50 protein-coding genes, 5 tRNA genes and 2 pseudogenes (1 of these 57 cut by a window edge) are annotated in these 55,230 nt (G+C 72.2%); 17 read left to right on the top strand and 40 right to left on the bottom strand.

The features are described 5' to 3' along the window. Positions 1-39 precede the first annotated feature (39 nt). Both ACFYPJ_RS12735 and ACFYPJ_RS12730 read right to left on the bottom strand, forming a co-directional pair. Entirely contained in the window at positions 40-192 is a 153-nt protein-coding gene (locus ACFYPJ_RS12735) for a hypothetical protein (protein WP_167345734.1), read from the bottom strand. Between the two features lie 199 nt (positions 193-391). After that, the gene (locus ACFYPJ_RS12730; protein ID WP_389014692.1) at positions 392-847 is read right to left on the bottom strand and encodes a hypothetical protein; all 456 of its coding nucleotides are present in this window, start codon (positions 845-847) and stop codon (positions 392-394) included. A gap of 201 nt (positions 848-1,048) precedes the next feature. Between ACFYPJ_RS12730 and ACFYPJ_RS12725 the strand changes: the two genes are divergently transcribed. Next, a complete protein-coding gene (locus ACFYPJ_RS12725; RefSeq protein WP_389014690.1) occupies positions 1,049-1,573 on the top strand; it encodes a DsbA family protein in 525 nt (174 codons plus the stop codon). A gap of 63 nt (positions 1,574-1,636) precedes the next feature. On the opposite strand, the gene ACFYPJ_RS12720 is transcribed toward ACFYPJ_RS12725, so the two are convergent. From ACFYPJ_RS12720 to ACFYPJ_RS12710, 3 genes are all read right to left on the bottom strand, one after another. After that, positions 1,637-2,461: a GNAT family N-acetyltransferase gene (locus ACFYPJ_RS12720; RefSeq protein WP_389014687.1), complete on the bottom strand. Its 825-nt coding sequence runs from the start codon at positions 2,459-2,461 to the stop codon at positions 1,637-1,639. Between the two features lie 124 nt (positions 2,462-2,585). Continuing rightward, a complete protein-coding gene (locus ACFYPJ_RS12715; protein ID WP_389014684.1) occupies positions 2,586-3,407 on the bottom strand; it encodes an aminotransferase class IV in 822 nt (273 codons plus the stop codon). 1 nt (position 3,408) lies between these two features. Continuing rightward, the gene (locus ACFYPJ_RS12710; protein WP_389014681.1) at positions 3,409-4,458 is read right to left on the bottom strand and encodes a chorismate-binding protein; all 1,050 of its coding nucleotides are present in this window, start codon (positions 4,456-4,458) and stop codon (positions 3,409-3,411) included. Between the two features lie 177 nt (positions 4,459-4,635). Here ACFYPJ_RS12710 and ACFYPJ_RS12705 point away from each other — a divergent pair. The 5 genes from ACFYPJ_RS12705 (at position 4,636) to ACFYPJ_RS12685 (ending at position 5,088) form a co-directional block, all read left to right on the top strand. Then, positions 4,636-4,708 (top strand) — tRNA-Gly (locus ACFYPJ_RS12705). A gap of 35 nt (positions 4,709-4,743) precedes the next feature. Next, positions 4,744-4,817 (top strand) — tRNA-Cys (locus tag ACFYPJ_RS12700). A 1-nt stretch (position 4,818) separates the two neighbouring features. After that, a tRNA-Val gene (locus ACFYPJ_RS12695) sits at positions 4,819-4,890 on the top strand. A 20-nt stretch (positions 4,891-4,910) separates the two neighbouring features. Beyond that, positions 4,911-4,982, top strand: a tRNA-Val gene (locus ACFYPJ_RS12690). A gap of 34 nt (positions 4,983-5,016) precedes the next feature. Beyond that, a tRNA-Val gene (locus ACFYPJ_RS12685) sits at positions 5,017-5,088 on the top strand. 59 nt (positions 5,089-5,147) lie between these two features. Here ACFYPJ_RS12685 and ACFYPJ_RS12680 read toward each other — a convergent pair. From ACFYPJ_RS12680 to ACFYPJ_RS12670, 3 genes are all read right to left on the bottom strand, one after another. After that, positions 5,148-5,423: a zf-TFIIB domain-containing protein gene (locus ACFYPJ_RS12680; RefSeq protein WP_389014678.1), complete on the bottom strand. Its 276-nt coding sequence runs from the start codon at positions 5,421-5,423 to the stop codon at positions 5,148-5,150. An 80-nt stretch (positions 5,424-5,503) separates the two neighbouring features. Then, positions 5,504-6,517: a phosphotransferase gene (locus ACFYPJ_RS12675; protein WP_389014675.1), complete on the bottom strand. Its 1,014-nt coding sequence runs from the start codon at positions 6,515-6,517 to the stop codon at positions 5,504-5,506. A gap of 326 nt (positions 6,518-6,843) precedes the next feature. After that, the gene (locus ACFYPJ_RS12670) at positions 6,844-7,038 is read right to left on the bottom strand and encodes a hypothetical protein (RefSeq protein ID WP_389014672.1); all 195 of its coding nucleotides are present in this window, start codon (positions 7,036-7,038) and stop codon (positions 6,844-6,846) included. 641 nt (positions 7,039-7,679) lie between these two features. Between ACFYPJ_RS12670 and ACFYPJ_RS12665 the strand changes: the two genes are divergently transcribed. Then, positions 7,680-9,095, top strand: coding sequence for a protein kinase (locus ACFYPJ_RS12665; protein WP_389015091.1), 1,416 nt, complete (start codon positions 7,680-7,682; stop codon positions 9,093-9,095). Positions 9,096-9,209: 114 nt separating this feature from the next. Here the strand turns inward: ACFYPJ_RS12665 and ACFYPJ_RS12660 are convergent, their stop codons facing one another. The 8 genes from ACFYPJ_RS12660 to ACFYPJ_RS12625 all read right to left on the bottom strand — a co-directional run bounded on the left by ACFYPJ_RS12660 (position 9,210) and on the right by ACFYPJ_RS12625 (position 20,981). Further along, positions 9,210-10,028, bottom strand: coding sequence for a TrmH family RNA methyltransferase (locus ACFYPJ_RS12660; protein ID WP_389014669.1), 819 nt, complete (start codon positions 10,026-10,028; stop codon positions 9,210-9,212). 151 nt (positions 10,029-10,179) lie between these two features. Continuing rightward, positions 10,180-11,424 carry a uroporphyrinogen-III C-methyltransferase gene (cobA, locus tag ACFYPJ_RS12655; RefSeq protein ID WP_389014665.1) on the bottom strand — a complete coding sequence of 415 codons (1,245 nt, stop codon included), beginning with the start codon at positions 11,422-11,424 and terminating at the stop codon, positions 10,180-10,182. A gap of 141 nt (positions 11,425-11,565) precedes the next feature. Beyond that, the gene (gene cobT, locus ACFYPJ_RS12650) at positions 11,566-15,696 is read right to left on the bottom strand and encodes a nicotinate-nucleotide--dimethylbenzimidazole phosphoribosyltransferase (RefSeq protein WP_389014662.1); all 4,131 of its coding nucleotides are present in this window, start codon (positions 15,694-15,696) and stop codon (positions 11,566-11,568) included. Positions 15,697-16,089: 393 nt separating this feature from the next. Continuing rightward, positions 16,090-17,307, bottom strand: coding sequence for a precorrin-6y C5,15-methyltransferase (decarboxylating) subunit CbiE (gene cbiE, locus ACFYPJ_RS12645; RefSeq protein WP_389014659.1), 1,218 nt, complete (start codon positions 17,305-17,307; stop codon positions 16,090-16,092). Between the two features lie 156 nt (positions 17,308-17,463). Further along, positions 17,464-18,102, bottom strand: a complete 639-nt coding sequence (locus ACFYPJ_RS12640) for a GNAT family N-acetyltransferase (protein WP_389014656.1) — start codon at positions 18,100-18,102, stop codon at positions 17,464-17,466. 175 nt (positions 18,103-18,277) lie between these two features. Beyond that, positions 18,278-19,114 (bottom strand): MetQ/NlpA family ABC transporter substrate-binding protein, encoded by an 837-nt coding sequence (locus ACFYPJ_RS12635; RefSeq protein WP_389014653.1) that lies wholly within the window; start codon positions 19,112-19,114, stop codon positions 18,278-18,280. A gap of 92 nt (positions 19,115-19,206) precedes the next feature. Continuing rightward, a complete protein-coding gene (locus ACFYPJ_RS12630) occupies positions 19,207-19,941 on the bottom strand; it encodes a methionine ABC transporter permease (protein ID WP_389014650.1) in 735 nt (244 codons plus the stop codon). Next, positions 19,938-20,981: a methionine ABC transporter ATP-binding protein gene (locus tag ACFYPJ_RS12625; protein WP_389014647.1), complete on the bottom strand. Its 1,044-nt coding sequence runs from the start codon at positions 20,979-20,981 to the stop codon at positions 19,938-19,940. The genes ACFYPJ_RS12630 and ACFYPJ_RS12625 overlap by 4 nt, the downstream gene beginning before the upstream one ends. A gap of 601 nt (positions 20,982-21,582) precedes the next feature. Between ACFYPJ_RS12625 and ACFYPJ_RS12620 the strand changes: the two genes are divergently transcribed. Both ACFYPJ_RS12620 and ACFYPJ_RS12615 read left to right on the top strand, forming a co-directional pair. After that, on the top strand, positions 21,583-21,942 hold the full coding sequence (locus tag ACFYPJ_RS12620) for a hypothetical protein (protein ID WP_389014644.1): 360 nt from the start codon (positions 21,583-21,585) through the stop codon (positions 21,940-21,942). After that, complete coding sequence (locus ACFYPJ_RS12615) at positions 21,923-22,369, top strand: hypothetical protein (protein WP_389014641.1); 447 nt, start codon at positions 21,923-21,925, stop codon at positions 22,367-22,369. The genes ACFYPJ_RS12620 and ACFYPJ_RS12615 overlap by 20 nt, the downstream gene beginning before the upstream one ends. On the opposite strand, the gene ACFYPJ_RS12610 is transcribed toward ACFYPJ_RS12615, so the two are convergent. From ACFYPJ_RS12610 to ACFYPJ_RS12600, 3 genes are all read right to left on the bottom strand, one after another. Beyond that, a complete protein-coding gene (locus ACFYPJ_RS12610; protein WP_389014638.1) occupies positions 22,359-22,856 on the bottom strand; it encodes a GNAT family N-acetyltransferase in 498 nt (165 codons plus the stop codon). The genes ACFYPJ_RS12615 and ACFYPJ_RS12610 overlap by 11 nt on opposite strands. Before the next feature lie 57 nt (positions 22,857-22,913). Next, complete coding sequence (locus ACFYPJ_RS12605) at positions 22,914-23,408, bottom strand: sigma-70 family RNA polymerase sigma factor (protein ID WP_389014635.1); 495 nt, start codon at positions 23,406-23,408, stop codon at positions 22,914-22,916. A gap of 74 nt (positions 23,409-23,482) precedes the next feature. Then, complete coding sequence (locus tag ACFYPJ_RS12600) at positions 23,483-24,658, bottom strand: glycerophosphodiester phosphodiesterase (RefSeq protein ID WP_389014632.1); 1,176 nt, start codon at positions 24,656-24,658, stop codon at positions 23,483-23,485. A gap of 399 nt (positions 24,659-25,057) precedes the next feature. Between ACFYPJ_RS12600 and ACFYPJ_RS12595 the strand changes: the two genes are divergently transcribed. Then, positions 25,058-25,729: a lysophospholipid acyltransferase family protein gene (locus ACFYPJ_RS12595; RefSeq protein WP_389014629.1), complete on the top strand. Its 672-nt coding sequence runs from the start codon at positions 25,058-25,060 to the stop codon at positions 25,727-25,729. A gap of 234 nt (positions 25,730-25,963) precedes the next feature. Here ACFYPJ_RS12595 and ACFYPJ_RS12590 read toward each other — a convergent pair whose 3' ends face one another. From ACFYPJ_RS12590 to ACFYPJ_RS12570, 5 genes are all read right to left on the bottom strand, one after another. Beyond that, complete coding sequence (locus tag ACFYPJ_RS12590) at positions 25,964-27,487, bottom strand: MFS transporter (protein WP_389014626.1); 1,524 nt, start codon at positions 27,485-27,487, stop codon at positions 25,964-25,966. Further along, a complete protein-coding gene (locus ACFYPJ_RS12585; RefSeq protein ID WP_389014623.1) occupies positions 27,484-28,035 on the bottom strand; it encodes a TetR/AcrR family transcriptional regulator in 552 nt (183 codons plus the stop codon). Before ACFYPJ_RS12585 ends, ACFYPJ_RS12590 begins: the two co-directional genes overlap by 4 nt. 78 nt (positions 28,036-28,113) lie before the next feature. Continuing rightward, positions 28,114-29,085 (bottom strand): aldo/keto reductase, encoded by a 972-nt coding sequence (locus tag ACFYPJ_RS12580; RefSeq protein ID WP_389014621.1) that lies wholly within the window; start codon positions 29,083-29,085, stop codon positions 28,114-28,116. 148 nt (positions 29,086-29,233) lie between these two features. Further along, positions 29,234-30,667: an argininosuccinate lyase gene (argH, locus tag ACFYPJ_RS12575; protein ID WP_389014618.1), complete on the bottom strand. Its 1,434-nt coding sequence runs from the start codon at positions 30,665-30,667 to the stop codon at positions 29,234-29,236. Between the two features lie 114 nt (positions 30,668-30,781). Continuing rightward, on the bottom strand, positions 30,782-31,975 hold the full coding sequence (locus tag ACFYPJ_RS12570) for an argininosuccinate synthase (protein ID WP_389014615.1): 1,194 nt from the start codon (positions 31,973-31,975) through the stop codon (positions 30,782-30,784). A gap of 215 nt (positions 31,976-32,190) precedes the next feature. Between ACFYPJ_RS12570 and ACFYPJ_RS12565 the strand changes: the two genes are divergently transcribed. Both ACFYPJ_RS12565 and ACFYPJ_RS12560 read left to right on the top strand, forming a co-directional pair. Continuing rightward, positions 32,191-32,778, top strand: coding sequence for a pyridoxamine 5'-phosphate oxidase family protein (locus ACFYPJ_RS12565; RefSeq protein WP_389014612.1), 588 nt, complete (start codon positions 32,191-32,193; stop codon positions 32,776-32,778). Positions 32,779-32,781: 3 nt separating this feature from the next. Next, positions 32,782-33,486, top strand: coding sequence for a L,D-transpeptidase (locus ACFYPJ_RS12560; protein WP_389014609.1), 705 nt, complete (start codon positions 32,782-32,784; stop codon positions 33,484-33,486). A gap of 348 nt (positions 33,487-33,834) precedes the next feature. On the opposite strand, the pseudogene ACFYPJ_RS12555 reads toward ACFYPJ_RS12560, so the two are convergent. The 7 genes and pseudogenes from ACFYPJ_RS12555 to argC form a co-directional block, all read right to left on the bottom strand. Beyond that, positions 33,835-35,292: pseudogene (locus ACFYPJ_RS12555) on the bottom strand (ATP-binding protein); the annotation flags it as partial. 29 nt (positions 35,293-35,321) lie between these two features. Next, positions 35,322-36,062 (bottom strand): response regulator transcription factor, encoded by a 741-nt coding sequence (locus tag ACFYPJ_RS12550; protein WP_389014606.1) that lies wholly within the window; start codon positions 36,060-36,062, stop codon positions 35,322-35,324. A gap of 237 nt (positions 36,063-36,299) precedes the next feature. Further along, positions 36,300-36,851: an arginine repressor gene (locus tag ACFYPJ_RS12545; RefSeq protein ID WP_389014603.1), complete on the bottom strand. Its 552-nt coding sequence runs from the start codon at positions 36,849-36,851 to the stop codon at positions 36,300-36,302. Positions 36,852-36,858: 7 nt separating this feature from the next. Then, on the bottom strand, positions 36,859-38,058 hold the full coding sequence (locus ACFYPJ_RS12540; protein ID WP_389014600.1) for an acetylornithine transaminase: 1,200 nt from the start codon (positions 38,056-38,058) through the stop codon (positions 36,859-36,861). Next, positions 38,055-38,969, bottom strand: a complete 915-nt coding sequence (gene argB / locus ACFYPJ_RS12535) for an acetylglutamate kinase (RefSeq protein WP_389014598.1) — start codon at positions 38,967-38,969, stop codon at positions 38,055-38,057. The genes ACFYPJ_RS12540 and argB overlap by 4 nt, the downstream gene beginning before the upstream one ends. After that, a complete protein-coding gene (gene argJ, locus ACFYPJ_RS12530; RefSeq protein ID WP_389014596.1) occupies positions 38,966-40,141 on the bottom strand; it encodes a bifunctional glutamate N-acetyltransferase/amino-acid acetyltransferase ArgJ in 1,176 nt (391 codons plus the stop codon). The genes argB and argJ overlap by 4 nt, the downstream gene beginning before the upstream one ends. Then, positions 40,138-41,166 (bottom strand): N-acetyl-gamma-glutamyl-phosphate reductase, encoded by a 1,029-nt coding sequence (gene argC, locus ACFYPJ_RS12525; protein WP_389014594.1) that lies wholly within the window; start codon positions 41,164-41,166, stop codon positions 40,138-40,140. The genes argJ and argC overlap by 4 nt, the downstream gene beginning before the upstream one ends. A 46-nt stretch (positions 41,167-41,212) precedes the next feature. On the opposite strand from argC, the gene ACFYPJ_RS12520 reads away from it, so the two are divergent. Continuing rightward, the gene (locus ACFYPJ_RS12520) at positions 41,213-41,833 is read left to right on the top strand and encodes a GNAT family N-acetyltransferase (protein WP_389015088.1); all 621 of its coding nucleotides are present in this window, start codon (positions 41,213-41,215) and stop codon (positions 41,831-41,833) included. Between the two features lie 29 nt (positions 41,834-41,862). On the opposite strand, the gene ACFYPJ_RS12515 is transcribed toward ACFYPJ_RS12520, so the two are convergent. The 5 genes from ACFYPJ_RS12515 to ACFYPJ_RS12495 all read right to left on the bottom strand — a co-directional run bounded on the left by ACFYPJ_RS12515 (position 41,863) and on the right by ACFYPJ_RS12495 (position 48,908). Continuing rightward, a complete protein-coding gene (locus ACFYPJ_RS12515) occupies positions 41,863-44,172 on the bottom strand; it encodes an ATP-binding protein (RefSeq protein WP_389014592.1) in 2,310 nt (769 codons plus the stop codon). Positions 44,173-44,364: 192 nt separating this feature from the next. After that, a complete protein-coding gene (locus tag ACFYPJ_RS12510; protein WP_389014589.1) occupies positions 44,365-44,634 on the bottom strand; it encodes a hypothetical protein in 270 nt (89 codons plus the stop codon). A 196-nt stretch (positions 44,635-44,830) separates the two neighbouring features. Next, positions 44,831-45,298 (bottom strand): GtrA family protein, encoded by a 468-nt coding sequence (locus ACFYPJ_RS12505; protein WP_389014586.1) that lies wholly within the window; start codon positions 45,296-45,298, stop codon positions 44,831-44,833. After that, entirely contained in the window at positions 45,298-46,248 is a 951-nt protein-coding gene (locus ACFYPJ_RS12500; protein ID WP_389014583.1) for a glycosyltransferase family 2 protein, read from the bottom strand. The genes ACFYPJ_RS12505 and ACFYPJ_RS12500 overlap by 1 nt, the downstream gene beginning before the upstream one ends. 23 nt (positions 46,249-46,271) lie before the next feature. Then, positions 46,272-48,908: a YfhO family protein gene (locus ACFYPJ_RS12495; protein WP_389014581.1), complete on the bottom strand. Its 2,637-nt coding sequence runs from the start codon at positions 48,906-48,908 to the stop codon at positions 46,272-46,274. A gap of 388 nt (positions 48,909-49,296) precedes the next feature. Between ACFYPJ_RS12495 and ACFYPJ_RS12490 the strand changes: the two genes are divergently transcribed. Beyond that, complete coding sequence (locus ACFYPJ_RS12490; protein ID WP_389014578.1) at positions 49,297-49,749, top strand: DUF6314 family protein; 453 nt, start codon at positions 49,297-49,299, stop codon at positions 49,747-49,749. Here the strand turns inward: ACFYPJ_RS12490 and ACFYPJ_RS12485 are convergent. The 3 genes from ACFYPJ_RS12485 to ACFYPJ_RS12475 form a co-directional block, all read right to left on the bottom strand. After that, positions 49,731-50,324 (bottom strand): histidine phosphatase family protein, encoded by a 594-nt coding sequence (locus ACFYPJ_RS12485; RefSeq protein WP_389014576.1) that lies wholly within the window; start codon positions 50,322-50,324, stop codon positions 49,731-49,733. The two genes, ACFYPJ_RS12490 and ACFYPJ_RS12485, sit on opposite strands and share 19 nt — an antisense overlap. A gap of 73 nt (positions 50,325-50,397) precedes the next feature. Then, positions 50,398-50,835, bottom strand: a complete 438-nt coding sequence (locus ACFYPJ_RS12480) for a GNAT family N-acetyltransferase (protein ID WP_389014574.1) — start codon at positions 50,833-50,835, stop codon at positions 50,398-50,400. Between the two features lie 105 nt (positions 50,836-50,940). Further along, a complete protein-coding gene (locus tag ACFYPJ_RS12475) occupies positions 50,941-52,374 on the bottom strand; it encodes a PLP-dependent aminotransferase family protein (RefSeq protein ID WP_389014571.1) in 1,434 nt (477 codons plus the stop codon). Between ACFYPJ_RS12475 and ACFYPJ_RS12470 the strand changes: the two genes are divergently transcribed. Both ACFYPJ_RS12470 and ACFYPJ_RS12465 read left to right on the top strand, forming a co-directional pair. Further along, positions 52,373-53,320: a DMT family transporter gene (locus ACFYPJ_RS12470; protein WP_389014568.1), complete on the top strand. Its 948-nt coding sequence runs from the start codon at positions 52,373-52,375 to the stop codon at positions 53,318-53,320. The genes ACFYPJ_RS12475 and ACFYPJ_RS12470 overlap by 2 nt on opposite strands. Before the next feature lie 12 nt (positions 53,321-53,332). Next, positions 53,333-53,536 carry a DUF1918 domain-containing protein gene (locus ACFYPJ_RS12465; RefSeq protein ID WP_389014565.1) on the top strand — a complete coding sequence of 68 codons (204 nt, stop codon included), beginning with the start codon at positions 53,333-53,335 and terminating at the stop codon, positions 53,534-53,536. Position 53,537: 1 nt separating this feature from the next. Here the strand turns inward: ACFYPJ_RS12465 and ACFYPJ_RS12460 are convergent. After that, positions 53,538-53,876 (bottom strand): annotated as a pseudogene (locus ACFYPJ_RS12460) (hypothetical protein); the annotation flags it as partial. A 15-nt stretch (positions 53,877-53,891) separates the two neighbouring features. Here ACFYPJ_RS12460 and ACFYPJ_RS12455 point away from each other — a divergent pair. Then, a protein-coding gene (locus tag ACFYPJ_RS12455; protein WP_389014562.1) for a recombinase family protein crosses the window boundary here: on the top strand, positions 53,892-55,230 show its 5' portion. It continues 230 nt past the right edge of the window; the window shows 1,339 of its 1,569 coding nt (coding positions 1-1,339); the start codon lies at positions 53,892-53,894; its stop codon lies beyond the right edge, outside the window.

Below are 55,230 nucleotides of genomic sequence, written 5' to 3'. Positions count from 1 at the left end.
CCCGCCCCGGCGGGTGGCGCCGGGACTGGCGTGTACGACTCACAGCAACAGCAGATCGTGCAGCGCAGCCATGAGGAGCAGACACCCGATCACCGCCAGGAAGATCATCAGCGGTGGCTGGGAAAGGGCGAAGAGGCACCCGCGAGGCTCGTCCTTCGGCGGCGCGGCCTCGCTCTGTGTCGTGTCCAGCATCTCGGGGCGATGATGACCCAGCGCGCATCGTCTTCGCGATCAACACGCCCGAAATGTGCGTGAGTTCGCTGAAATCCGCGATGTCCGGTTCGATTGGTTTCGACGCATGATCGTTCCTGGGCACGGTACCGACGGACTGTGTCGTTTCCCCGCGAGCGCCTGGATCAGGCGCCGAGGCCCCTACGCCGCGCTTCCCGGCTCATATGCCGTGCTTCTTGAGAATGGCCTCGATGTCGCTGAAGTCGTCCGAGGACCCGGTGGCGCGCGGGGCGGTCGCGGGTGGGGCCGCGGGACGCGTGGCCGGGCCCAACTCCGGCCCCACGGAAGACGAGGGGGCGGCGGGTGCCACCGGGTCGCGCTGTGCGTCCCGGGCCGCTCTGCGCTGCGCACGGGTGCCACCGCGACGGCGGTCGACCGCGCGCGTGGTCGCGAACAGGGCCCAGGCAGCGCCCAGCACACCGAAGCCCGCCCACGCCACGGGGCTGAACGCGGTGTCGGCCAGCCAGCCGACGACACCCGTCATGACCAGCCCGACGGGGACCAGCGAATAGGCCGCGATACGGGCGGCCGTGACGAAACGCTTGCGGTAGGCCGTGACCACCGCGATACCCAGGCCGGCCGCGGACACGGCGGAGCAGACGGTCTCGGCAATCATCCGGTCCTCCTGGCGGGCTCGGTCGGGCAGGTCGAAGCGCCCGTGCGCTTCGTCCCATCTATCCTGCACCGTCCGCCGCCCGCGATGCCATGGCGCGGCCCGAGATCAGGGACATCTCCGGGTCGCCTCCTCCGCAGGTCCCGGTCGGCCGCGTACCACGCGGATTCGGTCGGGGCAGCCTCGCCTGGAAGACTGGTGCCCATGAGCGACTCCTCCTCCCCCAGCGGCGCCCCCGTCCCCGTGCTGGACGTGTGGTGTGAACTCCAGTGTCCGGACTGCGGTACCGCCCTGGCCGACCTCCGCGCCCTGCGCGCCCGCTACGGCGACCGGCTGGAGCTGCGACTGCGGCACTTCCCGCTGGACAAGCACCAGCACGCGTTCGCCGCGGCGCAGGCCGCCGAGGAGGCCTTCGAGCAGGGGCAGGGCTGGGCCTATGTCGAGGCGGTCCTGGGCCGCGTCGCGGAGCTGGCCCGCGAGGGAGAGCCCTTCCTCCTCCGGGTCGCCCGTGAACTCGGGCTGGACACCGAGGAGTTCGACACCGCGCTGATCGACGGGCGGCACATCCTCGTGGTCGACGCCGACCAGGCCGAGGGCAAGGCGATCGGGGTGACCGGCACCCCGACGTACGTCATCGACGGTGAACGCCTCGACGGCGGCAAGAGCCAGGAGGGCCTGCGCGAGCGGATCGAGGAGATCACCGACCGGCTGCTGTCGGCACGGGCCTGACCGGAAGCCGTCCGCACGGGCCGGACCGGGAGCGGGCCCGTACCTTCGCAGGCACCGGATGCCTCAGAGCAGGTTCTTGTACAGCGAGTACTCCACCGGCACGTACCCCAGCGACTCGTAGAGCCGCTCGGCCGGCGTGTTGCCCGCGAAGACGTTGAGGCCGAGGAAACGGTGGCCGGCGGCTGCCGTCTCCGCCTCGGCCAGCAGCATCAGGGCGCGGCCGTGGCCGCGGCCGCGGAAGCGCTGGTCGGCCTCCACCCGGTAGACGTAGGCCCGGTCGGCGGCGACCGACAGCCACAGGACGCCGACCCTGGTTCCCTCGTGTTCCAGGACGCTCAGCACGGTGTCCGCGGTCTCCGGGCCGTCCGGCAGGAGCCTGGCGTGATCCCGCTCCGCCCTGGCCCGCGCGGCGTCCGCGGCCACGCCCCGGTCGATCCAGGACTGCGCGTAGGCCTCCATCGCCCGCTCGTTCCACGGTCCGAACTCGGCCTCGGTCATCGGCCTGCCCCGGCTGCCCGCGGGCAGTGCGGGCGGTACGTCGCCGAGCGGTTTGCGCAGGGAGCGGTTGCGCTGGACATAACCGAGCGCCGTGGCCAGCCGCAATGCGGCTCCGGCCGCCGCGGGCACCGCAATCTCCACGCGCGCGCAGCCCCAGCCCCGTGCGACCTCCTCGGCGGCGAGGGCGGCCACCGTGCCCCGGCCCCGGCCGCGGTCCGCCTCGTCGATGCGCAGATCCTCGATCCGGGCGACGGACGGCCCGAAGCGCTGGTCCGTGGCGACGTGCACCGCACCGACCGGACGGCCGTTCACGTACACGCCGAAGTGCCGGGACGGTGCCCCGTCCGCGGAGTGCTGAAGCGGCTCGGTCGGCCGCAGGGTCGTGGTCATCACCGGTTTCTACCCCGTGCGGAGATCCATGACAGCCCATTTTCCGTGGTGCCCGGGGATCGAGCAGGTCCCACGGACCGAGCAGTCCGTACAGAACGAGTACCTCGCACGCACCGAACAGCGTTCACGGATCGAGGTCGTCCGCGGCCCGCTCGGCGAAGATCCGCATGGCCTTCGCCGTCACCGGGCCCGGCGCTCCGGGCAGTTCACGGCCGTCGATCCGGTGCACGGCCTGGATGTCGCGCAGGGTGGAGGTGAGGAAGATCTCCTCGGCGCTCTCCAGCACGTCCAGCGGCAGATCCGTCTCACGGGCTCCGGTCCACTCGGCGGTCAGCGCACGGGTGATGCCGGCCAGGCAGCCGGAGGCGAGCGGCGGGGTGTGGATCTCGTCGTCGAGCACGACGAAGACGTTCGACCCCGTGCCCTCGCAGAGCCGTCCGGCCGTGTTGCCGAACAGCGCCTCCGAGGCACCGTGCGCGCGGGCACGGGCGAGGGCGACGACGTTCTCCGCGTACGAGGTGGTCTTCAGACCGGTGACGGCGCTGCGCTCGTTGCGGGTCCAGGGGACGGTGACGACGGCGGTGGAGTCGGGGCGCGGGGTGCTCTCGCCCAGCGCGACCACAAGGGTGGGGCCCTGCTCACCGCGGTCCGAGCCGAGCGGGCCGTGGCCGCCTGTGTAGGTGATGCGCAGCCGGCCCAGCGGCATCGGGTCGGCCGCCAGCACGGCCGCGCAGGCACGCCGTACCTCGTCGAGGTCGGGTTCGGGCAGGCCGAGGCCGCGCGCGGAGCGGGCCAGCCGGTCCAGATGGCGGGTGAGCGCGAACGGCCGGCCGGCCGCGGCCCGCACCGTCTCGAAGACACCGTCGCCCACGGTCAGCCCGTGGTCCAGGACGGATACCCGGGCGGACTCGATGTCCCGCAGGCCGCCGTCGAGCCAGATCTTCACCTCAGGATTCCTCCCTGTTCGGGTCGTACGTCCCCGACGCTATCGCGAGCAGCCGGGCCGCCTTCAGCTCGGTCTCCCGCCACTCCCGTTCCGGGTCGGAGCCCCAGGTGATGCCGGCGCCGGTGCCGAAGCGGAGCGTCGCCCCGGCCGCGGCGGACCGGTCGAGCCAGAAGGTGCGGATGCCCACGGCCAGCTCGCCGGTGCCCCGGTCCGCGTCGACCCAGCCGATGGCGCCGCAGTACGGTCCCCGGGGCGCCGTCTCCAGCGCCTCGATGATCCGCAGGGCGCTCGGCTTGGGGGCACCGGTGACCGAGCCGGGCGGGAACGCGGCGGCCAGCAGCCCCGGCCAGCCGGCACCGGCGCGCAGCTCACCGCGGACCGTGGACACCAGGTGGACGAGGCCGGGGTGCTTCTCGACGGTGCACAGGTCGGGGACGGTCACGCTGCCGGTGGCGCAGACCCGGCCGAGGTCGTTGCGGACGAGGTCCACGATCATCACGTTCTCGGCGCGGTCCTTGTCCAGGAGGTCCGCCTCGGTGCGCCCGGTCCCCTTGATCGGACCGGACTCGACGACCGCGCCGTTGCGGCGCAGGAACAGTTCGGGCGAGGCGGTGGCGATCTCCACGCCGTGGCCGGGCAGCCGAATCGTTCCGGCGTACGGCGCCGGGTTGCCGCGGGCGAGCAGCGCGGTCAGGATGTCGACGTCGGTGTCGGCGGCGACGGGTGCGGACAGCACCCGGCAGAGGTTGGCCTGGTAGACCTCGCCTGCGGCGATGTGCTCACGGATCCGGGCCACGGCCGCCGTGTACGCGGCGCGGTCCAGGGACGACGTCCAGTCCTGCGGCCGCGGTCCCCGCCATCGCCCCGGTACCGGGGCCGGTACGGATTCCACCCGGACGTCCGCGAAACGGGCGCAGGTCAGCCGGCCCTCGAAGTCCGCGCAGACGGTCCAGAAACCCGTGGAGTCCAGGGCCGCCGGGTCGTCGGTGACGTCGAGGAGGCCGCCGGCGACGCGGTCGCCGAACCGGGCGAGAGGAGGCAGATGGGACACGCGGCCGAGTCTAGGGCGCGTGTCGTCGGGGTGACCCGGGCATGTCCCGCGGGTGCCCTGACCATGCCGTTCGGCAGGCACAGGGCAGCACGCTGGGCAAACGCGTTTTTGTGCTGGCCCCGGAATCCGCTAGAGTTCAACACGTCGCCGGGACGCTGATGCCGACCGAAACGACAAGCGGACGTAGCTCAGTTGGTAGAGCGCAACCTTGCCAAGGTTGAGGTCGCGAGTTCGAACCTCGTCGTCCGCTCGAAAGAGCAGGGGACTTCGGGCCCCTGTGCTCCTGGTGGAGTGGCCGAGAGGCGAGGCAACGGCCTGCAAAGCCGTCTACACGGGTTCAAATCCCGTCTCCACCTCCACGGACGATTAGCTCAGCGGGAGAGCGCTTCCCTGACACGGAAGAGGTCACTGGTTCAATCCCAGTATCGTCCACTGGATCCGCGAGGATCCCCGCGCGATTAGCTCAGCGGGAGAGCGCTTCCCTGACACGGAAGAGGTCACTGGTTCAATCCCAGTATCGCGCACGCACTGTCTGTGACCTTTGAGTCACGGTCCCGAGGACGATTAGCTCAGCGGGAGAGCGCTTCCCTGACACGGAAGAGGTCACTGGTTCAATCCCAGTATCGTCCACACCCCGAAGCCCCCCGGCCGTCTCCTACGGCGGGGGGCTTCTTCGTGGCTCGGTCGCCTCAGCTGGAGAACAGCATGTGGGCGAAGCCCTTGTTGCGGTGGTGACCATAGTGGCCGCCGTGGTGACCGCCCGGAGCGCCCCAGGCGGGAGCGGGCGGGGCCGGGTAGGCCTGCGGGGCGGGCGGGGCCGGCTGGGACCACTGCGACTCCACCCGGGTCAGCGCCTCCAGCTCGCCGTAGTCGAGGAAGATGCCCCGGCAGCCGCTGCACTGCTCGATCTGGACGCCATTGCGGTTGTAGGTATGCATCGGCGCATGGCACTTCGGACACTGCATGGTCGGCTCAACTCCTCGCCGGTCGGACCTGCTTCGCGGTACGCCAGGACAGACTCCGCCTGGCCCCGGTCGGTTGCAGCCTACTTCGGGAATCCGGGTGTCAACTCCGGGGGTGCGCATTCCATTCGGGCACAGGCGTCGATGAGCGCCCGCTCCGCCTCGTCCAGCGGGCGGTCCGCGGCCCGCGCCTTGGTGATCGCCAGGGCGGCGGTCTGCACGGTGAGGGCGCGGGCCGGTACGTCCAGGGCCGGCCAGGGGTCGGCCCGGGCGGGGACGGCGGGTCCGCCCGCGGCGCGGTAGGCGCCCAGGAAGCGGGTCCATTCGTCGGGGGCGAGGAGCCCGCAGGCGTACCAGGCCGCGGGGCGTGCAAGATCCCAGGCCGGGACGCCCACCCCCAGGTCGTCCACGTCTATGAGGCGCCATGGGCCGTCCGGCGCGGGGTACCGCACCAGCTGGCCCAGGTGCAGGTCACCGTGGCAGAGGACAGCGGGTCCCGGCATGGGCGACGTACCACGCGCCCAGCCGGGCAGGGCGGCCCAGGCGCGCAGGACCGGGGGCGCGGCGGGGGTGTCGGCGTGGGTGAGGGCGGTGCGCAGGCGGGTGATCGCGCGGGCGGCCTTGCGCGGGCCGCGCATCGGCGGTGGTGCGGGGGCCGGGCACGGCGGCCCGGGGACGGCAGCGGCCTCGGAGGTCCGGTGGAGGCGGGCGGGGACGGCAACGTCCGCGGGCGTGCGGTGGAGGCGGGCGAGGAGGTCGCCGGCCGCCTCCCACGGCGCATCGTCCGGGGTGTCCGGGTCCACCGGGGTGCCGTACGGCCAGAGGGTGGCGAGGCGATCGCCGAGCGTGGCCGGTGCCGTGCCGAGCGGTGGGACGAAGACGTCCGGGACGCGGGCGGCGGTGGCCAGCCGGAAGGCCAGTCCGGCCGGGTCGGTGTCCGGGGCGTGGGCCTTCGCCACCACGTCCGCGTGGAGCAGGACGGTGGCGTCGGGACGCTCGGCGAGCGTGACGGCCGCTCCACAGCCGCACGGCTCCCCGCCCGGGTGGGCGGCTTCCCTCAGCCTCGCGGCCAGCTGCGGCAGGAGGGGTGCGGTCACGAGGGTTCCTGAGGACGGGCGGCCATGGCCCGGTGAGCCTACGCGGGCCGGCGGGGTGGAAGGGGCCGTACCCCGGCTTCGGGGCGGCGGGCTCGGGACGGGGCGACCCGGCAGCACGACCACGCCGGCCGGAGCACGGCCGGGCCCGGACCGGGCTCCGGCTCGACGGGCGATGCGCGGCCCGTCCGGTGCACGGGCACAGAGCAATGCCGGCGCAGCTCCCCAGCTGCGCCGGCATTTGTGCCGTCCGCCGCACCCCCGTCCCCACGGGGTTTCATGGGTGGATGTCCCCGCCCGGACCGCTCTTCCGGGCCTGGGGTCGCCGCTCAGCGCCCCAGCATCACGCCCACGGACGACGCTTGTGTGGCCACTGTCTCCCAGCCGTCGAAGACGACGAGGAGCAGGACCGCCAGGGGAAGGGCCATGAGCGTCGCCACCGCGGGGTGGCGACGGCCCCGGCGGGTGCGGAACGCGGCGCGTCCCTGCGTGCGGAGCAGCGTCCGCGGTGCCGTGTGGGCCATGGTCCCTCTCCTGACCGTTCTCCGTAGTCCTTGGCAGCGGCGGGTGTCTGACCTCGGGGGACGAGTGCTGCACCCGCCGCTTGACCTCAAATCTAGGCGGGCGACGCCCCCTGGACGTCATGCCGTCGTATCGATTCGCGGGCCTACGGGAGGATGAGCCGTCGCCCGCTGAGTACTCCCCTGGGTGGAGACGGAGTCCTAGGTCTCGGGGTCTTCCCGGAAGGGTCGTCCGGAGTAGTCGTGCTTTTCCCGGATGTCCGCGCGGGCCTGCCGAGTTCCCCGCTGCGGGAGGGGTATGGCAGGGGCGCCGGGTGACTTCGCTCACTTCCGCCCTCCCCCGGGCGCCGCCGTCTGTGGCCGGTGGCCCGGCCGGCGGGCCGCCGCCCCGTGGCTAGGTGTCGTGTTCCCGGCACCCGTGGCATTCCCGGCGCGGTGTGCCCGTGGGGAGCCAATCCCCGCCCTGAGTCGGTCGGTTGGACACGGTGTGCGGGCAAGGAGTCCACGGCGGCAGGGACGCTGACCGGCTTTCACATCGCCCCGCACGGCACTGACAATCCGTCGGGGCGAGAGGGCGCGGCCTCTGCGCGCGGACGGCCCGGTAAACGTAAGCTGTGCCACGTCACACGGACCGGGCAGCGGGGATGAACATGGCGATGATGCGCCTGAGGCGCGAGGACCCGCGTGTCGTCGGCTCGTTCAGGCTTCACCGGCGGCTCGGCGCGGGCGGGATGGGCGTTGTCTACCTCGGTTCCGACAAGAAGGGGCAGCGGGTCGCGCTGAAGGTGATCCGGCCCGATCTGGCGGAGGACCAGGAGTTCCGGTCGCGGTTCGCCCGCGAGGTCTCGGCGGCCCGGCGGATCAGGGGCGGCTGCACGGCCCGGCTCGTCGCGGCGGACCTGGAGGCCGACCGTCCGTGGTTCGCCACGCAGTACGTGCCGGGCCCCTCGCTGCACGACAAGGTCGCCGACGAAGGGCCGCTCGGCGCCGCCGAGGCGGCCTCCGTCGGGGCGGCCCTGTCCGAGGGCCTGGTCGCCGTGCACGAGGCCGGTGTGGTGCACCGGGACCTGAAGCCGTCCAACATCCTGCTGTCCCCGAAGGGGCCGCGGATCATCGACTTCGGCATCGCCTGGGCGACGGGCGCTTCCACGCTCACGCACGTCGGCACGGCGGTCGGCTCCCCCGGTTTCCTCGCGCCGGAGCAGGTGCGCGGCGTCGCCGTCACACCGGCCACGGACGTGTTCTCGCTGGGGGCGACGCTGGCGTACGCCTCGACCGGCGACTCCCCGTTCGGGCACGGCAGTTCCGAGGTGATGCTGTACCGCGTGGTGCACGAGGAACCGAAACTGCACGGTGTGCCGGACGCGCTCGCGCCGCTCGTACGGGCCTGCTTGGCGAAGGACCCCGAGGAGCGGCCCAGTACGCTCCAACTGTCGCTCCGGCTCAAGGAGATCGCGGCCCGCGAGGCGCATGGTCTGACCGAGGTACGGCCGCCCGCGCCGCGCACCGCCGAGACGGACCGGCCCACCGGGCGGCTCACCGAGCCCTATCTGGAACAGCAGCGCACCCTGCGCCGTCCGCAGCCCGCGCCGGGTGGCACCCCGGCGCCGCGCGGCGGGGCTCCCGTGCGCGGCGGCGGTCCGCCCTCGCGCGGGAACGGCACCGCACGCGGCGGCGGGGCCCCCGCACGGTCCGGCGGCGCACGGCCGACGCCCGCGCCGCGCAGCACGACCCGGCCCGGCAGTGGGAGCAGGCCCGCCTCGCGCGCCGGTGCCGGGCGTCCGCAGCCGCGTCCCACGGGTACCGGCCGACGGCCCGCCAATCCGCGGCTGCTGCGGCAGCGGCTGTTCGTGTTCGTCGTGGTGACCCTGCTGGTCGCCGTCGGCATCGCGCTGGCCCAGGGCTGTCAGGGGCCCGCCCACGGCCTGGGCCACGTCGGGGGCGCCGTCAGCGCACAGACACCGGAGCGGCAGGTGCCGCCGGGCGCCGGGGAGCGGGACACCGCACCGGCCCGGGGCGTCGTGGGCGCACCGGACTTCGTACCTCCGCTGCCGAGCTGACCTCTCCCCCGGGGCGAGCCGGGACTTCGAGCGGGCCACGACGCGCCGTCGTACGGTCGTGGCGCCGTCGTGGCCGTGGCCGGTGGCGGGGTGCCCGCCCTCCTTCGGGGCTGCTCAGCCGAGGGGACGGCCGGTGGCCACCGCGTAGAAGGCGACCGCCGCCGCCGCGCCGACGTTGAGCGAGTCGACCCCGTGGGACATGGGGATGCGGACCCAGGCGTCGGCGGCGACCAGGGCCTGGGTGGACAGGCCGTCGCCCTCGGCGCCGAGCATCAGCGCCACCCGCTCCATCCGGTGCGGCGCGGCCTCGTCCAGGGACTCGGCCTTCTCGTCCGGGGTCAGCGCCAGGAGGGTGAAGCCCGCCTCGCGGACCGACTCCAGGCCCTTGGGCCAGGTGTCCAGGCGGGCGTACGGCACGGAGAACACCGCACCCATGGAGACCTTGACGCTGCGGCGGTAGAGGGGGTCGGCGCAGTCCGGGGAGAGCAGTACCGCGTCCATGCCGAGGGCGGCGGCCGAGCGGAAGATCGCGCCGATGTTGGTGTGGTCGTTGACCGACTCCATGACCACCACCCGGCGGGCGGAGCGCAGCAGTTCGGCCGCGGTGGGCAGCGGTTTGCGCTGCATGGAGGCGAGGGCGCCGCGGTGCACGTGGTAGCCGGTGACCTGTTCGGCGAGTTCCGGGCTGACCGCGTAGACGGGAGCGGGCAGTTCGTCGATCACGTCGCGCATGACGTCGATCCACTTGGCCGACAGGAGCATCGAGCGCATCTCGTAGCCGGCTTCCTTGGCCCGTCTGATGACCTTCTCGCCCTCGGCGATGAACAGCCCTTCGGCCGGTTCGCGCTTGCGGCGCAGTTCGACGTCGGTCAGGCCCGTGTAATCGCTCAGGCGGGGGTCTTCGGGGTCCTCAACGGTGATGAGATCGGCCACAGAGAGATACTGCCTTGTCCTGGGTGCGGTGCCAACGGCTCGGGAGGGGTTGTGTTACCCGCGGTTACTCAGCGCTCGCGGTCACGGGGGAGCAAGTGGTCGTGCGACCGCGTACTCCCGGCTGTCGCGTACGCACGCCGGGGCGGCGCGTTCATCGGGCGGGACCGGCGCCCGAGCGCGGGCCGACGGTGACGACCTCGCCGATGACGACGACCGCCGGTGGCCGCACGTCCTGTGCGCGGACGGTCTCGGCGACCGTGGCGAGGGTGGCGTCGACCCGGCGCTGGGCGGCCGTCGTGCCCTCCTGGACCAGGGCGACCGGGGTGTCCGGGGACTTGCCGTGGGCGACCAGCGTCCGGGCGATCTGCCCGATCTTGTCGACGCCCATGAGGACCACGAGGGTTCCGGTGAGCCTGGCCAGCGCCGCCCAGTCGACCAGGGACCGTTCGTCGTCCGGGGCGACATGACCGCTGACCACGGTGAACTCATGGGCGACGCCCCGGTGGGTGACCGGGATGCCGGCCACGCCGGGCACCGAGATCGAACTGGAGATGCCGGGGACGACCGTGCACGGTATGCCGGCCTCGGCGAGCGCCTGGACCTCCTCCATGCCGCGGCCGAAGACGAACGGGTCGCCGCCCTTGAGGCGGACCACCGACTTGCCCTGCCGGGCGTGGTCGACGAGCGCCTGGTTGATCGCCTCCTGGGCCATGGCGCGGCCGTAGGGGATCTTCGCCGCGTCGATCACCTCGACGTGCGGCGGGAGTTCGGCGAGCAGGTCGCGCGGCCCGAGCCGGTCGGCGACGACCACGTCCGCCTCGGCGAGCAGCCGGCGTCCGCGCACGGTGATCAGGTCAGGGTCACCGGGGCCGCCGCCGACCAGGGCCACGCCCGGGGTACGGGTGCGGTGGTGCGGGGCGACCAGCGTCCCGTCGCGCAGGCCCTCGACGACCGCGTCGCGGATGGCGGCGGTGTGCCGGGGGTCGCGGCCCCGCGCGTCGGTGGTGAGGACGGCGACGGTGACGCCCGCGCTGTGGCCGGTGGCGGGGGTCCAGGCGGTGGCCGCGTCCGCGTCGTCGGCGCGGACGCACCAGACGCGGTGCCGCTCCGCCTCGGCGGAGGCGGCGGCGTTGGCCACCGGGTCGCTGGTGGCGATGAGGGCGTACCAGGCGTCCGCGAGGTCGCCGTCCTCGTACCGCCGCCGCACCCAGGTGATCTCCCCGGCGTCCGCCATCGCCTCGACCGAGGGGGTCGCGTCGGGGGACACGAGATGGATCCGCGCGCCGGCCGCGACGAGCGCCGGCAGACGACGCTGGGCGACCTGGCCGCCGCCGAGGACGGCCACACGACGGCCGGCGAGGCGGAGACCTACGGGGTAGGCAGGATGTACAGCCATGGCGGACGGCTCCTCGGACGGGCGGTGCGGTGGGCACGCTGCGCCTTCGGAGCGGCCCTGACGTGCGGATTTTAAGACGTCGGCGGGGCGTACGGCGTGGGTGGTCCGGCTGCCGGGCGCCGGACCACCGCGCGGGTGCGCCTACTTCTCAGTTACGCCCGCCGAGTCGAACGTCGCCACCTCGTGCATCGCCCGTGCGGTGCTCTGCACCAGCGGCAGTGCCAGCAGGGCTCCGGTGCCCTCGCCGAGCCGCAGATCGAGGTCGACCAGGGGGCGCAGGCCCAGCTTGTTCAGGGCGGCCACATGACCGGGCTCGGCGCTGCGGTGGCCCGCGATGCAGGCCGCCAGCACCTCGGGGGCAATGGCGCGGGCCACCAGGGCGGCCGCACCGGCGCTGACCCCGTCCAGGATCACCGGCGTACGCAGCGACGCGCCGCCGAGGAGCAGGCCGACGATGGCCGCGTGTTCCAGGCCGCCGACCGCGGCTAGGACCCCGATCGGGTCGGCCGGGTCCGGCTGGTGCAGTTCCAGGGCGCGGCGGACGACCTCGGTCTTGCGGGCCAGCGTCTCGTCGTTGATACCGGTGCCGCGGCCGGTGACCTCGGCCGGGTCGGTGCCGGTGAAGACGGCGATCAGGGCGGCCGAGGCGGTGGTGTTGGCGATCCCCATCTCACCGGTGAGCAGGGCCTTGTTGCCGGCCGCGACCAGGTCGCGGGCGGTCTCGATGCCGACCTCGATGGCCTGCTTGACCTCCTCGCGGGTCAGCGCCGGACCGGTGGTCATGTCGGCCGTGCCGGCGCGCACCTTGCGGGGCAGCAGGCCGGGCGTGGCCGGGAGGTCGGTGGCGACGCCTACGTCGATCACGCAGACCTCGGCGCCCACCTGGCCCGCGAAGGCGTTGCAGACCGCTCCCCCGCCCAGGAAGTTGGCCACCATCTGGGCGGTGACCTCCTGCGGCCAGGGGGTGACGCCCTGGGCGTGCACGCCGTGGTCGCCGGCGAAGACCGCGACGGCGGCGGGCTCCGGGATCGGCGGCGGGCACTGCCGGGACAGGCCAGCCAGCTGCGCGGAGATGATCTCCAGCATGCCGAGCGCGCCCGCGGGCTTGGTCATCCGCTTCTGGCGCTCCCATGCCTCGCCGAGCGCCTTGGCATCCAGCGGGCGGATCCCGGCGACGGTCTCGGCGAGCAGGTCGTGCGGGTCCTCGCCGGGCAGCGCGCGGCGGCCGTACGTCTCCTCGTGCACGACCCAGGACAGCGGGCGGCGCTTGGACCAGCCGGCCTGCGCCAGCTCGGGTTCGTCCGGGAACTCGTCGACGTAGCCCACGCACAGGTAGGCCACGACCTCCAGGTGCTCGGGCAGGCCGAGGGTGCGGACCATCTCGCGTTCGTCGAAGAAGCTGACCCAGCCGACGCCCAGGCCCTCGGCCCGGGCGGCGAGCCACAGGTTCTCCACGGCGAGCGCGGAGGAGTACGGCGCCATCTGCGGCTGGGTGTGCCGGCCGAGGGTGTGCCGGCCGCCACGGGTGGGGTCGGCGGTGACGACGATGTTCACCGGGGTGTCGAGGATGGCCTCGATCTTCAGTTCCTTGAACTGCTTCGCCCGGCCCTTGGGCAACGACTTGGCGTAGGCGTCGCGTTGACGCATCGCCAGTTCGTGCATGGTGCGGCGGGTCTCGGCGGACCGGATGACGACGAAGTCCCAGGGCTGCGAGTGGCCGACGGAGGGTGCGGTGTGGGCGGCCTCCAGGACGCGCAGCAGCACCTCGTGCGGGACGGGGTCGGCACGGAAGCCGTTGCGGATGTCGCGGCGCTCGCGCATGACCTTGAGGACGGCCTCGCGTTCGGCGTCCGCGTAGCCGGGGGCGGCCGGTCCGGCGGGCGGACGCGGTGCCTCCGCGGTGGTGTCCTGCTCCTGGTCGGCGGCCCTGGTCTCCAGGTCCGCCGCCTGCTGGACGACGTCGGGGGCGTCCGTCGCGGACTGCGCGGCGGCGGACTCGGCCTCGCGGGGTCCGGGGACCGAGACGACCCGCTCCGGCGGGGCCGCCGGGACCGGCTGCGGCTCGCCCTGCTCCTGGGCGGGCAGGACGACGGGCTGCGGCGGGGTGGATGCGAGGTGCGGGGTCGTCGGGACGGTGCCCTCGACCGGCACGAACTGTTCCGGGGCCTGCTCCGTGTCCGGTTCGGCCGCGGTGGCACCCGGCGGGGGCGTCGGCTCGCCGGGCGTCTCGCCGCCGGAGGCGTCGCCTCCGGCCGGGGCCCCGGCGGCGGGTTCGTCGGGGTCGGCGGGCCCGGCCGGGACGGCCTCGGCAGGCGCGGGCGCCGGTACCGGGCCGGGCTCGGCCTGCGCGGGCGTCAGGAGCTGTGCGCCGGGCACGGTCTGCGGGCCCGGTACGGTCTGCGGCGGCTCGGCGGTCTCGGGCGCCTGGGCCGCGGCCTGCGGTCCGGTGCCCTCGTGCGGCGGGGCGGCCGGAGCCGACGGGGTGTCCGCCACCGGGTCCTCGGGTGCCGTGGGCACCGGGCCGGCGGGGGCCGCGCCGTGCGGGTCCGCCGCGGCGGCCTGCTGCGTCTGCTGCGTCTGCTGCGTCTGCTGCGTCTGCTGCGTCTGCTGCGGATCCTCCTCCGGTTCTCCCTGTCGTCCGTCGGCTGCCTGCTCCGGTACGGGTGCGCCGGGCGGCGCCTGCTCGGGAGCGGACCCGGCATGCGGCCCCTCGGCCGGCGCGGGTGCGCCCGCCTCGGCCTGCTGCGGGGCGCCGGGCACGGGGATGCCGGCCGCGGGCGTCGGGGTACCGGGAGCCGCGGTCGGAGTGCCCGCCGCAGGCGTCGGCGTACCGAGGGCTGCCGTCGGAGTGCCCGCCGCGGGCGTCGGGGTCACGTCGCCGGTGGCCTGCAGTGGCACCGGGCCGGCGGCGGGCTGCACGGGTACGACGCCGGGCTGTCCGTCGGCGGTGGCCTGCGGGACCTGGGCGGCGTGCGGGGCGTCCTCCGGTGCGACCGCGGCCTGCGCGGCGTGCGGAGCCTCGGCGGCCGGGGTCCGGGCACCGTCCTCGGGACGGCCCTGCGCGCCGTGGGCGGTGGCCGGGTCCTGCGGTGCGGTCTCCTGGGGTGCTGTGGCCTGGGGTGCTGTGGCCTGGACCGCTCCCGGGGCCGGAGTCGGCGCGTCGGGTGTCACGAGGACGGCCTGCCCGCCTTGGGTGCCGTCCGGGGCCGGCGCGGGGCCGGCGGGCGGTGCCGCGTCCGGACCGGGGGCGCCGTCCATGCCGTACCCGCTCCCGGAACCGCCAGGAGCGGCCACCGGAACCTGCGCGTCCTCGGGAGCCTGCCCCTGGGCACCCTCGGATGCCGGGCCATGCGCGCCCTCGGATGCCGGGCCGTCGGTGCCGGCCTGCGTCCCGTCCTGGGCGTGCCCCTGGCCGTGACCGGGCCCCTCACCATGTCCGGGGACCTGGCCATGACCGGGGACCTGGCCGGTCCGGAGGTCCGGCGGTCCCTGCGGTTCGGGTCCGCTTCCCGGTGCCTCGACGGTTGCCAGGGCGGGCCCCGCCACCTGGGCCGGGTGGGCCGCCACCGCGGTGCCGCCCGCCACGACCGCTCCCGGCGCGAGCCTGGGCACGGCATGCTGTGCGACACCGTAGGGCCCGGGTCCCGGAAGGGCGGCCGGAGCAACCGTTTCCGCGGCCGGCGCCCGGGTGTGCGCCTGGACCACGGGTGTCTGCGGCGTGCCCCACGGGACCGCGCTCTGCGGGACCGCAGTCTGCGGGGCCAGGTCCCGCAGCGACTGGGCATCGAGGTACTCGGGGCCGGCCGCGGCCGGTCCCTGATGCCGTACCGGCGCGTCCGCGGGACCGCGGTCGGCCAGGGAGCGGACCGGGCTCGCGGAGGCGTCCGGGGTCGGCGGGCCGAGATGGCGCGGACGGCGCGAGGCCGCGGCCTGGTCGTGCGGGGACGGCGGCGCCGACAGGATGGGGGACGCCGCGGCGGACACCGCGACGGGGTCCGGCAGACGGACGCCGCCGAGGTCGACGGAGCCGGTGTCCCGGCCGGCCGTCTCGTGCGGCCCCGGCTCGTGGACGGCCTCGACGACGGGTTCCGGGGCGGGCGGTGGCACTTCGTTGCCCCAGGCGCCCTGGGCGCCCGGCAGCAGCAGTTCGTCGTCCTCGGCGGGAGCACCGGAGAGGTAGTGGTACGCACCGTGCGCGGGGACGCCCGGCTGTTCCACCATGCCTGCGCTCTCCGGCAGTCCCTCGCCCGGGACCTGGCCGGTGTCGGTCATGCGTATCCCTCGCCCATCGGTTAGTGCTCCTACGACCAGCTCACCCGGAGCGGCGCACCGACCGCTCACAGTGAAGAACGAGCGTGCGTGCCCAGCGGCACGAACGACCGCCCGGAAAAGGCGACAAAGCCATTCGATGGCATTGTCCCGGCTGTTCGACCCTCCCCGCAGCATGATCCGCGACAGTCCGCTGTGGACTGCGCCACGTTGCGCGCCCTCCGGATCCGCCCTACCACACTTGCCTCAAAACCGGCGCGTTTTCCGGACATTGACGAACGAATCTCCGGGCCACCGAGTGCGGTACAACGATCGGCCAGCCTACCCCGCGCAGTACGACAAGAGGATCACGGGGCGTCGTGGCAACGGGTCGCTCCGCGCCCCGCCCACCGCCTCTCAGCGGGGCGTTTCGCGCGCCGGCAGCTCGCCCGTGAGCAGGAACACGACGCTCCGTTCCGTCTCCGTCCAGGCTCTGGTGTCGAGTTCGACGGACTGCAGCAGGGCGCACTCGACCCGGTAACCGTGCTCGGTCAGGTCGCGGCCGACGAGTTCGGCCGCGTCCCGGGTCGCGGCGTGCGTGACGATGCGCTGCGGGCGGCGGTCGGCGACCGCCGAGACCACGGCCGCTCCGCCGCCGCCGACCCGGACGACGTCCGGCTCGGGCAGGTTCTCCAGGGCCAGCGGGGCGGTGCCGTGCACGAGCTGGAGCTGCACTCCGAAGGCGCGGGCGGCGGCCTCGGTGCGGGCGCATGCCTCGGAGCTGCGGTCGACGGCGATGACGGCGGCGCCGGCCCGCGCGGCCTCGGCGGCGAACGCCCCGCTGCCGCAGCCGATGTCCCACACCAGGTCGCCGACGCGGGGGCCGAGCCGGGCCAGTTGGGCGGCCCGCAGCAGTTGGCTCTCGCCTTCGCCGAGTCCGCCGCCGTACGCCTCGTCGGGCTGGACCCAGCCGCGGGGCCCCTGGCCCGGATCGCGCCCGGCGATCCAGCCGCCGCCGTCCGCTACGCCGGGCGGGCCGCCGATGACGATGACGATGTTGGGGTCGCGCCAGGTGTGGTCGGCGGCGTTGTCAGAGGTGAGGACGGTGACCTGCTCGGCGTCGGTGCCGAGTTCCTCGCAGATGACGAAGGTGCGGTGCACCCCTTCCAGCAGCAGCCCGAGCTCGGCGGGCCCGGCGCCGGGTGAGGTGAGCACGGCGACCTTGGTGTGGGCGCGGCACACGTTCACCGCGCGGCGCAGGGTGCGCCGGTGTGCGACCACCACCTGGGCGTCGTCCCAGGGCATCCCGGCGCGCGCGAAGGCCGCGGCCACGGCGGAGACCGCGGGGACGACCTCCACCTCCAGACCGAACTCGGGTGCGCGCAGGGTCCGTACGACGCCGAAGAACCCCGGGTCGCCGTCGGCGAGCACCACCGCGGTGCCGCGGTGGGCGGTGATGCGCCGGGCGGCCAGGGCGACGCTGCCGAGGCGGATGCGCTCGGCACGGGCGGGCACCTCGGGCAGGGCCAGGTGGTGGGCCGCGCCCGCGACGAGGGTCGCGGCGCCCAGCGCGGAGCGCGCCGCTGCGGTCAGTGGCGAGCCGTCCCAGCCGATCACCGTGACCCGGTCGGCCATGTCCTCAGTCTCCAGTGTTGTCGCGGGTTTTCTCGCAGGCCGGCAAGGAGCGGGCGCCCGCACGCGGGCTCCGTGAGAGTACCTGGTCGAACGGCCGGGCGTGCGGCGGGGCGGTACCGGGGCCCGGTCCGCATCCGGCCCGGTCGCGGAACCCGGTCAGTTCCAGTCGGAGAACGTGGTGAAACCGCCCGTATCGGCAAGCTCCTCGCCCGCGCCCTCCAGGTCCTCCGGAAGGAGGCTCCACACGATGAAATCGGTGCGCAGGTCGGTCCAGGTGCCGTCCTCGGCGCGGACACGGGCTATGCAGGCGTTGCGCAGCACGCCCTCGCTGATGCAGCCGATCTTCTGGGCGACCTGCTGGGACGCGGTGTTGCCCGCGGCCGTGCGCAGTTCGACGCGCTCGAACTTCTGGTCGTTGAACAGCCATCGGGCGGTGGCCAGGGCGGCTTCGGCGGCGTAGCCCTCGCCGCGGGCCCAGGGGGCGATGATGTACGACAGTTCGACGGAGCGGATGTGCCAGTTGGCCTTGGTCAGCTGGACGAGGCCGACCAGGCGCTGGGTGAGGAACTCGGTGACCGCGAGGTCGAGCCCGCGGCCGGCGGCCCGCTCGGCCGGCGCGTGCGAGGTGGTCCAGCCCCGGGCGGCCGCCTCGGTGAACGGCTGCGGGACATGGGTCCAGGCCGCGACCTGCTCGTCGTTCATCATCTCGGTCAGTTCGGGTGCGTCCCCCTCGTCGAGGGGCCCCAGCACCAACCGCTCCGTGCTGATGGAGATGTTGGGGAAGGTGCTAGTCATGCGCCGCTCCGTAACCGTCGGATGAGCCGTCAGGGCCTGCTGAACTGCCCAGCATGCAGCATGGGAGCACCGAACCGCACCACGGGGGTCCGCACCCGGTGCGGGTGCGGACCCCACGAGGGCGATACGCCGTATACGCACCCCTGTTCCGCGGCCGGCCGGCGGTGCGAGCCGCTCAGAAGGACGGGATGACCGACCCCTGGTACGTGTCCTCGATGAACTTCCTGACCTCGGGCGAGGTGAGGAGCCCGGCGAGCTTCACCACCCGCGGGTCCTTCTCGTTGCCCTCCTTGACCGCGAGGAAGTTGCCGTACGGATTGTTCTTCGCGGACTCCAGCACGAGCGCGTCCTTTGCGGGTTCGAGTCCGGCGGAGATGGCGTAGTTGCCGTTGACGACCGCGGCGTCGACGTCGTCCAGGGAACGGGGCGTCTGGGCCGCCTCGACCTCCTTGAACGTGAGGTTCCTGGGGTTCTCCGAGATGTCCCGCGGGGTGGCCTCGCTGCCGACGCCGGCCTTGAGGGTGATGAGGCCGTTCGCGGCGAGCAGTTTCAGGGCACGGGCCTCGTTGACGGTGTCGTTCGGGACGGCGACGGTCGCGCCGGACTTCAGGGCGTCGGTTTCCTTCACCTTGTGCGAGTAGAGGCCGAGCGGTTCCAGGTGCACGGTGACGACGGGCACGATGTGGGTGCCGCGCTTGGTGTTGAAGTCGTCGAGGTAGGGCTGGTTCTGGAAGTAGTTGGCGTCCACCGAGCCGTCCTCGGTCGCCGTGTTCGGCGTGACGTAGTCGGTGAACTCCTTGACCTCCAGGTCCAGGCCCGCCTTCTTCGCCAGGTGGTCCTTGACGTAGTTCAGGATCTCGGCGTGCGGGGTGGGGCTCGCGGCGACGACCAGCGGGCCGTCGTGCCCGGCGGAGGACGAGGCGCCGTCGTTGCCCGAGCCGCAGGCGGTGAGCCCGAGGGTGAGGGCTCCGGCGGCGAGGAGGGCGGCGGTGATTTTTGCGGAGTTACGCACGAAAAGTGCCTTTCCTTGGGGCGAAACGTCCCCGCTGTCGGTGTGCGGGGAGATCTGGGCGGGATCGGGTGATCGGGGGCGGCGCTGCCGGATCAGGCGGTTTCGCCGTCCGCGGCCGGGTTCTTGAGCAGGCGCAGCTTCGGGGCCGGTCCCGATCTGCCGCCGCGCCGGTGCAGTCCGCGGGCCGCGTGGTCGCCGGCGAACTGGATGACGGAGATGACGACCGCGAGGACGGCGACCGTGATCCACATCAGCTGGGTCTCGAAGCGCTGGTAGCCGTAGCGGATGGCGATGTCGCCGAGGCCGCCGGCGCCGACGGTGCCGGCCATGGCGGAGTAGCCGATCAGGGCGACGATCGTGGTGGTGGTGCTGGAGATCAGCGCGGGCAGGGACTCCGGCACCAGGACCTTGCGCACCACGGTCCAGGTGTTGCCGCCCATCGACTGGACGGCCTCGACCAGTCCGCCGTCCACCTCCCGGACGGCCGTCTCCACGAGCCGGGCGAAGAACGGTATCGCGCCGACGGCGAGCGGCACGATGGCCGCCTCACGGCCGATGGTGGTGCCGGTGACCCAGCGGGTGAAGCCCATCAGCGCGACCATCAGGATGATGAACGGCATGGAGCGGGCGATGTTCACGGTCTGCCCGATCACCTTGTTGGCGATGACGTTCTGGGCCGGCCCGCCGCGGTCGGTGAGGACGAGCAGCACACCGAGCGGCAGCCCTGCGACGACGGCGACGAGCGTGGACCAGCCGACCATGTAGAGCGTGTCCCAACAGGCCTGGGACAGCAGCGGCTGCATCTCGGACCAATCGGACCAGGTCATTCGGCACCGTCCGTCGCCGGCGTGGACTGCTTGCCCGCGAGGCCGACGACATCGATCTGCAGGCCCTGTTCGCGCAGGAACCCGATCGGTACGACGTTGTCCTCGTAGCGGCCGGGCAGTTCGATCCGCATCCGGCCGGTCTGCCGGCCGCCGTTGGTGTCGATGGCGGCACCGAGGATCGATATGTCGATGTTGTAGGTGCGCGACAGCTGGGAGACGACCGGCCGGGTGGCGGCCTGGCCGTGGAAGGTGACATCGAGGACGGTGCGGTCGGCGCCGGAACTCTCGCCGCCCACGGGGAACAGCGCGGCGGCCAGTTCGGAGCCCGGGGTGGCGAGGATCTCACCGACCGTGCCGGACTCGACGACGCGGCCCCGCTCCATGAGGGCGGCCGAGTCGCAGATCGACTTCACGACGTCCATCTCGTGCGTGATGAGCAGGACGGTGAGGCCGAGCTGCCGGTTCAGGTCGCGCAGCAGGTGCAGGACCGAGCGCGTGGTCTCCGGGTCGAGGGCGCTGGTGGCCTCGTCGGAGAGCAGCACATCGGGGTCGCCGGCCAGCGCGCGGGCGATGCCGACGCGTTGCTTCTGGCCGCCGGAGAGCTGGGCGGGGTAGGCCCGGGCCAGGTCGGCGAGACCGACCAGGTCGAGGAGTTCGCGCGCCTTGCGGGCCCGCTCCTGCCCGGACCTGCCGAGGATTTCGAGGGGCAGTTCGACGTTGTCCTGGACCGTCCGCGAGGACAGCAGGTTGAAGTGCTGGAAGACCATGCCGATCCGGCTGCGCGCCCGGCGCAGTTCGCGGTTCGCCCTGGCGCCGCGCCCGGCCAGGGCGGTCAGCTCCCGGCCGGCCACGGTGACCGTCCCGGACGTGGGGCGTTCCAGCAGGTTGACACAGCGGATGAGCGAGGATTTTCCGGCGCCGGACTGGCCGATGACGCCGTACACCTCGCCTTCGCGGACGTGCAGATCGACGCCGTCGAGGGCGGTGACCTCGCGGCCGCGGGTGCGGTAGACCTTGGTCAGGCCCGTGGTGGTGATCACGTGGATTTCCGTCACTGTCGGGGGCGGGCTCGGGTGTGCCCAGGGCGCGTTCGCGCGAGGACGCGATGCGGTTCTCGCGGTGACGCGGGGGAAAGTGGATCGGGTGCACGGGGCCGAGCCGCTACGCGGGTCGCATGACGACGCGCGGCCGTGCCGCGCTTCGGGACGCGGGGGGGGCTCAGGCGGTGCGGGGATGCCTCAGCAGGCGCACATTCGACACATACAACGAGCACCGGGCGTGATGGTCGCCTCGGTCGCAAGAATGCGGGTGCTCGTCATGGTCATGCGGCCAGTTAATCAGATCCGCGGTGCCGGCCGGCCGCCGCTGTCCATATCCCGGACAGCGGTGGACAGCCGTGGCCGGCGGCCGGTTGACGGCGAAGGACTCCGCTCCGGGGCGGTGACCAGTGCGGAGAGGGCCGGCGGGCGTTCTCTGCCCGACCCGCCGCGGGCTCGTGACCGGAGTGGGTTGTGGCCAACGCCACGGTGACGGGGGGACAGCGCGGCCCGCCCCGGCTGCGCCACTGCCGCCCCCGCTGCGCCGTCGTCCGCACGGGAGCCCGGACGCGGCCGGGCTCCCGCACCGTAATAGGGTCACCGCATGCTCAATCCCCTGACGCCGGCGACCGGGGTCGCCGCGCTGCTGCTGGCCGCCTGGTGCGGCTGGGCGGCCTACCGTGACCAGCCGACCAAGGACTGGCACTTCATCGGGATGGCCGTGGTGTCGTTGCTGGCCGTGGTGCAGTTGGTGGCCGGGATCGTGCAGCTGGCCCGGGGCGAGCGCCCCGAGCAGGGGACGACGATCTTCGTGGCCTACCTGCTGGGCGCGTTCGCGTGCGTCCCGGCGGCGGGCTTCATGTCACTGACCGAACGCACCCGGTGGGGCTCGGTCACGGTCGCCGCGGGCGGCGTCGTGCTCGCCGTCCTGGAGGTACGGCTCTATGACATCTGGGGAGGCTGAGTTGACCACCACCGAGGACAAAACGGCGAAAGCACGGCTGATCAGCGGGCCCGGAATGCTGCTCGTCTGGTTCTACGGCGTGATGGTCGTCGGGGCCGTCTCACGGTCCGTCTACCAGATCGCGACCGACTTCGACCGGGCGCCGCTCGCCTACGCGTTGTCGGCGGTGGCCGGCGTCGTCTACGGATTCATCACGTACTCGCTGGTGCGCGGCGGCGAACGGGCCCGCAGGGCGGCGCTGGTGTGCTGCGCCGCCGAACTCGCGGGTGTGCTGACCGTCGGGACCTGGACGCTGGTCGACCCGTCCGCCTTCCCGGACTCGACGGTCTGGTCCGACTACGGCCTGGGGTACGTCTTCATTCCGGTGCTGCTGCCCCTGACGGCCCTGTACTGGCTGCGCCGGGCCCGGGCCACTGTCACGCCGTAGTCGCGTAGGTCCCGGCCGGCTTCTCCAGGACGATCATCGGCACGCCGTCCGTGCCCTCGGAGGTGCCGACCGTCTGGTAGCCCACCCGCCGGTACAGCCGCAGGTTGCTCTCGCTGCGGTGGCCGGTCTGCAACCGGAACGTGGTGGCGCCGCGCTCCCCGGCGAGCGCGGCCTCGGCGGCGCTCAGCAGCCGGGCGCCGATGCCGTGGCCCTGCAACCGCGGGTGGACGCAGAGTTTGCCGATGGCGGCCGCGCCGTCCTCACTGATCGTCCCGCGGACCGAGCCGACCACCTCGTCACCGAGCCGGGCGACGAAGACGCAGTCGGCCGCGACCTCCTCGCGGACCGAGTCGAGGGTTTCGACGAGCGGGTCGATGCGGTAGTTGCCGTACAGTGCGGCCTCGCTCTGAAAGCACAGGTACTGAAGCCTGAAGATCTGCTCCGCGTCCTGCTCGGTCGCCGCCGAGATGGTCACACTCATGCCCATGTGCGCACGCCTCCCGCTCACCTGATCGCCTGTGGTTCCTCACTCCTATCCCCGCGCTCAGCGACCCGCAACCTCCGCAGACAGCAATCGACGCAGACATCCCAGACATCTGGAACGTTCCGGCCCCAGACTGCCCTGTGAGATACCCAACTCCCCCGCGATCTCCCGGTAGGTGAGGTCTTTCGGGGACAACAGCGCCTCCAGCAGCCGCGGACAGCGGCCGGGCAGCCTGCGCACCGCCTCGCGCAACGCCCGGTGGCGTGCCGCGGTGAGTGCGGCCTGTTCGGGCCCGTCGGCCTCACCGTCGGCGGGCTCCGTCTCGTACGGCCGCTCCACGCGGGCCCTGCGCCGGCTGCGCCGCGCCTCGGCGCGCACGGCCCGGCGCAGCCAGCCCTGCGGGTCCGGCGGCGGACCGGCGCCCTCCAGACGTTCCAGCAGGCGCAGCCAGACCGCCTGCTCCAGATCCGCGGGCTCGGTTCCCGTGGCAAGTGCCTCAGCACCGGCTTCGGCGGTGAGCAGCGGGCGCAGCGCGGCAACAAGATCGTGCGTCATATGCGCAACGACGTGGCCGCCCCGGCACGGGTTGCCGGGGCGGCCAGGGGTCAACCCGAACGGGCGTCGGACGCTCAGCCGTTGACGAAGTCGGCGCGGGCGAGCAGGCCGGTGTCGGTGTTGTCGGTGAACACGCCGTCGATGCCGGTCGCGAAGTACGCCTTGAACGCGCCGAACGCGTCTCCGTAGGCGTCCGCGTCGGTGCCCTTGCGGAACTCCTTCGGCAGGAAGGGGTTCTCGTTGCGCATGGTGTAGGGGTGCAGGATCAGGCCCACCCTGTGCGCGTCCGCGACGAGCGTGGTCGTCTGGTCCAGGCTGCCGTCGGCCTTCTTGGTGATGATCAGGTCCAGGGTCGGACCGATGCCCTGCGCATAGCCGGCCATCTCCCGCAGGCCCTTGGGCGTGATCAGGTCCGCGGTCGTACGCGGGTCGCCCGCGTCGACGAAGTCGTAGGGGCGGCTGCCCGCCGAGGAGAGCAGGACGACCAGGGGATTGTCGACCAGCTCGTTCAGCCGCTGGATGCTGGTCGGCTCGAAGGACTGCAGGATGACCGGCGAGTTCCGCTTGTCCTTGCCGTACTTGCGCAGCAGCTTGGCGACCCGCTCCTCCAGACCCAGGCCGAGCTTGCGGAAGTAGGTGGGGTGCTTGGTCTCCGGGTAGATCCAGACCTGCTTGCCGCGCTTGCGGGTCTGCTCGTCCTGCCACCGCAGGACCTCTTCGAACGTGGGGATCTCCCAGCGTCCGTTGTAGAGGGCGTTGTGGGGACGGTTGGCCGGGATGCGCTCGACGGCACGCAGGGTCTTCAGCTCGGCGAGGGTGAAGTCCTCGGTGAACCAGCCGGTGGTGGAAACGCCGTCGAGGACCTTGGTGGTCTTGCGGGCGGCGAACTCGGGGTGATCGGCGACGTCCGTAGTGCCGCCGATCTCCGGCTCGTGCCGGCACACCAGGTGGCCGTCCTTGGTGGGCACCAGGTCGCCGGCCTCGACAATGTCGGCGCCGAGGTCGAGGGCCATCTGGTAGGAGCCGAAGGTGTGCTCGGGGCGGTAGCCGCTGGCACCCCGGTGGCCGATGATCGTCGGCACGGGCAGGCTCCGCAAGCCGCTGCCGCCCCCTTGGCCGGACCGGGAGTCCGCGGCCCGGGCGGCGCCGGGCAGTCCGAGGACCGCTCCGCCCGCGCCGAGCACCGCGGCGCCGAGGAGCGCTCGCCGTCCCGTTCCCTGCGTCTGACCGTTCGACTCGTGCGTGTCCATGAACGCCTTCCTGCCGTCCGCCCGGCCGCTGTGTCCGGCGCCCCGCCGTGGGGCGCCCGGCCGGAATCGTCTTCGGTGCGCGCCGATCGTAGGGGCGTGAACATGACGCCGGGGAGACTCCGGCCCCAACACCCAGGTGATGTCAGGTGTCACCCGGGAAGCCGAGGTGACGGGCCGTTGGGGGTGGGACGGGCAGGTGTCCGGCGGACGGCCGGGCGATGTCCGTCACATCGACACGCCCGCGTCGCCCGGTCCCGCGGCACGCCTGCGCAGGTAAACCCACGTCAACAGTGAGTAAGACATCGGTGAACAGGACCCACGTGATGTGCGCTTCGCCCATGCCACGAGTATCGTCCTCACCTGCAAAGACTCATACCGCCCTCGGCTTCGGAGGACCCGTTGTCCCGCTTCGCGCTCATCAAGGCAGTGCTCGGACCGATCATGCGTCTGATGTTCCGCCCGCAGGTGGAGGGCGCGGAGCACATCCCGGCGGACGGTCCGGTCATCGTGGCGGGCAACCATCTCACGTTCATCGACTCGTTCGTGCTGCCGCTGGTGTCCAAACGGCAGGTGTTGTTCATCGGCAAGGACGAGTACGTCACCGGCAAGGGATTCAAGGGCCGCCTGATGGCCTGGTTCTTCACCGGTGTCGGCATGATCCCGGTGGACCGGGACGGGGCGAGCGGCGGCGTGGCCGCGCTGATGACCGGGCGACGGGTGCTGGAGGAGGGGAAGGTGTTCGGCATCTACCCCGAGGGCACCCGCTCCCCCGACGGGCGGCTCTACCGCGGCCGTACCGGCATCGCCCGCCTGACCCTGATGACGGGCGCCCCGGTGGTGCCGTTCGCCATGATCGGCACGGACAAGCTGCAGCCGGGCGGGCGGGGCTTCCCGCGTCCGGGGCGGGTGACCGTGCGGTTCGGTGAGGCGATGGAGTTCTCCCGGTACGAGGGGATGGACCGGGACCGCTATGTGCTGCGCGCGGTCACCGATTCCGTGATGACGGAGGTCATGCGGTTGTCGGGGCAGGAGTATGTGGACATGTACGCGACGAAGGCGAAGGTTGCGTAGGGCCTCCGGCGGTTGGGGCGGCGTGGGGTGAGGGTGGGGACTGTGGTCGTTCGGGTGCGGGTGCGTTGTGGTTGGTCGCGCAGTTTCCGGCGGTCCTGAGTTGGTTGTCGCGCAGGTCGGACGGGCGGGATCCGTCAGTCTGCGGGGCTTCGAGTGCGGGTTCGTTGTGGATGCTCGCGCAGTTTCCGGCGGTCCTGGGCTGGGGTTTGCGGGTGCACAGGGTGTGGTCCGGTCTCAGGGGGAGTTTTCCAGTTTCTGGTTCTTCAGGAGGAACCAGGCCGCCGCCGAGGTCGCCAGGAGGACCACTGCTCCGGCGCCGGCGGCCAGGTGGAGGCCGTGGACGAAGGAGTCGCGGGCCGCGGTCAGCAGGGCCTGCGCGGTAGGGGCCGGCAGGGCCGACGCCGCCTCCACCGCGCCGCCCAGTGACTCGTGGGCGGCGGCCGGGGTGCCCGCCGGACCGGTGAAGCCCCGGTAGACGCCCGTCACGATGGAGCCGAGCAGCGCGATGCCGAGGGCGGCGCCGAGTTCGTATGCCGTCTCGGAGACCGCGGAGGCGGCGCCCGCCTGCTCCTTGGGCACGCTGGAGAGGATCACGTCGGCCGTCACCGTGAAGGAGAAGCCCGCGCCCACGCCGACGACCAGGAGCGCGGCGCCGAGCAGCGGATACCCGGTCGTCCGGCTCAGGGTGGTCAGCGCGGCGAGCGCCAGGCCCACCGCGGCGAGACCGCCGGAGACCACGGCCCGCACCGAGAAGCGCCGCGCCGTCCGGCCCGCGGCCAGCCCGGTCACCACCGCGCCGACGGCCGCCGGCAGCTCGGCGAGGCCCGCCTCGAACGGGCGCCTGCCCTGCACGAGTTGCAGGTACTGGGAGAGGAAGAACACCAGCCCGGACAGGCCGAGCACGGTCAGCAGGTCGGCGAGGACCGCCCCGCTGAACCCGCGCCGCCCGAACAGCCGCATGTCCAGCAGCGGGATCGGCAGGGTGAACTGGCGGCGCACGAACCCGGACAGCGCGGCCACGCCCAGCAGGCCGGTGCCGAGGACGGCCGGGGAGAAGCCGTGCGAGGCGGTCTCCTTGATCGCGTAGACGACGCCGATCATGCCGACCAGTGACAGCACGACGCTCGTCAGATCCCAGGGACCGGGGTGCGGGTTGCGGGACTCGGGCAGCGTCCTCGCGCCGACCAGGACAAGCACCGCCATCACCGGCAGGTTGATGAGGAAGACCGAGCCCCACCAGAAGTGCTCCAGCAGGAATCCGCCCACGATCGGGCCGACGGCCGTACCGGCGGAGGCCATGGCGCCCCAGATGCCGACGGCGAGGCTGCGCTCGCGCGGATCGTGGAAGAGGTTGCGGATCAGGGCGAGTGTGGCGGGCATCAGGGTGGCACCCGCGACGCCGAGCAGCGCCCGCGCCAGGATCATCAGCTCGGGGGTGGTGGCATAGGCGTTGAGCACGGAGACCGCGCCGAACGCCGTGGCACCGCCGAGCAGGATCCGCTTGCGGCCGATGCGGTCACCGAGGCTGCCCATGGAGACGAGCAGGCCGGCGATGACGAAGGAGTAGACGTCGCCGATCCACAGCAGCTGGTTGCCGGAGGGCCTGAGGTCCTCGCTGATGAAGGGGGTCGCGAGGCCGAGGACGGTCGCGTCGACGGCCACCAGCAGCACGGCAAGCACGAGGACGGAGAGCGCGAGCCAGCGGCCCGGGCGCCGCTCCGCCTCCGTCGGCGGGGCCGCCCGCAGGGTACTGCTCATGATTCCGCGCTCCGTACGGCACCGCCGAGCAGCAGCTCGACGATCATGTGGGTGAAGTCCTTGGGGGCGACCCGGCCTTCCATGACCGCCCAGGCGCCGGAGGCCAGCAGGCCGTACAGCGCCTCGGTGAGCCACGCGGGGGTCAGATCGATACGGAACTCGCCTTCCGCCTGGCCTCTGCGGAACAGGGCCTCGATCCGTTCGTCGAGCCGGGCCCAGCCCTGGTTCCGGTCCTCGCCCTCGAACAGCTGGTTCTCGGTGTAGAGGAAGGCCAGCAGGCCTGCGGCGGGCTCGATCTCCCGCACCAGCCGGCGTACCGCGTCGCTCGCGGGGCCCTCGTCCGGGCGGGCCGCGTCCAGCGCGGCCACGCACTCCTCGATGCCGAGCGTTTCCAGTGCCCGCACCAGCGCGTCGCGCCCGGCGAAGTGACGGTGCAGGGTGGCCCGGCTGATCCCGGCGGCCTTGGCGACCTCGTCCATGGTCGCGGTGGATCTACGGGTCAGCAGGGCGGCTGCGCTGCGCAGCACACGGTCGCGGTCCAGAGCCATGAGACAAGGGTAAGCCATTTGAGACGAGAATGTCTCACCGTAGGCATGGCGGTATCAGGAGCGCGGGGTCCGTGGGGCTCAGTGCCAGGGGAGCTGTCCGCGTCGCTCCCAGTAGGCGGCCGGTTCCTCGGCGAGCGGTGCGAGCCGGGCGAGCTGCTCCTCGTCCAGGTCGGCGGCCGCCGCCTGGAGATTGGAGGCGAGCTGGCCGGCGGTCGCGGCGCCGGACAGGGCGACGCCCGCCCACGGCCGGCGCAGGATCGCCGCGAGGGCGACCGCGTCGCATCCCAGGGACATCTCCTCCGCCACGGCGCGCAAGGCCTGCGGTGCCTGCGCGGCGGCCAGCCGCCCGTTGGCCATGCCCTCCTTCACGATCACCGTGAGCCCGGCGTCGTGCGCCTCGGCGAGGGCCGGACCGGCCGACGTCTCCAGGAGGTTGTACGTCGACTGGACGGTACGGAAGAGGGGTTCGCCGTCGACCGTCACGGCGAGGGCGGCGCGGACGGCGTCCGCCTGGGCCGGGCCGCTGGTGGAGAACCCGATGGTCAGGCCGTCGGCGGCGGCCTCGGCGAGCCTCGCGTGGAGTTCCTTGTCGGCGAGGGCCGGGCTGTCCGGGGTCACCGAGTGGATCTGGTAGAGGTCGAGCCGGTCGCCGAGCAGCGCGTCCGTCTCGGCGCGCTGCCGCTCGTACGTCCGCAGACTGTGGTCCTTGACCTCGTGCTGCTCCGCGTCGGTGGACCAGTCGGCGGTGTAGGTGTAACCCCACTTGCTGCCGACGACCACGTCCGTGACGTCCGGGCGGGCGCGCAGCCAGTCGGCGAGGAACTCCTCCGAGCGGCCGTAGGAGCGGGCGGCGTCGACGTAGCGCACGCCCTGGGCGTAGGCGGCGTCGAGGAGTTCGTGGGTGCGCTCGCGCAGGGCGTCGACGGTACGGTCGGCCGGGAGGTCCTGCTCCCGGCCGAGGTTGATGTACCCAGGACGTCCGACGGCGGCGAGCCCCAGACCGATGTGGCACGTGGCCGTCGTCGCTGAGGCCAGTCGGGCGAAGGGCATCACGGGCTCCGTTCGGTCGGCTTCGATACGCGTGCACGACCAACGTAACCGCGACGGCCGGGCCGCACGCGCGCGTGGTGGCCATGATCACGCGCGCGGGACCGGCGGGCCGCCGTACGCCGGGGCGGGCCGGTGCCCGCCCCGGGTGTCACTGTGCGTTCTTGGCGACGGCCCACGCGTGCTGGGCCGCCACGTCCGCCTTGACCTCGGCCAGCTGGACGGCGACCGCGGCCGGTGCCGTACCGCCGCGGCCGTCCCGGGAGGCGAGCGCGCCGGGGACGTCGAGGACCGTGCGGACCTCGGGGGTGAGGTGGGCGGAGATCTTCGCGAACTGCTCGTCGGTCAGGTCGTCCAGTTCCTTGCCCTCGGCCTCGGCGGTCTTCACGCACTCGCCGGCCACCTCGTGCGCGACCCGGAAGGGCACGCCCTGCTTGACCAGCCACTCGGCGATGTCGGTGGCCAGCGAGAAACCGGCCGGGGCCAGCTCCTGCATGCGCTCGCGGTTGACCGTGAGGGTGGCCATCATGCCGGTGAAGGCGGGCAGCAGCACTTCCAGCTGGTCGCACGAGTCGAAGACCGGCTCCTTGTCCTCCTGGAGGTCGCGGTTGTAGGCCAGCGGGAGCGCCTTGAGGGTGGCGAGGAGGCCGGTCAGGTTGCCGATCAGCCGGCCGGACTTGCCGCGGGCCAGCTCGGCGATGTCCGGGTTCTTCTTCTGCGGCATGATCGACGAGCCGGTGGAGAACGCGTCGTGCAGCGTCACGAAGGAGAACTCCTTCGTGTTCCAGATGATGACCTCCTCCGCGATCCGGGAGAGGTCGACCCCGATCATCGCGGTGACGAAGGCGAACTCGGCCACGAAGTCACGTGAGGCCGTGCCGTCGATGGAGTTGCCCACGCTGCCGTGCTCGAAGCCCAGGTCCTCGGCCACGGCCTCCGGGTCCAGGCCCAGCGAGGAACCGGCCAGGGCCCCCGCGCCGTACGGCGACACCGCCGTCCGCTCGTCCCACTGGCGCAGCCGCTCGGCGTCCCGGGACAGGGCCTGGACGTGCGCGAGGACATGGTGGGCGAACAGCACCGGCTGGGCGTGCTGGAGGTGGGTGCGGCCGGGCATCGCCACGTCCGGGTGGGCCTCGGCCAGGCCGATCAGCGCGTCCTGGAGTTCGGCGATCAGACCGCCGATGATCCGGGCGTGGTCCCGCAGGTACATCCGGAACAGCGTGGCGATCTGGTCGTTGCGCGAGCGGCCCGCGCGGAGCTTGCCGCCGAGGTCTGGGCCGAGCCGCTCCAGCAGGCCGCGTTCCAGGGCGGTGTGGACGTCCTCGTCGGCGATGGTGCCGACGAAGGAGCCGTCCGCCACGTCCGCCTCCAGCCGGTCGAGACCGGCGGTCATCCGCTCCAGCTCGTCGCCGGTGAGGAGCCCCGCCTTGTGCAGCACGCGCGCGTGGGCGCGCGAACCGGCGATGTCGTAGGGGGCGAGCCGCCAGTCGAAGTGGACGGACGCGGACAGCTTCGCCAGGGCCTCGGCGGGACCGTCCGCGAACCGGCCGCCCCAGAGCCGGACGTCACCGCTGTTGCTGCTCACTTGCGTTGCTCCTAGGAGAGACTGTGGGAGAGGTGGATGTGCCGCCGCCTCCCCACTCGGACACAAGTGAGGAGGCGGGTGTCAGGCCGGTGCGGCTGAGGTGCCGTCAGTCGGTCACGCCAGGTCGCGCTTGGCGGCGATCTTCGACGACAGGCTGTAGATGTCGATGAAGCCCCTGGCGGCGGACTGGTCGAACGAGTCGCCCGTGTCGTAGGTCGCCAGGTTGAAGTCGTACAGCGACTGCTCGGAGCGGCGGCCGGTGACCACCGCGCGGCCGCCGTGCAGGGTCATCCGGACGTCGCCGGAGACACACTGGTTGGCCTCGTCGATGAAGCCGTCCAGGGCGCGCTTGAGCGGGGAGAACCACTGGCCGTCGTAGACCAGTTCGCCCCAGCGCTGCTCGACCTGGCGCTTGTAGCGGGCCAGTTCGCGCTCGACGGTGACGTTCTCCAGCTCCTGGTGGGCGGTGATCAGGGCGATGGCGCCCGGAGCCTCGTACACCTCGCGGGACTTGATGCCCACGAGCCGGTCCTCGACCATGTCGATCCGGCCGATGCCCTGGGCACCGGCGCGCTCGTTGAGCTGCTGGATGGCCTGCAGGACGGTGACGGGCTTGCCGTCGAGCGCGACCGGGACGCCCTCCTTGAAGGTGACGATCACCTCGTCGGCCTCGCGGGACTCGGCCGGGTTGGAGGTGTACTCGTAGATGTCCTCGATCGGGGCGTTCCAGATGTCCTCCAGGAAGCCCGTCTCGACGGCGCGTCCGAAGACGTTCTGGTCGATGGAGTACGGGGACTTCTTGGTGGTGGCGATCGGGAGCTGCTTCTGCTCGCAGAAGGCGATGGCCTTGTCGCGGGTCATCGCGTAGTCGCGGACCGGGGCGATGCACTTGAGGTCGGGGGCGAGGGCGACGATGCCGGCCTCGAAGCGGACCTGGTCGTTGCCCTTGCCGGTGCAGCCGTGGGCGACCGTGGTGGCGCCGTGCTTCTTGGCGGCGGCCACCAGGTGCTTGACGATCGTCGGCCGGGAGAGGGCGGATACCAGCGGGTAGCGGTCCATGTACAGCGCGTTGGCCTTGATCGCCGGGAGGCAGTACCCGTCGGCGAACTCGTCCTTGGCGTCCGCGACCTCGGCCTCGACGGCGCCGCACGCGAGGGCGCGCTTGCGGATGACGTCCAGGTCCTCGCCGCCCTGGCCGACGTCGACCGCAACGGCGATGACCTCGGCGCCCGTCTCCTCGGCGATCCAGCCGATGGCGACGGAGGTGTCCAGTCCGCCTGAGTAGGCGAGTACGACGCGCTCGGTCACGGGTTTCTCCTCACAGTGCACTAGCTGACATGCATGAGTATGCAGCACTATGCATGATTCGTCAATCTGAGTCGGGGGAGGCGGCGCGCCGCACCGCTCCGGGGCTCCGAGCCGCGCCTCGCGCGCCGGGGCGGCAGCGGCCGTCAACGATTCCTGGCCGGATGGCGCATTTTTTCCTTCGACCTCCTAACGGATTGCGGCAATACTCGGCAGACATGGGAAAGACGTATGAACGCATCGACGGCAGGCTCCGCACGTTCATCGAGGAACAGCCCCTCTTCTTCACCGCCACCGCTCCGCTCTCCGGCGAGGGCACGGTCAACCTCTCCCCCAAGGGGCTCAAGGGCTCCTTCGCGGTGGTCGACGAGCGCACCGTCGCCTACCTCGACTTCGCCGGGTCCAACGCCGAGACGATCGCCCACCTGCGGGAGAACGGCCGCATCACGCTGATGTGGTGCGCCTTCCAGGGCCCGCCGAACATCGTCCGGGTGCACGGTCGGGGTGAACCGATCTTCCGGGACGATCCGCGCTTCAAGGAACTGCTCGGGTACTTCCCCGGCATCGATCCCACCCCACACGGCCTGCGCGCGATCGTCGTCGTGCACGCCGAACTCGTCCGGGACACCTGCGGCTACGCGGTCCCCCTCATGGCGTACGACGCCGACCGGGATCTGCACGAGCGGCGCTTCGCGCGCGAGGACGACGCCTCGCTGAGCGCCTACTTCACCAGGAAGGACCACGTGGCGAGCAGCCTGGACGGCCTGCCCGGGCTGCCGTTGCCGCTGCCGCCGTCTACGGTCTGAGCCATGCGCCCAGGTGTCGTCGCCGCCCTCGTCTCCGCGTCCCTCCTCGTGCTCGGTGCGGCGCCCGCCGGCGCCGGGACGCCCCCGCTGCCGGTACGCATGGCCGACACCGGGGGCGGCACCCAGCTGATCACCGCCGAGGCGCCGCGCACCGGCGCGACCACGGGCACCGTCAGCTGGTGGGACCGCCGGGGCGGGCAGTGGGTGCGGGCCGGATCGGCGCCGGCCAGGTTCGGCGCCAAGGGTCTCGTCGAGGGCACGGCCCGCGAGCAGGGCACGAACACCACCCCGACCGGGCTGTACGGCCTGCCGTTCGCCTTCGGTGTGCAGCCCGCGCCGGCCGGCACGTCCGTGCGGTACCGGCGGGTCCATCAGGATTCCTGGTGGTGCCAGGACACCGCGTCCTTCGCCTACAACCGCTGGACCGAGCCCCGGCCGGCCGACTGCCGCGCCGCCGAGTCGGAGCACCTGATGGCGTACGGCACGCAGTACGCGCACGCGCTCGTCGTCGGCTTCAACTACCGGCATCCCGTGCGCGGCCGGGGCGCCGGGATCTTCCTGCACGTCAACGGGGCCGGAGCGACCGCCGGTTGTGTGTCGGTGCCCGCCGAGGCCATGCGCCGGATCCTCGGCTGGGTGCGCCCGGCGGCCCGGCCGCACATCGCGATCGGCACGACGGGCGGGGCCACGGCGATCACCCGGTATTGACGGCACGGACGGTACTGACACCGTCCCGCGCGGCCCCGGGTACGTGGCTCACGACCCCGGAGACACGCCTCACGGAACCGGGGACACGCCTCACGGCCGCCGGTCCGCCGGGCCACGGGCCGGACGGGGGACAGCTGGCGGCTGCGCCGGATCCCGGACCGGGCCGGGAACGCCGGGCGACGAAACGGCATCGCGGACCGGATCGCGGACCTCGGGCGACGGGGCCGCGTCGCGGACCTGGTCCGGTACGCCGGCCGGCCCAGCCGCGGAAACCTCACCTGCCGCAGCCGCGGCACGGACCGCCCCGGAAACACCGGCCGACCCCGCCGCGGCACCCGTCCGGGCCGCGGCCGGCAGTCGTACCGTGAACGTCGTGGCGCCCGGCCCGCTCTCCAGGTCCACGCTGCCGCCGTGCGCCTCGGTGACGGCCGCCACGATCGAGAGGCCGAGACCGGCGCCGCCGCCCGCGGCATCCGTACGGCGGCGGTGCTCGGCGCGGGTGAAGCGTTCGAAGACACCGGGGCGGACGTCCTCGGGTACGCCCGGTCCGGTGTCGTGGACGTCCAGCCGGACCGTGTCGCCTTCGGTCCGCAGCGACACCGTCACCTCCGTGCCGGCCGGTGTGTGCGACCGCGCGTTGGCCAGCAGGTTGGCCAGCACCTGGTGCAGGCGGTGGGCGTCCCCGGTCACCGTCACCGGTTCCACAGGCAGCTCCAGCGCCCAGCGGTGGCCGGGGCCCGCGACCCGGGCGTCCGCGAGCGTGTCCAGGACGAGGCGAGTGAGGTCCACGGGACGGCGTTCCAGGGGCCGCCCGGCGTCCAGCCGGGCGAGCAGCAGCATCTCGTCGACGATCTCGCCCATGCGCGCCGACTCGGCGGCGATCCGCTCCAGCGCCCGCGTCACCTCCCGCGGCACCGGGCCCGGGTGCAGCAGGGCGAGTTCGGCGTGGCCGCGCACCGAGGCGACCGGGGTGCGCAGCTCATGGCTGGCGTCGGCGGCGAAGCCGCGCAGCCGTTCCTCGCTCGCCTGCCGCTTGGTCAGCGCGTCCTCGACGTGCCCCAGCATGCGGTTGAACGCGGCGGCGACCTGACCCACCTCGCCGTGCGGGTCGGTCTGCGGGGCCCGCGCGGGCAGGGCGACCGCACCGCTGGCCAACGGCAGCTCGCCGACCCGGGTGGCGGTCGCGGCGACCCGGGTCAGCGGCCGCAGCGACCAGCGCACCCACAGGGCACCGGCCACCCCGGTGAGCACCAGGGCACCGCCGAAGACGATCCCGGCGACCAGTTCGAGCCGGTGCACGGCGGACTGCAACGGTTCCATGGGCAGCCCGGTGACCAGTACGTCGCCGTCCTGGCCCGGGCAGGCGACGACCCGGTAGGCGGCGGGCGGGGAACCGAGGGCGACGGTGCGGGCCCGGCTGTCGAGGGGCAGGGCCGCGAGCCGCGCCCGGTCCGCGCCGGACAGGGCGACCGGGCGCAGGTTGGCGGTGGCGCTGCCGGAGGTCACGACGGCCGCGTTGGTGACGTGGCCGTCGACCAGGCGGGCGCCGAACGTGCCGGTCGGCTGGCGCCGGGTGTCGCCGTGCTCGTCGCCGTCGTGATCGTCGCGCGCCGGCCCATGATGCTCCAGGCTGGCCGGGAGCCGGCTCCCGACGTCGGTCAGCTGCTGGTCGAGGCGGCGGGTGAGGAAGCCGTCCAGTTCGACGACCGCGGCCACCCCCACGGCGGCGCAGCTCACGGCGAGCAGCACCACGAGTCCTGCGCTGAGCCGCGCCGGCAGCGTGCGCGGCCACGGCAGCCGCCGCAGCCCGCGCGCCACGCCCCGCGCGACCGGCCTCACGGCAGCGCCGGCTTGATCACATAGCCCGCACCGCGCACGGTGTGGATCATGGGCGCGCGGCCCGCGTCGACCTTCTTGCGCAGATACGAGATGTACAGCTCGACCACATGGGCCTGGCCGCCGAAGTCGTAGGACCACACCCGGTCGAGGATCTGCGCCTTGCTGAGCACCCGGCGCGGGTTGCGCATCAGGAAGCGGAGCAGTTCGAACTCGGTCGGGGACAGCTCGATCGGTTCACCGGCCCGGGTCACCTCGCGGGCCTCCTCGTCCATCACCAGGTCGCCCACGGCCAGCCGCGGGCCCTCCTCCAGTTGCCGGGCCATGCCCGCACGGCGCAGCACTCCGCGCAGCCGGGCGACGACCTCCTCCAGGCTGAACGGCTTGGTGACGTAGTCGTCGCCGCCCGCGGTGATCCCCGCGATGCGGTCCTCCACGGCGTCCCGCGCGGTGAGGAAGACGACACAGACGTCGGGCTTCACCTCGTGCAGCCCGCGCAGCACGGCGAAGCCGTCGGTGTCCGGGAGCAGCACGTCGAGGACGACCGCGTCCGGCCCGAGGTCGCGGGCCGCCGCGAGCGCCGACGCGCCGTCGCCGGCCGCGCGGACCTCCCAGCCCTCGTAGCGCAGCGCGCCGGTGAGCACCTCGGCGAGATCAGGGTCGTCGTCGACGACGAGGACCCGCAGGGGGGAGCCGTCGGGACGGGTCAGGGCAGAGCGGCCGGAGCGGGTGGTGTTCATCTCGCCCTCCAGCATCGCCGGTGCCGCGCGGCGGCGGAAACCGGGGAAGCTCTGAGTTTCCTCTGAGTCCGCCGGCCACGGCCGCCCGCCACGTGGGCCCAGTGGCTCGGGCGGCACCGTGGCGGCTCCTGCGTGCGGAACCGCGCGCCCGGCCCGGTCCGCCGGTGCCGGCACCGGCGGCACCACACCCGCGCCCCGGCTCCCCCGTTCCCCCTACCTCTCACCCGCCCGAAAACCTCAGTGGCCGTTCTGTGCCAACCGCAGCAGGTGGCCGGCCAGCGCCTGTCCGCCGGCCGGCTCCCGGCTGATCAGCAACACCGTGTCGTCGCCCGCGATCGTCCCGAGGATGTCGTGCAGTTCGGCCTGGTCGATGGCGGAGGCGAGGAACTGCGCGGCCCCCGGAGGGGTCCGCAGGACCACGAGGTTGGCCGATGCCTCCGCGGAGATCAGCAGTTCCTGGGACAGGCGCCGCATCCGCTCCTCCTTCGCCGACCCGCCGAGCGGCGCGCGGGGCGTGCGGAACCCGCCCTCGCTCGGCACCGCGTAGATCAGGTCGCCGTCGGTGTTGCGAATCTTCACCGCGTTCAGCTCGTCCAGGTCGCGGGAGAGCGTCGCCTGGGTGACGCTCAGCCCGTCGTCGGACAGGAGCTTCGCCAGTTGGCTCTGCGAGCGCACCGGCTGCCGGTTGAGGATGTCCACGATCCTGCGGTGGCGCGCGGTGCGGGTCTGCGGCACGGCGGGCCCGGCGGCCTGCTCGGTGTCCTGCTCGTGGTCCTGCTCCTGACTCATCGTCGTCTCATTCCCCGGATCGTCCGTCCCCGCCCACTGCGTCGAGGATGCCGGGAAGCACCCGGAGGAACGCCTGCACCTCTTCGTCACCGAGGATCAGCGGCGGCATCAGCCGCACGATGTCGGGGACGGGCGCGTTCACCAGGAGACCGGCCTCCTGAGCCGCCCGCTGGACCTGCGGTGCGAGCGGCTCGGTGAGCACGATACCCAGGAGCAGGCCGGCACCCCGGACGCGGGCGATCAACGGGTGGCCGAGCGCCTCGATCCCGTCCCGCAACCGCTCGCTCTGCCGCTTGACGTTCTCCAGCAACCCGTCGTTCGCGATGGTGTCGAGGACGGCGAGTCCGGCGGCGCAGGCCACCGGGTTGCCGCCGAACGTCGTCCCGTGCTGGCCGGGCCCGAGCAGGTCGGCGGCGCGGCCGAAGGCGACGGTGGCGCCCAGCGGCAGCCCGCCGCCGAGGCCCTTGGCGAGGGTGACGATGTCCGGCAGAACGCCCTCGTGGGCCTGGTACTCGAACCAGTTCCCGGTACGGCCGACGCCGGTCTGCACCTCGTCCAGGACCAGCAGCGAACCGGTGCTCGCAGTGATCGCGCGGGCCGCCTTCAGATAGCCGGCGGGCGGCACCACCACACCGTTCTCGCCCTGGATCGGCTCGATGACGACGAGGGCGGTCTCCTCGGTGACCGCGGCGGCCAGCGCCTGCGCGTCGCCGAAGGGCACATGGGTGACGTCGCCGGGCAGCGGCCGGAACGGGTCCTGCTTGTCGGGCTGGCCGGTGAGGGCGAGGGCGCCCATCGTCCGGCCGTGGAAGCCGCCGTGGGTGGCGACCATGTGGGTCCGCCCGGTGCGCCGGCCGATCTTGAACGCGCCTTCGTTGGCCTCGGCGCCGGAGTTGCAGAAGTACACCTTGCCGTCGCGGCCGAAAAGGTGCAGGAGCCGTTCGGCGAGGGCGACGGGCGGCTCGGCGATGAACAGGTTGGAGACATGGCCGAGGGAGGCGATCTGCCGACTCACCGCTTCGACGACGGCCGGGTGGGCGTGGCCGAGCGCGTTGACCGCGATGCCGCCGACGAAGTCCAGGTACTCCTTGCCGTCGGCGTCCCACAGCTTGGCGCCGGCGCCGCGCACCAGCGGCAGCCGCGGGGTGCCGTAGTTGTTCATGAGCACGCCCTGCCATCGCGTGGTCAGTTCCTGGTTGCCCGTCATGAGGCGTCCCCCTCCTGCTCGTCGGACACGACCATGGTGCCGATGCCCTCGTCGGTGAAGATCTCCAGCAGGATCGCGTGCTGGACCCGGCCGTCGATGACGCGGGCGGTGCGCACGCCGCCTCGCACGGCGTGCAGACAGCCCTCCATCTTCGGCACCATGCCGGCGGACAGTTCCGGCAGCAGCTTCTCCAGTTGGGAAGCGGTGAGGCGGCTGATCACCTCGTCCGAGTTGGGCCAGTCCTCGTACAGCCCCTCGACGTCCGTGAGGACCATGAGGGTTTCGGCGCCCAGTGCCGCGGCGAGCGCCGCGGCCACCGTGTCGGCGTTGACGTTGTAGACGTGCCCGTCGTCCTGGCTGCGGGCGATGGAGGAGACCACCGGGATCCGGCCGTCGGCGAGCAGGGCCTCGATCGCCCCGGTGTCGATCGCGGTGATCTCGCCCACCCGTCCGATGTCGACGCGTTCGCCGTCGATCTCCGGCCAGTGCTTGGTGGCGGTGATGGTGTGCGCGTCCTCGCCGGTGAGCCCCACGGCGAGCGGCCCGTGCTGGTTGAGCAGCCCCACCAGCTCGCGCTGCACCTGCCCGGCGAGCACCATGCGCACGACGTCCATGGCCTCCTCGGTGGTGACCCGCAGGCCCGCCTTGAACTCGCTGGCGATGCCGTGCCGGTCGAGTTCCGCGCTGATCTGCGGGCCGCCGCCGTGCACCACGACCGGCCTGAGGCCGGCGTGCCGCAGGAAGACCACGTCCTGGGCGAAGGCGGCCTTCAGCTCGTCGTTCACCATGGCGTGCCCGCCGAACTTGACGACGATGGTCTTTCCGTGGTGCCGGGTCAGCCAGGGCAGTGCCTCGACGAGGATCTGTGCCTTGGGCAGCGCGCTGTGTTTGCGGTTGCTTCCTGTGCTCATGAGCTGTAAGCGCTGTTCTCGTGGACGTAGTCGGCGGTCAGGTCGTTGGTCCAGATGGTGGCGGTCTCGGTGCCGGCCGACAGGTCGGCGACGATGTGCACCTCGCGGTAGCGCATGTCGACCAGATCGCGGTCCTCGCCGACGCCGCCGTTCTTGCACACCCATACGCCGTTGATGGCGACGTTCAGCCGGTCGGGCTCGAAGGCGGCGGCCGTCGTGCCGATGGCGGACAGGACGCGGCCCCAGTTGGGGTCCTCGCCGTGCAGGGCGCACTTCAGCAGGTTGTTGCGGGCGATGGAACGGCCCACCTCGACGGCGTCGTCCTCGGTCGCGGCACCCACCACCTCGACCTTGATGTCCTTGCTCGCGCCCTCGGCGTCCCGGATGAGCTGCCGGCCGAGGTCGTCGCAGACCTGCCGTACGGCCTCGGCGAACTCCGTGTACCGGGGGGTGACGCCGGAAGCGCCGGAGGCGAGCAGCAGCACGGTGTCGTTGGTGGACATGCAGCCGTCGGAGTCGACCCGGTCGAAGGTGACCCGGGTGGCGGCGCGCAGCGCCCGGTCCAGGGTCTCGGCGTCGGCGACGGCGTCGGTGGTGAGGACGACCAGCATGGTGGCGAGGCCGGGGGCGAGCATGCCGGCGCCCTTGGCCATGCCGCCGACGGTCCACCCTCCCCCGGCCTGAGTCCCGGTGGGCTCCCAGGTGACGACGGCCGTCTTGTGCACGGTGTCGGTGGTCTTGATGGCGATGGCGGCCTTCTCACCGCCGTGCTCGGACAGCTCCGCGGCGGCGGCCTCGACGCCCGGCAGGACCTTGTCCATGGGCAGGAGTTCGCCGATCAGGCCGGTGGAGCAGACCGCCACCTCGACGGCGCCCCGGCCGAGCACCTCGGCCGTCTTCTCGGCGGTGGCGTGGGTGTCCTGGAAGCCCTGGGGGCCGGTGCAGGCGTTGGCGCCGCCGGAATTGAGGACGACGGCCGACACCTGGCCGCTTCTGAGGACCTGCTCGGACCAGAGCACCGGTGCGGCCTTCACGCGGTTGGAGGTGAAGACGCCCGCGGCAGAGCGGCGGGGCCCGTCGTTGACCACGAGGGCCAGGTCCGGGTTGCCGTTCTCCTTGATCCCGGCGGCGACACCCGCCGCCGTGAATCCTTTGGCTGCCGTGACACTCACGGTGCGACTCCGATCGTGGAAAGCCCCGTGGTCTCGTCGAGCCCCAGGGCGATGTTCATGCTCTGGACGGCACCGCCCGCGGTGCCCTTGGTCAGATTGTCGATGGCGCTGATCGCGATGATGCGTCCCACGGCGGCGTCGTACGCGACCTGCACCTGAACGGCGTTGGAACCGTGGACGGACGACGTGGCCGGCCACTGTCCCGCGGGCAGCAGGTGGACGAAGGGCTCGTCGGCGAAGGCCTTCTCGTAGACGGCGCGCACCGACTCGGCGGTGACCCCCTCGTGTGCCTTCGCGCTGCACGTGGCGAGGATGCCGCGGGGCATCGGCGCGAGGGTGGGTGTGAAGGAGACGGCGACCCGCTCGCCCGCCGCGGCGCTGAGGTTCTGGATCATCTCGGGCGTGTGCCGGTGGCCGCCGCCGACGCCGTACGGCGACATGGAGCCCATGACCTCGCTGCCCAGCAGGTGCGGCTTGAGTGTCCTGCCCGCGCCGGAGGTGCCGGAGGCGGCGACGATCACCGCCTCGGGCTCGGCGAGGCCCGCCGTGTACGCGGGGAAGAGGGCGAGGGAGACGGCCGTCGGGTAGCAGCCGGGCACCGCGATCCGCCTGGACCCGGTGAGCGCGGCGCGGGCACCCGGCAGTTCGGGCAGGCCGTAGGGCCAGGTGCCGGCGTGTTCGGAGCCGTAGAACCGCTCCCAGTCGGCGGGGTCGTGCAGCCGGAAGTCGGCGCCCATGTCGATGACGAGGACATCGGGTCCCAGTTGCTCGGCGACGGCGGCGGACTGCCCGTGGGGCAGGGCGAGGAACACCACGTCGTGGCCGGCGAGGGCCGCCGTGGTGGTCGCCGTCAGCACCCGGTCGGCCAACGGCAGCAGGTGCGGCTGGAGCTCGCCGAGCCGCCGGCCCGCGTTGGTGTTGCCGGTCAGGGCACCGATCTCGACCTCGGGGTGTGCGAGGAGCAGCCGCAGGACCTCTCCCCCTGCGTAACCGCTCGCTCCGGCCACCGCCGCACGTACCGTCATGTCACCCTCCTCTGGATGGCATGACTATACGTTTCTCTGCACGTTTATGCAATCATGTAGGGGCGTCGCGCCCTCCGCGGCACATCACCGGGTGGCATCCTTCTGGGTCGGACGTCGGATACGCCTGCGCGCCATGGAACCCGACGACTGGGGAACGATCAAGCGCTTCTACGAAGAGCTTGACTACGAGCGCTCGATGAACATGCTGAAACCGCCCCGGTCTGCTGAGGAATTCCGCGCTCTCGTGACCCGTCCGACCGGCATCGAGGAGGACGGCGGCTCGTTCCGGCTGGCGATCGAAGCACTCGGCACCGGAGAGATGGTCGGCACCGTCACCGCCCACGGCACGGACTCCCGTGCCGGCCGGTTCGGATTCGGCGTCGCGCTCGGCGCGGGCCACCGGCGCCAGGGCTACGCGACGGAAGCCGCGGTGATCCTGCTGCGCTTCATGTTCACCGAACGGCGCTGTCACAGATGCGAGGCAAGGATCTTCGCGTACAACCAGGCGTCGCTTGCACTCATGCGTAGCCTGGGGTTCGTCGAGGAGGGCCGGCTGCGGGATTTCGCGTTCATCGCCGGCCGGTACCACGATCTCCTGGTGATGAGCATGCTCGAAGACGAGTTCGCCGCGTTGCACACCAGGGAAAGAAACGCGGAAAGGGACTGACACCCGCCGCCGCGACAGGCCCGCCGTGCTCAGTCCGCTTCCCCGAGCCGCGACCGAAAGCTGTCGCGCAGCGCGACAGCCCGCTGATCGTCGTAGTCGGCGAGCAGGACGAGGGACGCTTCCCAGTGGCGACGCGCCCGGTCCGGATCGCGCTCGCGGACCGCCGTGGCGAGGCCACCGAGGGCAAGGGCCTCGTGCCAGGAATCGCCGATCTCGTGAAAACGGGAGGCGGCCTGCCGGTGGAAAGCCGCCGCCTCGTCGTCACGGTCGAGTGCCTGATACGTCTCACCGGTGCGGTGCCAGCCGAGTGCTTCGCGGCTACGGTCACCGATGCGGCGTTGCAGGACCACCGACCGGTGGTAAGAGGCCAGGGCCTCGCCGAACAGCCCGCTGGCATGCTGAGCGGCTCCCAGGACCAGGAGGCGCAGCCCCTCCGACACGGACTGACGGCGCTGGACGGCGATGTCCACGGCACGGTGTGCCGACTGGAGGGCCGCACCGAGCTGACCGCGCTCACGCTGAATGTTGCTGAGGCTTCGCAGTACACCACCTTCACCGAGTTCGTCCCCCAGGTCCCGGTAGGCCGCGAGGGCCTGCTGGGCGAACTCGTCCGCGCGCACGAGGGAACCTGCCTCGTAGTGCGTGGTGGCGAGGTTGGACAACTCAACGGCCACCCACCGGGGCACGTCCAGCTCACGGAAGGCGGCCAGCGCCTGCTCGAAGTGGGTGACGGCGGCGTCCAGTCTCCGCCTTGCGAGGAAGACGAGACCGAGCGCGTTCAGTGTGGTCGCCTCGCCGAGCCGGTCACCCAGGTCGCGACGGAGGGCAAGAACCTGCCGATGGCATTCCTCCCCTTCCACAAGGCGATTGTCCCGGACGTGTGCCTCGCCCAGGCACCGCAGAACCCACGCTTCGGCGATCCGATCGCGAAGGACACGACTTGCCGACAGTCCGAGGCGAGCCGTCCGAGACCATTCCGCGGTGGGTGTGGAGTGCGTCGAGCCTCGCCACTGCACGACCGGGAGCTGCCAGGCGAGGTGGTCGAGCCCGGCCTGGGCGGCGACCCGTGTGGCGGCGTAGATGTTGCCGCGCTCCCGTTCGGTCCAGTCCACGGCCGCGTCGTAGTCCGTGAAGGCGAGGGGAGCGGCGTTGTCGGCCGGCGTCCCGAGAGGCAGTTCGATCCCGTCGGGGCGGATCCACTTCCGTGCCGTCTCGGCCGTCAGCAGGTACCAGTCCAGTACGCGCCTGAGCGCGGCGTCCCGCTCCTGACCGGCCACCTCGGCATGGGCCAGGTCGGTGGAGTACGCACGCAGCAAGTCGTGGAACTCGAACCGGTCGGGGGCGGTCTGCTCCAGAAGATGCACTCCGACAAGCGTGTCGAGCAGCTGCCGGGTCCGGCTCACGGAATCGGCGGCCAGCACGGAAACCACTTCGAGGCTGAAGTCCGGTCCCGGGTGCAGTCCAAGGAGCCTGAACAGCCGCGCTTCCGGCTCCGGCAGTGCCCGATAGGACCAGGCGAAGACCGTGCGAACGCCATCCACATCCTCATCGTCTCCCATACTCAGGGCTTGCCACAGTGACGACCTGTCACGCAAGTCGCGGAGCAGGGCGCCCAAGCTCAGGTGCGGACGGCTGACGGCCCGCTCCGCCGCGACCCGGAGCGCGAGCGGGAGGCGTGCGCAGAGCTGTGCGAGTTCTGTCAGTTGCGGCGGGTCGTCCTCGGCACGGCGTCCGGCCGTGGCGACGCGGAGCAGCGCGATCGCATCAGGTTCAGGAAGCGGGTGCAGCGTGAGGTGGTGAGCACCGTCGCGCACGGCCAGGCCGGCGAGACGTCTCCGGCTGGTGACGAGGGTCAGGCAGCCACGGCCGGCGGACACAAGAGGTCGGACCTGCGCGGCGGAGGCCGCGTTGTCCAGAACGACCAGGACCCGGCGGTCGGCCAGGTGGGAGCGGTAAAGCGCCCCCGCGGCATCCGGGTCGGCGGGGATCGCCAGGGCCGGGACGCCGAGAGCGGTGAGCACCCGGTGCAGCGCTTCGCCCGGCAGCAACGGCCGGCCGGGATCATAGCCGCGCAGATTGACATAGAGCTGCCCGTCGGGGAAGCGATCCGCGATCTGGTGGGCCCAGCGCAGGGCGAGAGAAGTCTTGCCCACACCAGCGGTTCCGGTAACGACGATCAAGGGGTGTTCGAGCCGGATCCCCTTCTCGCCGCTCAGAAGGACGTCCAGGAAATCCAGTTGTTCGGCCCGACCGACGAAGTCGCTGAGGGCCGCGGGGAGCTGACGGGGCACCAGGACGCCGGGGTTCGAGGACCGGGAGTCGGCGTGATGGAAATGCACGCCACCGCTCACATCCCGGGCCTGGACCACATCACCAGCGCGTCCGGACACCCCAGAGGTCGTACTGCCCGAGCGGTCGGCTGTGTCGTGCGCCGGGTCGCCGCCCTGGTCCGGACCCTGTCCTGGTCGAGGGTTCACCTCCGCACGTGCTCCTCAGCCCTTGCGCCGCGTCGGTGCGCCGGCGTTCACGCGTCATTCATCGGGAATGTCCCGCTTCGCCGACCTGAGCGTGACGCCGGGGATGACGACGAGACGCTCCCCGGGGGCGAGCCCGATGCCCTCGGGCAGACGCCGACGGTACGCCTCGGTCAAATCCTGCCCGATGACCGCCACGTCATCGTTGTCCAACAGCCACAGGTCCGGACAGTGGTCCGGCGCAGAGGAGACGTCGAGCTCCTTGGGTGACTTCCCGAGCCGTTGCACGAAGCCCGCGGCCGGATTCGCCTTCCAGTCCTGGCCCATGTGAACCTCCCTCACGCACGGTGATTTTCCGAGCATGAGGGAATCAACCGGACCTGACCAGGGTGATTTCGGCCGATTGCCGGATGGCGCCGGTGGTGCAGGCGGCGCGAGCGTGCCCGTCGAAGACATGCGGAGTGCGGCGCGTCAGACGGGGCGGCCGGCGCACCGCCTGTCACCTCGCACGCTCGGCGCCGGCTCAAGCACTGTCAGGCGGGGGCTCAGTCTCAGCCGCCCGCGGCAGCATGACCCAGCGGGAGACCACGAACGTCACCGGGATCGCCGCCATGGAGGCGAGCAGGGGCGCGAACCGGCTGCCCGCGTGCAGCACGTCGACGATCACGTACACACCTACCGTGGTGATCACGAAATTAGTGGCATTGGTCAGCGGGAACAGCAGGAATTTCCGCCAGGTCGGCCGCGTCCGATAGGTGAAGCGGGCATTCAGGAAAAAGGACCCGACCATGCTGAGCAGGAACGCCAGGACATGGGCGAAAAGATAGGGCAGCCGCATGAGGAACAGCAGATACAGGCCGTAGTACGTGCCCGTGTTCACGACGCCGACGACGGCGAAGGTGAGGATCTGCCGCGGCAGCGGCCGGGCGCCGCGGCCGGTCCCCGGCTCGGGCGCCGGACGGGGCGTGCGGCGGGTCGTGGCGGTACGCATCAGGGGATGAGGTCTTTCGTCAGTTCCACGTTGGTCGCCTTCACCAGGAAGTGCGGGCGCCGCTTGACCTCGTAGTAGATCCGGCCTATGTACTCGCCTATGACCCCGAGCATGGTCATCTGTACTCCGGCGAGCGCGGTGACGGCGGTGATCGTGGTGACGTAACCGGGTGCGGTCACGCCGTTGACGAGCGCGGAGCCCACGATCCAGGCCGTGTATACACCCGCGAGCAGCACCAGGCCAAGCCCGAGGTAGACGGCGGCGCGCAGCGGGCGGTTGTTGAAGGACAGCAGGCCGTCGAGTCCGTAGTTGAGCAGGCTGCGCAGCGTCCAGGAGCTGCGGCCGTGTTCGCGCACCGCGTTCTCGTACTCGAAGGTGGTGCTGGGGAAGCCCACCCAGGCGAACAGGCCCTTGGAGAAGCGGTTGTACTCGGTGAGGTCCAGCACCGCGTCCACCACACGCCGGGACATCAGCCGGAAGTCGCCGACGCCGTCCACGAGTTCCACGTCGACGAGCCGGTTGATCAGCCGGTAGTACAGGCGGGCGGTGAAGGTGCGGGTGAACCGGTCACCGGCCCTGGTCCGCTTGGCTATGACCTGGTCGTAGCCCTGGCCGCGCAGTTCCACCATGCGCTTGATCAGCTCCGGCGGGTGCTGGAGGTCGGCGTCCATGACGATCGCGCAGTCCCCGGTGGCGTGCCGCAGACCGGCCAGCAGCGCCGATTCCTTGCCGAAGTTGCGGCTGAAGGAGACGTAGCGCACCCGCGCGTCCAGGTCGGCCAGTTCCTTCAGGAGGGTGAGGGTCCGGTCGCGGCTGCCGTCGTCGACGTACACGAACTCCATGTCGTGGCCGAGCGGCAGCAGTTCCTCCGCGATCTTCTGCACCGCCTCGTGGAAGCGGACGAGGACGTCCTCCTCGTTGTAACAGGGCGCGACGATCGAGATGAGCATGGGTTCTTTCCCCCTGATGCGGGTCACCGAGCGTGGGTGAGGGGCTCGGACGGTCGGACGGTGGCCGGCTCGGGTGCCGTGGCGCGGCGCCGGCGGACAGCGCCGAAGACGCCGAGGACGATCAGGCCCAGCAGTGCGGCACCGCCGACCACCGAGCCAAGCCGCAGTCCCGGCGGGTAGAACGTGCAGGTGAGGCTGGTCGCGGAGCCGTCCAGAGGCACCGCGATCAGCCCGTAGTACTCGGCCGCGGGCCGCTGCTCGGCGTCGCCCGCCGCGCAGCGCCAGCCGGCGATCCGGGGCGCCGCGACGACGGCCGTGCCCTTGCTGCCCGCGGGGAGTTCGGCCCGGATGGTGCCGTCGTCCACGGTCACCTCGGTGGCGGCGGTGGCCCGGAGCCTGTCGACCGCGGTGCGCAGGGCGGTGGTGTCCAGGCAGCCGGCCGCGCCGTCCGGTATCCGGCTGGGCCGGTCCGGGGACAGCTCGATCTGCACCCGCCCGGAGGCCGGGACCCGGCCGAGCGGCTGCATGGCGGCGATCTTGGCGCCCTTCGCGTCCGACCGGTACAGGGAGTCCGGGCCGCCGGTCAGCCGCGCCGTGCCGGAGTAGTGCGGCGCCCACAGGAACACCTGGTCGCCGGGCGCGCAGCGGGCGGTGATCGCGGGCGGCGGCACGTCGGAACCGCGGGCGGGGGCGGCGACGAGCAGTCCCGGCTGCGCGCCGCCGTGCTGCGGCGGCTTGCCGGTGCCGGTGCGCACCGCCTGCCGGGGCAGGGTGTAGACACGGCTGCCGAGCAGGAGTTCCTGGTTGCGGTACGGCGACGGCCCGAAGGCGAGGACGCCGTCGCGCGCGGAGGTGCCGTGCGGGCGCACCGTCACCAGGGGCGGCACCTCCTGGCGGGAGACGGTCACCGGGCCGCCGCCCTTCGGCAGCCAGTGCTGGTGCGGGTCCGGCGGGTTGTGCACTCGCGCGCCGACGGAGAACACGGCGTCCGTGACCGGGTTGTCCAGGCTCTGCACGCTCCGGGCGTGCGAGGTCCAGCCGTCGCCGACGGCGGTGAGCATGCGGCTGAGGACGTCGGCGGTGAGGCTGCTGTAGTACTGGGCGCCCTCACCGCCCACCATCAGCGGGTCGTTGCCGACGGTCTGGTACCGGCCGGGCTCGGTGCGGTAGCGGGGCCAGGCGTCGGCGCTCGCGATGGCGTCGGCCTCCTGCTGCTGCCGCCGGCCCCAGGGTGAGTAGTCGTCCAGGTGGTTCAGGCGCAGCCGGGTGGCCACGGCGGAGGTGGCGGCGGTCTCGCCGAGCAGCCCGCCGACGAGCAGCACGACGGCACAGCCGGCCAGCACGGTACGGCGACGGCCGACGGCCGCGCCCCGGTCCGCCAGGAGGAGCAGGGCCAGCCCGCCCAGCGCGCCCACCACGGCGAGCAGCAGCACCGCCCAGGTGTACGAGTGCACCAGCGCGCTGCCGCCGGCGAGGGCGCAGATCAGCGCGAGCAGCGCGCTCGCCGCGGCCAGCGCGCGCCAGTCAGGCAGCCCGTGGGCGAGCGCCTGCCAGCCGGCCATCACCAGCAGGGCGCATACGACGAACGCCTCCCGGTACGCGCTGCCCTGGGGGGTGGCGAAGGCGTGCCAGACCAGTTGCGTGGGGGCCCATTGCAGCGACAGGGTCACCGTGACCACCAGCACCGTCCACCCGGCGCGCACCCGGCGGGGCACCGCGCGGTGGAACGGCAGGGCGAGGGCGAGCAGCAGCGCGACGGCGCTCACGTACAGGGCGGGGCTGCCGAAGCTGTACGTCGTCGGCAGCAGCCGGGCCAGCAGGTCGCGCAGCGCCACCGGGACGAACTCTCCCTCCTGGCCGGGGTAGGCGTGCTTGGTGCCGAAGTAGACGACCGCCACCAGGGGCGCGGCCAGGCCCACCCCGAACGCGACCGTGCGGCCCGCCCGGCCGGCCGCGGCCAGGGCCTGACGGCGGTCGAGTCCGGCGAGCAGCAGCCGGAGCAGCAGCACCAGTCCGGCGGCGAGGGTGGCCATGTAGGCGGTGTAGAAGTTGGCGATCCAGGCGAGCGCGACGATCACCACGCCGAGCAGCGGGCGCCTGCGCTGCAGCGCCCACTCGCCGACCAGGCACAGCAGGGGCAGCGCGATCAGGCCGTCGAGCCACATCGTGTTGTAGTTGGCGACGGCGACGGCCCAGCCGCACAGGGCGTAGGAGGCACCCAGCAGGCCCGCCATCCACCAGCGGCCGCGGCGCAGCGCGAGCAGCAGGCAGGCCATGGCGGCGCCCGCGGCGGCCGTCTTCAGCACGGTGACGACGTACACCGCCAGATCGATCTCGTCCCGCGGGAACAGGCCGACGAGCAGGGCGAACGGGCTGCCGAGGTAGGTGCCGAGGTCGGGCAGGAAACTCGCGCCGTAGCCGGACTGCCAGTTGACGAGGAGCCCGCCGTGGGCCCGGCCGTGCAGCAGGTCCCAGAGGTAGGCGTGGAAGGGCACGTACTGGTTGCCCAGGTCGTTGACGTTGCGCGTACGGGGGCCGAACGGATAGCTGCGGGCGATGATGTCGGCCGCGCAGAGCGCGGTGACGGTGACGGCCGCGGCCAGCAGGGCTGCGGTACGCCCGGTGACGCGGCTGTCACCGGGCGGGGTCGGGCGGTGCATTCTCGGGAAGCCCCCAGGCAAAGACGGGACGCACAGCGTCTCGGCCGGGGGCAGGAGTCCCCCGTATTTCGCTGATTCGCCGACTTAGACGGCCTCGGATTCTGGATGGTTGTGTCACTTCCGAAAAGTTATGCACAGAATTCCGAAAGCCAGTACCCAGGGAAATCACCAGCGAATTTCGATAAAACTATGGTTTTCGGAATGGTGTAGGGGAGGTGAATAAGGACGGGTCCGCGGGGGCGGAGCCCCTCGATGGGATCGGCGCCGCGGACGTAGGGTCGACGGCATGCGGCGGTGTGGGGCGGAGCGACGGTGCCGGCCCGGGCGAAGGTACCGGGCCCGACGAAGACATGACGCAGATCTGACGACACGAGGACACGAGGACGGCATGACGACGGGCGACGGGTTCTGGCCGGTGCCGGACGTGCTGGCGTATCTGGCCGGGCGCTGGCACGTGGAGCGCACCGTGCGGGATCTGGCCGGCGGCGACGAGGGGCGCTTCACGGGGAACACCGACTTCAGCGCGCTTCCCGGCGGCGGGCTGCTGCACGAGGAGTCGGGCACGTTCACCTGGCGCGGGGTGTCGCGGCCCGCCGGGCGGACCCTGCGTTTTCTGCCGGGCGCCGCCGCGGGCACCGCGGACGTCCGCTTCGCCGACGGCCGGCCCTTCCACGACCTGGACCTGGCCGTCGGCCGCCATGTCGCCGACCACCCGTGCGCGGCGGACCTCTACCGCGGCGAGTTCACCGTGCGGGACCAGGACCGCTGGCGCACGGTGTGGCGGGTCGGCGGGCCCGCGAAGGAACTCCTCCTCGTCACCGACTACAGGCGCGACGGCTGAGCCGGCGGGCCGTCGACACGGAGGTTCCAGCGGCCCGCCCGGCCCGTGACCGTGGTCGCGGACAGCGGGCGGACGTCGATGTTCCAGTAGGTCGCGGGCGGCGCCTTGAGCACATAGACGAGGGCCGCCCGGATCACAGAGGGCTCGGCCACGGCCACGATCCGGCCGCCGTGGTCGGCGGGGCGGGTGTCCAGCCAGCCACCGACCCGGGAGATGAAGGCCAGCAGCGATTCGCCGCCGTGCGGGGTGGAGCGCGGGTCGGCGAGCCACGAGTCCACCGCGCCGGGCTCCCGGGCCATCGCCTCGCCCAGGGTGAACCCGCGCCAGCGGCCCATGTCGCAGTCGCGCAGGGCGAGTTGCACGAGCGGCGCGTATCCCAGGGCGTCGCCGGTGGCCCGGCTGCGCGGAGTCGGCGAGCAGTAGCGCAGCTCTGCCATCGCCAGCGGGGACAACTCCTCCGCGACCCGCAGCACCTCGTCCCAGCCCGCCCGGTCCAGCGGCCGGTCGTCCTGGAAGCGCTCCGCCAGCAGAGGTGAGCTGCGCGCGGCGGCGACGAACGTGACCCGAAGCGGCATGCCGTGATGGTGTGCCGTTCGCGCACCCGGGTCAAGGGGGGTCGCCTGTGAGATACCGAGGGTGCCCGGGTCCTCACTCGAAGCCCTGCGCCATCCACTGGTCCGGCCGGTCGAGCGGGGTGAAGCCGAGTTTGGCGTAGACCCCGTGCGCGTCGTGGGTGGCCAGCAGCAGACGGCGCAGGCCGTACGGGCGCAGGTGCTCGACCACGGCCGCGGCCAGCGCCGTGCCGATGCCCTTGCCGCGCACCGACGGCTCGACGTAGACGTCGGCGAGCCAGCCGAACAGGGCGAGGTCGGTCACCACGCGCGCGTACGCCACCTGTTCGCCCGAGGACGTGTCGTACACCCCGAAGTTGAGCGAGGACGCGACCGCGGTGTCGTGCTTCTCCCGGGAACGCCCCTTCGCCCAGTACGCGTCGGTCGACAGCCACCTGTGCACGCGGTCGACGTCGATGCGCGCGCGGTCGGCGGAGAACTCGTATCCCTCGGGCATCCCGAATGCATCGCTCATGCGTCGATGATCCCAGCGCTCCGGACGGGCCCGCGCCCTCCCCGCACCGGACGGCAGTCCGGGCAAGGCGCTGTGAACCGGGCGGCGGGCGAGGCCGCCCGGCGTTCAGAGGATCTCGTCGCAGGCAGTGCGCAGGCGCCGTACGCCCTCCGTGATGTCCGCGGTCGTGGAGACCGCCGCGAAGCTCACCCGGATGTGTGCCGCGGGGGGTTCGGCGCTGAAGTAGGGGCGGCCCGGGATGACGGCGACGCCCGCGCGCAGCGCCGCGGCGGTCAGGGCGGACTCGTCGGCGCCGTCGGGCAGCCGGAGCCAGAGATGGTAGCCGCCGGACGGCACGTGGGGCAGGGCGAGTTCGGGCAGCCGCAGGCGCAGCGCGGCCGTCATGGCGGTACGGCGGGTGGTCAACTCGGCGGACAGGGACCGCAGATGACGCGGCCAGGCCGGTGAGCCGACGAGTTCGAGCGCGGCCTCCTGGAGCGGGCGGGGCACGAAGAACGTGTCGACCACCTGGATCGCGCGCAGCCGTTCCAGCACCGGCCCGCGGGCGGCCAGCGCGCTCACCCGGAAGCTCGGCGAGGTCGCCTTGGTCAGCGAGGCGACGTGCACGACCACGCCGTCCGGGTCGTCCGCGGCCAGCGGCGGCGGCAGCGGCCCCGAGTCCGTGTGCACCAGCCTGCGGATGAAGTCGTCCTCGACGACGAACGCGCCGGCCTCCCGCGCGATCCGCAGCACCTCGGCCCGCCGGCCGGGGGCGAGCACGGCGCCGGTCGGGTTCTGGAACAGGGGCTGGCAGACGAAGACGCGGGCGCCGCTGCACCGGAACGCGTCGGCGAGCAGCGCGGGCCGCACCCCGTCGGGGTCCACCGGCACGGGGACGGGCCGCAGCCCGGCCGCGCGGGCGAGCGCCAGCATCCCCGGGTAGGTGGGGGACTCGACGAGCACCGGCGCCCCGGGCGGTGCGAGCGCCCGCAGTGCGGTGGCCAGCGCGGTCTGCCCGCCCGCCGCGATCAGCACCTCGGCCGCCGTGACGCCGCCGCCGATGCCGCGCGCGAACCACTCCCGCAGCTCCGGCAGCCCCTCCAGGGGCGGGCGCTCCCAGGCGCCTGGGCGCCGTCCGGCGCGGGCGAGCGCCGCGGCCAGGGCCCGCTCGGGCTGCAGCGAGGGGTGCGGATAGCCGCCGCTGAACTCCAGCACACCGGGCGGCGGCGCGGCGAGACAGATCGTGACGCCGGAGGCGTCGACGGTGCGCGGTACGAGGTCGGCGGAGCCGTCGGCGCTCAGCGCCACCTCCTGCCAGGAGGTGTCCCCGGCGGGCGCGGCCGGGGTGCGGGGCTGCGCCCGGAAGGCTCCGGCGCCGGGCCGGGTCACCACCAGCCCCTCGGCGGCCAGCTGCGCCAGGGCGCGCGCCACCGTCACCGGACTGACCCGGAACCGTTCGACAAGGGACCGGCTCGACGGAAGCTTTCCACCTGCAGAGTAGCGGTCCAGCTCACTTCTCAGCTGTTTCGCCAGTTCATCGACGCTGCTACGCTCATGCATGAGAGCACAGAGTAGCGCTACTACGCCAACCGGGATAGCGGTCACCGCTCCCCGCGAGCACGTCCGCCTCGGCACGGTCCAGGCCGCCCTGGGCGTCGTCGTCTTCTCGCTCACCTTCCCGGCCACCGCCTGGGGCCTGGAGGGCTTCGGCGCCTGGTCGCTGGTGGCCGTCCGCAGCGTCCTGGCCGCGCTGATCGCGGGCTGCTGTCTGTGGGCGGCGAGCCCGCGCGGGCGACGGGGCCTGGTCCGGCGCATCGCGCTGCCCGACCGCGGCCGGCTGCCCGGCCTCGCCGTGGTGGCCGGCGGAGTGGTGATCGGTTTCCCGCTGCTGTCCACGCTCGCCCTGACGACCTCCACCACCTCGCACGCCGCCGTCGTGGTCGGCCTGCTGCCGCTGGTCACGGCACTGGTGGCCGCTTTGCGCACCGGCGTCCGCCCCTCCCGCACCTTCTGGGCGGCGGCGCTGACGGGCGCCGCGGCGGTGGTCGCCTTCACCGTGCAGCAGAGCGGCGGCGCGCTCACGGCCGCCGACGGCTATCTGTTCGCGGCGCTGCTGGTGTGCGCGGCCGGCTACGCCGAGGGCGGCCGGCTGGCCCGGACCATGCCGGGCTGGCAGGTGATCGGCTGGGCGCTGGTGCTGTGCCTGCCGCTGTCCGTGCCGGCCGCCGCGCTGGCCCTGGCGTACGAGCCCGTGCGGCTGACCGCGCACAGCGTGGCCGGACTGCTGTGGGTCACGGTGGGCTCGCAGTTCCTCGGCATGGTCGTGTGGTACCGGGGCATGGCCGCGATCGGCGTCCCGAAGGCCAGCCAGTTGCAGTTGGCCCAACCGCTGCTCACACTGGTGTCGTCGGTACTGCTGCTGGGCGACCACCTGACGGTGGCTGCCCTGGTGACCGCCGTCGCGGTGCTCGTGTGCATCGCCGTCACCCAGCGATCACGATCGTGAGGAGGCCCGCAGATGCGTGCAACCGTGGGCGACCAGCTTGTTCAGCACGGCAGGGTGGTCGGCCAGCACGACCAGGTCTCGGAAGTCGTCGAAGTGATGGGCACGGAGGGCAACCCGCCCTACCGCGTGCGCTTCCCGGACGGACACGAGGCCGTGATGGCTCCCGGCCCCGACTGCGAAATCCGCCATCAGGGCCAGGAACCCCAGGTCCGGTAAGTCAGCGCGGGGGATCCACCGGCCGCTGGTAGTGGTCGGCGACGACCCGCGCCATCGCCCCGATCGGGTCCTTCGCCACCTCCCGACCGGCGAAGAAGACGTGCCCGCGCACCTGCGCGTGGCGCGCGGCGAGGGTGAGGTGCCGGGACAGCTCGGCCGGGTCCTGCCACTCGGCGGGCTGCCCGGCGGCACCCGCTTTGTAGAGGGCCTCGCCGATGTACAGCCGGGTCCTCGACCCCTCGGCCACCCCAGCCCACCAGGAGACGAGCTCGGCGTAGTCGGCGGCGTCGAAGCCGATGTTCCAGTAGAGCTGCTGCACGTGTATCCAGTGTGACAACACCGCTAGGCTTGCTGCATGACCACCGCCGCAGTGAGCCTTGAGCACCCATGGACCGAAGCCGAGCTGACCGAGCTTGCGCACCTCAAGACCGTGAACGAGCAACTGCCGGACGACTCTCCGCGTGCTCTGCTCTCAGTCCGCCTGTCCATCCTGACCGATGACACAACGTCTCCGGTCCGCCAGGAATTGGACCTCTGGCGCAAAGCAAATGACGACAGGGTCAGGGTTGTGGGTGTCGCGCGGGACCTGAACGTATCGGCTACGAAGGTTCCGCCGTGGAAACGTAAGGAATTGGGGAACTGGCTCAACGACCGGTCCCCGGAATTCGACGTCCTTATGTTCTGGAAGTTGGATCGCTTCGTTCGCCGCATCCTTGACCTACAAGTGATCATCAACTGGTGCCAGGAGTACGGAAAGAACCTTAAATCCCTTCACGACCCCATCGACCTATCCAGCACGATGGGTAAGACAATCATCTCTCTCATCGCTGGTATGGCTGAGATCGAAGCAGCGAACACGGGCATCCGGGTCGCATCCGTATGGCAGTACGCCAAGACCCAAGACACCTGGGTTATCGGTCGCCCCCCGTTTGGATACGCGACGGAGAAAAACAAGGGAGAAAAAGTCCGCCTGGTGATTGACCCTCTCGGATCTAAGGTCTTGCGTTGGGCTTATGGGGCGGCATTACGCGGTGTCTCCGCCTCGAAGACGGCCAAGATCCTCAACCGTGCAGGGGTCCCGGGCGCCAACGGGGGAAAGTGGACCTCAACAACGCTTCTGCTTCAGCTCCGCAATCCCGCCATTAAGGGACTACGGGTTGAGGTGGGCAGGAGGTCCGGGCGGAAGCGTTCCAGGGAAGTCCTCGACACCAAAGGAAATCCGATCAAGGTGGCTGACGCCATTCTGACCCCGGACGAGTTCGACGAACTCCAAGCCACTTTGGACCGAGCTAGCCGAACCAATGAGAATCCGTGGACGTCAGGGGCGACCAAGTTCCTTGGGGTGATCATCTGCCGCAACTGCAAGACCAACTACACCGTACGCACATCCACCAGCCGAGGAGTTCGGTACAAGTACCTTCGCTGTCGAGTATGTGGCGGTAAGGGAGCAAACCCTCAAGAGCTTTACTCGGCTCTCGTAGAAGCCGTACTTGAGGAACTTGGGGATCACCCGGTTGAGTACCGGGAGTACGCCCGTGGCGCAGAAAAGCGCGAACAACTACGCCAGGTGGAAGCATCCATCAAGTACTACATGGAAGGTCTCGCCCCAGGGGGCCGATTCGACCGAGGCGGGTTCGTCAAGGAAACCGCAGAGGAAACCCTTCAGTCCCTGCTTGATCAGATGGACGAAATCG

Origin of the sequence: Streptomyces sp. NPDC006012 (genome assembly GCF_042871185.1) — a bacterium.
Lineage (GTDB): Bacteria > Actinomycetota > Actinomycetes > Streptomycetales > Streptomycetaceae > Streptomyces.
Note: the sequence above shows the minus strand (reverse complement) of the source record. Positions and strands in the feature narration are given on the sequence as shown.

Coding starts and splice junctions, on each gene's coding strand:
- argB (WP_389014598.1), bottom strand. CDS start 38,969: ATGAGCACAGGAAGCAACCGCAAACACAGCGCGCTGCCCAAGGCACAG.
- ACFYPJ_RS12565 (WP_389014612.1), top strand. CDS start 32,191: ATGGGAAAGACGTATGAACGCATCGACGGCAGGCTCCGCACGTTCATC.
- ACFYPJ_RS12640 (WP_389014656.1), bottom strand. CDS start 18,102: ATGACTAGCACCTTCCCCAACATCTCCATCAGCACGGAGCGGTTGGTG.
- ACFYPJ_RS12620 (WP_389014644.1), top strand. CDS start 21,583: ATGCTCAATCCCCTGACGCCGGCGACCGGGGTCGCCGCGCTGCTGCTG.
- cobT (WP_389014662.1), bottom strand. CDS start 15,696: ATGACCGACACCGGCCAGGTCCCGGGCGAGGGACTGCCGGAGAGCGCA.
- cobA (WP_389014665.1), bottom strand. CDS start 11,424: ATGGCTGTACATCCTGCCTACCCCGTAGGTCTCCGCCTCGCCGGCCGT.
- ACFYPJ_RS12615 (WP_389014641.1), top strand. CDS start 21,923: ATGACATCTGGGGAGGCTGAGTTGACCACCACCGAGGACAAAACGGCG.
- ACFYPJ_RS12605 (WP_389014635.1), bottom strand. CDS start 23,408: ATGACGCACGATCTTGTTGCCGCGCTGCGCCCGCTGCTCACCGCCGAA.
- ACFYPJ_RS12735 (WP_167345734.1), bottom strand. CDS start 192: ATGCTGGACACGACACAGAGCGAGGCCGCGCCGCCGAAGGACGAGCCT.
- ACFYPJ_RS12495 (WP_389014581.1), bottom strand. CDS start 48,908: ATGCACCGCCCGACCCCGCCCGGTGACAGCCGCGTCACCGGGCGTACC.
- ACFYPJ_RS12520 (WP_389015088.1), top strand. CDS start 41,213: ATGCAATCATGTAGGGGCGTCGCGCCCTCCGCGGCACATCACCGGGTG.
- argC (WP_389014594.1), bottom strand. CDS start 41,166: ATGACGGTACGTGCGGCGGTGGCCGGAGCGAGCGGTTACGCAGGGGGA.
- ACFYPJ_RS12550 (WP_389014606.1), bottom strand. CDS start 36,062: ATGAACACCACCCGCTCCGGCCGCTCTGCCCTGACCCGTCCCGACGGC.
- ACFYPJ_RS12680 (WP_389014678.1), bottom strand. CDS start 5,423: ATGCAGTGTCCGAAGTGCCATGCGCCGATGCATACCTACAACCGCAAT.
- ACFYPJ_RS12720 (WP_389014687.1), bottom strand. CDS start 2,461: ATGACCACGACCCTGCGGCCGACCGAGCCGCTTCAGCACTCCGCGGAC.
- ACFYPJ_RS12510 (WP_389014589.1), bottom strand. CDS start 44,634: ATGGGCCAGGACTGGAAGGCGAATCCGGCCGCGGGCTTCGTGCAACGG.
- ACFYPJ_RS12500 (WP_389014583.1), bottom strand. CDS start 46,248: ATGCTCATCTCGATCGTCGCGCCCTGTTACAACGAGGAGGACGTCCTC.
- ACFYPJ_RS12480 (WP_389014574.1), bottom strand. CDS start 50,835: ATGAGCGATGCATTCGGGATGCCCGAGGGATACGAGTTCTCCGCCGAC.
- ACFYPJ_RS12670 (WP_389014672.1), bottom strand. CDS start 7,038: ATGGCCCACACGGCACCGCGGACGCTGCTCCGCACGCAGGGACGCGCC.
- ACFYPJ_RS12475 (WP_389014571.1), bottom strand. CDS start 52,374: ATGCATGAGCGTAGCAGCGTCGATGAACTGGCGAAACAGCTGAGAAGT.
- ACFYPJ_RS12665 (WP_389015091.1), top strand. CDS start 7,680: ATGAACATGGCGATGATGCGCCTGAGGCGCGAGGACCCGCGTGTCGTC.
- ACFYPJ_RS12560 (WP_389014609.1), top strand. CDS start 32,782: ATGCGCCCAGGTGTCGTCGCCGCCCTCGTCTCCGCGTCCCTCCTCGTG.
- ACFYPJ_RS12725 (WP_389014690.1), top strand. CDS start 1,049: ATGAGCGACTCCTCCTCCCCCAGCGGCGCCCCCGTCCCCGTGCTGGAC.
- ACFYPJ_RS12590 (WP_389014626.1), bottom strand. CDS start 27,487: ATGAGCAGTACCCTGCGGGCGGCCCCGCCGACGGAGGCGGAGCGGCGC.
- ACFYPJ_RS12485 (WP_389014576.1), bottom strand. CDS start 50,324: ATGCCGCTTCGGGTCACGTTCGTCGCCGCCGCGCGCAGCTCACCTCTG.
- ACFYPJ_RS12730 (WP_389014692.1), bottom strand. CDS start 847: ATGATTGCCGAGACCGTCTGCTCCGCCGTGTCCGCGGCCGGCCTGGGT.
- ACFYPJ_RS12465 (WP_389014565.1), top strand. CDS start 53,333: ATGCGTGCAACCGTGGGCGACCAGCTTGTTCAGCACGGCAGGGTGGTC.
- ACFYPJ_RS12545 (WP_389014603.1), bottom strand. CDS start 36,851: ATGAGTCAGGAGCAGGACCACGAGCAGGACACCGAGCAGGCCGCCGGG.
- ACFYPJ_RS12490 (WP_389014578.1), top strand. CDS start 49,297: ATGACGACGGGCGACGGGTTCTGGCCGGTGCCGGACGTGCTGGCGTAT.
- ACFYPJ_RS12540 (WP_389014600.1), bottom strand. CDS start 38,058: ATGACGGGCAACCAGGAACTGACCACGCGATGGCAGGGCGTGCTCATG.
- ACFYPJ_RS12505 (WP_389014586.1), bottom strand. CDS start 45,298: ATGCGTACCGCCACGACCCGCCGCACGCCCCGTCCGGCGCCCGAGCCG.
- ACFYPJ_RS12470 (WP_389014568.1), top strand. CDS start 52,373: ATGAGAGCACAGAGTAGCGCTACTACGCCAACCGGGATAGCGGTCACC.
- ACFYPJ_RS12610 (WP_389014638.1), bottom strand. CDS start 22,856: ATGGGCATGAGTGTGACCATCTCGGCGGCGACCGAGCAGGACGCGGAG.
- ACFYPJ_RS12580 (WP_389014621.1), bottom strand. CDS start 29,085: ATGCCCTTCGCCCGACTGGCCTCAGCGACGACGGCCACGTGCCACATC.
- ACFYPJ_RS12600 (WP_389014632.1), bottom strand. CDS start 24,658: ATGGACACGCACGAGTCGAACGGTCAGACGCAGGGAACGGGACGGCGA.
- cbiE (WP_389014659.1), bottom strand. CDS start 17,307: ATGGCCGACCGGGTCACGGTGATCGGCTGGGACGGCTCGCCACTGACC.
- ACFYPJ_RS12630 (WP_389014650.1), bottom strand. CDS start 19,941: ATGACCTGGTCCGATTGGTCCGAGATGCAGCCGCTGCTGTCCCAGGCC.
- ACFYPJ_RS12585 (WP_389014623.1), bottom strand. CDS start 28,035: ATGGCTCTGGACCGCGACCGTGTGCTGCGCAGCGCAGCCGCCCTGCTG.